The sequence below is a fragment of the Sporosarcina sp. FSL K6-5500 genome (genome assembly GCF_038005665.1).
GTDB lineage: Bacteria > Bacillota > Bacilli > Bacillales_A > Planococcaceae > Sporosarcina > Sporosarcina psychrophila.
Genome location: NZ_JBBOTP010000001.1, coordinates 115,343 through 173,013, shown reverse-complemented (window position 1 = coordinate 173,013; position 57,671 = coordinate 115,343). Strand labels below are relative to the sequence as shown.

General features: G+C 42.7%; 58 protein-coding genes (2 of these 58 running past the window's edge). 53 read left to right on the top strand and 5 right to left on the bottom strand.

Annotated features, from left to right (window positions below):
• From carB to MKX62_RS00770, 14 genes are all read left to right on the top strand, one after another.
• Positions 1-1,769, top strand: partial view of a carbamoyl-phosphate synthase large subunit gene (gene carB, locus MKX62_RS00835; protein WP_340740436.1) — the 3' portion only. 1,429 nt of this gene lie to the left of the window's left edge; 1,769 of the gene's 3,198 nt are visible here — the last part of the coding sequence; its start codon lies off the left edge, out of view; it ends in the stop codon at positions 1,767-1,769.
• Positions 1,766-2,542, top strand: coding sequence for a dihydroorotate dehydrogenase electron transfer subunit (locus MKX62_RS00830; RefSeq protein ID WP_340740435.1), 777 nt, complete (start codon positions 1,766-1,768; stop codon positions 2,540-2,542). The genes carB and MKX62_RS00830 overlap by 4 nt, the downstream gene beginning before the upstream one ends.
• Positions 2,539-3,453, top strand: a complete 915-nt coding sequence (locus MKX62_RS00825) for a dihydroorotate dehydrogenase (RefSeq protein WP_340740434.1) — start codon at positions 2,539-2,541, stop codon at positions 3,451-3,453. Before MKX62_RS00830 ends, MKX62_RS00825 begins: the two co-directional genes overlap by 4 nt.
• Positions 3,450-4,160: an orotidine-5'-phosphate decarboxylase gene (pyrF, locus tag MKX62_RS00820; protein ID WP_340740433.1), complete on the top strand. Its 711-nt coding sequence runs from the start codon at positions 3,450-3,452 to the stop codon at positions 4,158-4,160. Before MKX62_RS00825 ends, pyrF begins: the two co-directional genes overlap by 4 nt.
• Positions 4,161-4,162: 2 nt before the next feature.
• Positions 4,163-4,792, top strand: a complete 630-nt coding sequence (gene pyrE / locus MKX62_RS00815; protein ID WP_340740432.1) for an orotate phosphoribosyltransferase — start codon at positions 4,163-4,165, stop codon at positions 4,790-4,792.
• Between the two features lie 704 nt (positions 4,793-5,496).
• Positions 5,497-7,317 (top strand): BglG family transcription antiterminator, encoded by a 1,821-nt coding sequence (locus tag MKX62_RS00810; protein WP_340740431.1) that lies wholly within the window; start codon positions 5,497-5,499, stop codon positions 7,315-7,317.
• Positions 7,318-7,331: 14 nt separating this feature from the next.
• Positions 7,332-8,486 carry an amidohydrolase/deacetylase family metallohydrolase gene (locus tag MKX62_RS00805; RefSeq protein WP_340740430.1) on the top strand — a complete coding sequence of 385 codons (1,155 nt, stop codon included), beginning with the start codon at positions 7,332-7,334 and terminating at the stop codon, positions 8,484-8,486.
• Positions 8,443-8,781, top strand: coding sequence for a PRD domain-containing protein (locus MKX62_RS00800; protein WP_340740429.1), 339 nt, complete (start codon positions 8,443-8,445; stop codon positions 8,779-8,781). Before MKX62_RS00805 ends, MKX62_RS00800 begins: the two co-directional genes overlap by 44 nt.
• 18 nt (positions 8,782-8,799) lie before the next feature.
• Entirely contained in the window at positions 8,800-9,159 is a 360-nt protein-coding gene (locus MKX62_RS00795) for an SFCGS family glycine-rich protein (RefSeq protein WP_067211393.1), read from the top strand.
• Between the two features lie 4 nt (positions 9,160-9,163).
• The gene (locus MKX62_RS00790) at positions 9,164-9,514 is read left to right on the top strand and encodes a DUF4312 family protein (RefSeq protein WP_082786640.1); all 351 of its coding nucleotides are present in this window, start codon (positions 9,164-9,166) and stop codon (positions 9,512-9,514) included.
• A gap of 13 nt (positions 9,515-9,527) precedes the next feature.
• Positions 9,528-10,313 (top strand): DUF4311 domain-containing protein, encoded by a 786-nt coding sequence (locus MKX62_RS00785; RefSeq protein WP_067211390.1) that lies wholly within the window; start codon positions 9,528-9,530, stop codon positions 10,311-10,313.
• Positions 10,314-10,337: 24 nt separating this feature from the next.
• The gene (locus MKX62_RS00780; RefSeq protein ID WP_067214019.1) at positions 10,338-10,973 is read left to right on the top strand and encodes a DUF4310 family protein; all 636 of its coding nucleotides are present in this window, start codon (positions 10,338-10,340) and stop codon (positions 10,971-10,973) included.
• Positions 10,974-10,983: 10 nt separating this feature from the next.
• Positions 10,984-12,093, top strand: coding sequence for a DgaE family pyridoxal phosphate-dependent ammonia lyase (locus MKX62_RS00775; RefSeq protein ID WP_067211387.1), 1,110 nt, complete (start codon positions 10,984-10,986; stop codon positions 12,091-12,093).
• A complete protein-coding gene (locus MKX62_RS00770) occupies positions 12,093-12,812 on the top strand; it encodes a KDGP aldolase (RefSeq protein ID WP_340740428.1) in 720 nt (239 codons plus the stop codon). The genes MKX62_RS00775 and MKX62_RS00770 overlap by 1 nt, the downstream gene beginning before the upstream one ends.
• A 616-nt stretch (positions 12,813-13,428) precedes the next feature.
• On the opposite strand, the gene MKX62_RS00765 is transcribed toward MKX62_RS00770, so the two are convergent.
• Both MKX62_RS00765 and MKX62_RS00760 read right to left on the bottom strand, forming a co-directional pair.
• On the bottom strand, positions 13,429-14,106 hold the full coding sequence (locus tag MKX62_RS00765; protein ID WP_340740427.1) for an MOSC domain-containing protein: 678 nt from the start codon (positions 14,104-14,106) through the stop codon (positions 13,429-13,431).
• A gap of 144 nt (positions 14,107-14,250) precedes the next feature.
• Entirely contained in the window at positions 14,251-15,165 is a 915-nt protein-coding gene (locus MKX62_RS00760) for a glycine betaine ABC transporter substrate-binding protein (RefSeq protein WP_187045430.1), read from the bottom strand.
• 609 nt (positions 15,166-15,774) lie between these two features.
• Here MKX62_RS00760 and MKX62_RS00755 point away from each other — a divergent pair.
• Complete coding sequence (locus MKX62_RS00755) at positions 15,775-16,005, top strand: hypothetical protein (protein WP_067211375.1); 231 nt, start codon at positions 15,775-15,777, stop codon at positions 16,003-16,005.
• 636 nt (positions 16,006-16,641) lie between these two features.
• Here the strand turns inward: MKX62_RS00755 and MKX62_RS00750 are convergent.
• Positions 16,642-16,902 (bottom strand): helix-turn-helix transcriptional regulator, encoded by a 261-nt coding sequence (locus MKX62_RS00750; protein WP_067211370.1) that lies wholly within the window; start codon positions 16,900-16,902, stop codon positions 16,642-16,644.
• A gap of 156 nt (positions 16,903-17,058) precedes the next feature.
• On the opposite strand from MKX62_RS00750, the gene MKX62_RS00745 reads away from it, so the two are divergent.
• Positions 17,059-17,712 (top strand): XRE family transcriptional regulator, encoded by a 654-nt coding sequence (locus MKX62_RS00745; RefSeq protein ID WP_340740426.1) that lies wholly within the window; start codon positions 17,059-17,061, stop codon positions 17,710-17,712.
• Positions 17,713-18,368: 656 nt separating this feature from the next.
• Here the strand turns inward: MKX62_RS00745 and MKX62_RS00740 are convergent.
• A complete protein-coding gene (locus MKX62_RS00740) occupies positions 18,369-20,060 on the bottom strand; it encodes an Rqc2 family fibronectin-binding protein (RefSeq protein ID WP_067211365.1) in 1,692 nt (563 codons plus the stop codon).
• Between the two features lie 157 nt (positions 20,061-20,217).
• Between MKX62_RS00740 and gmk the strand changes: the two genes are divergently transcribed.
• The 13 genes from gmk (at position 20,218) to spoVM (ending at position 33,057) form a co-directional block, all read left to right on the top strand.
• Positions 20,218-20,835, top strand: coding sequence for a guanylate kinase (gene gmk, locus MKX62_RS00735; protein ID WP_067211363.1), 618 nt, complete (start codon positions 20,218-20,220; stop codon positions 20,833-20,835).
• Between the two features lie 3 nt (positions 20,836-20,838).
• Complete coding sequence (gene rpoZ / locus MKX62_RS00730; RefSeq protein ID WP_067211360.1) at positions 20,839-21,063, top strand: DNA-directed RNA polymerase subunit omega; 225 nt, start codon at positions 20,839-20,841, stop codon at positions 21,061-21,063.
• Between the two features lie 253 nt (positions 21,064-21,316).
• A complete protein-coding gene (coaBC, locus tag MKX62_RS00725; RefSeq protein ID WP_067211357.1) occupies positions 21,317-22,534 on the top strand; it encodes a bifunctional phosphopantothenoylcysteine decarboxylase/phosphopantothenate--cysteine ligase CoaBC in 1,218 nt (405 codons plus the stop codon).
• Entirely contained in the window at positions 22,524-24,935 is a 2,412-nt protein-coding gene (priA, locus tag MKX62_RS00720; protein ID WP_340740425.1) for a primosomal protein N', read from the top strand. Before coaBC ends, priA begins: the two co-directional genes overlap by 11 nt.
• A gap of 104 nt (positions 24,936-25,039) precedes the next feature.
• Positions 25,040-25,561, top strand: coding sequence for a peptide deformylase (def, locus tag MKX62_RS00715; RefSeq protein ID WP_067211352.1), 522 nt, complete (start codon positions 25,040-25,042; stop codon positions 25,559-25,561).
• Positions 25,558-26,499, top strand: a complete 942-nt coding sequence (gene fmt / locus MKX62_RS00710) for a methionyl-tRNA formyltransferase (protein WP_340740424.1) — start codon at positions 25,558-25,560, stop codon at positions 26,497-26,499. The genes def and fmt overlap by 4 nt, the downstream gene beginning before the upstream one ends.
• On the top strand, positions 26,496-27,860 hold the full coding sequence (gene rsmB / locus MKX62_RS00705; protein ID WP_067211347.1) for a 16S rRNA (cytosine(967)-C(5))-methyltransferase RsmB: 1,365 nt from the start codon (positions 26,496-26,498) through the stop codon (positions 27,858-27,860). The genes fmt and rsmB overlap by 4 nt, the downstream gene beginning before the upstream one ends.
• A gap of 33 nt (positions 27,861-27,893) precedes the next feature.
• Positions 27,894-28,652: a Stp1/IreP family PP2C-type Ser/Thr phosphatase gene (locus tag MKX62_RS00700; RefSeq protein WP_067211345.1), complete on the top strand. Its 759-nt coding sequence runs from the start codon at positions 27,894-27,896 to the stop codon at positions 28,650-28,652.
• Positions 28,649-30,664 (top strand): Stk1 family PASTA domain-containing Ser/Thr kinase, encoded by a 2,016-nt coding sequence (gene pknB, locus MKX62_RS00695; protein WP_067211342.1) that lies wholly within the window; start codon positions 28,649-28,651, stop codon positions 30,662-30,664. Before MKX62_RS00700 ends, pknB begins: the two co-directional genes overlap by 4 nt.
• A 28-nt stretch (positions 30,665-30,692) precedes the next feature.
• Positions 30,693-31,586, top strand: a complete 894-nt coding sequence (rsgA, locus tag MKX62_RS00690; RefSeq protein ID WP_340740423.1) for a ribosome small subunit-dependent GTPase A — start codon at positions 30,693-30,695, stop codon at positions 31,584-31,586.
• A complete protein-coding gene (gene rpe / locus MKX62_RS00685) occupies positions 31,579-32,247 on the top strand; it encodes a ribulose-phosphate 3-epimerase (RefSeq protein WP_067214018.1) in 669 nt (222 codons plus the stop codon). The genes rsgA and rpe overlap by 8 nt, the downstream gene beginning before the upstream one ends.
• Positions 32,244-32,897, top strand: coding sequence for a thiamine diphosphokinase (locus MKX62_RS00680; RefSeq protein ID WP_067211337.1), 654 nt, complete (start codon positions 32,244-32,246; stop codon positions 32,895-32,897). The genes rpe and MKX62_RS00680 overlap by 4 nt, the downstream gene beginning before the upstream one ends.
• A gap of 13 nt (positions 32,898-32,910) precedes the next feature.
• Positions 32,911-33,057, top strand: a complete 147-nt coding sequence (gene spoVM, locus MKX62_RS24370) for a stage V sporulation protein SpoVM (RefSeq protein WP_418064629.1) — start codon at positions 32,911-32,913, stop codon at positions 33,055-33,057.
• 72 nt (positions 33,058-33,129) lie between these two features.
• Here the strand turns inward: spoVM and rpmB are convergent, their stop codons facing one another.
• Complete coding sequence (gene rpmB, locus MKX62_RS00675; protein WP_067211334.1) at positions 33,130-33,318, bottom strand: 50S ribosomal protein L28; 189 nt, start codon at positions 33,316-33,318, stop codon at positions 33,130-33,132.
• Positions 33,319-33,535: 217 nt separating this feature from the next.
• Between rpmB and MKX62_RS00670 the strand changes: the two genes are divergently transcribed.
• The 24 genes from MKX62_RS00670 to MKX62_RS00555 form a co-directional block, all read left to right on the top strand.
• Complete coding sequence (locus tag MKX62_RS00670) at positions 33,536-33,898, top strand: Asp23/Gls24 family envelope stress response protein (RefSeq protein WP_067211331.1); 363 nt, start codon at positions 33,536-33,538, stop codon at positions 33,896-33,898.
• Between the two features lie 18 nt (positions 33,899-33,916).
• On the top strand, positions 33,917-35,584 hold the full coding sequence (locus MKX62_RS00665; RefSeq protein WP_340740422.1) for a DAK2 domain-containing protein: 1,668 nt from the start codon (positions 33,917-33,919) through the stop codon (positions 35,582-35,584).
• A 138-nt stretch (positions 35,585-35,722) separates the two neighbouring features.
• The gene (gene sdaAB, locus MKX62_RS00660; RefSeq protein ID WP_187045421.1) at positions 35,723-36,385 is read left to right on the top strand and encodes an L-serine ammonia-lyase, iron-sulfur-dependent subunit beta; all 663 of its coding nucleotides are present in this window, start codon (positions 35,723-35,725) and stop codon (positions 36,383-36,385) included.
• A gap of 28 nt (positions 36,386-36,413) precedes the next feature.
• Positions 36,414-37,322 (top strand): L-serine ammonia-lyase, iron-sulfur-dependent, subunit alpha, encoded by a 909-nt coding sequence (sdaAA, locus tag MKX62_RS00655; protein WP_067211327.1) that lies wholly within the window; start codon positions 36,414-36,416, stop codon positions 37,320-37,322.
• A complete protein-coding gene (recG, locus tag MKX62_RS00650) occupies positions 37,309-39,351 on the top strand; it encodes an ATP-dependent DNA helicase RecG (protein WP_187047940.1) in 2,043 nt (680 codons plus the stop codon). Before sdaAA ends, recG begins: the two co-directional genes overlap by 14 nt.
• A 369-nt stretch (positions 39,352-39,720) precedes the next feature.
• Positions 39,721-40,305, top strand: a complete 585-nt coding sequence (fapR, locus tag MKX62_RS00645; protein WP_067211325.1) for a transcription factor FapR — start codon at positions 39,721-39,723, stop codon at positions 40,303-40,305.
• Entirely contained in the window at positions 40,302-41,291 is a 990-nt protein-coding gene (plsX, locus tag MKX62_RS00640) for a phosphate acyltransferase PlsX (RefSeq protein ID WP_067211322.1), read from the top strand. Before fapR ends, plsX begins: the two co-directional genes overlap by 4 nt.
• Positions 41,291-42,235 carry an ACP S-malonyltransferase gene (gene fabD, locus MKX62_RS00635; protein WP_340740421.1) on the top strand — a complete coding sequence of 315 codons (945 nt, stop codon included), beginning with the start codon at positions 41,291-41,293 and terminating at the stop codon, positions 42,233-42,235. Before plsX ends, fabD begins: the two co-directional genes overlap by 1 nt.
• Complete coding sequence (gene fabG / locus MKX62_RS00630) at positions 42,235-42,981, top strand: 3-oxoacyl-[acyl-carrier-protein] reductase (protein WP_067211318.1); 747 nt, start codon at positions 42,235-42,237, stop codon at positions 42,979-42,981. The genes fabD and fabG overlap by 1 nt, the downstream gene beginning before the upstream one ends.
• Before the next feature lie 312 nt (positions 42,982-43,293).
• Entirely contained in the window at positions 43,294-43,530 is a 237-nt protein-coding gene (locus tag MKX62_RS00625) for an acyl carrier protein (RefSeq protein WP_067211315.1), read from the top strand.
• A 146-nt stretch (positions 43,531-43,676) separates the two neighbouring features.
• On the top strand, positions 43,677-44,444 hold the full coding sequence (rnc, locus tag MKX62_RS00620) for a ribonuclease III (RefSeq protein ID WP_067214016.1): 768 nt from the start codon (positions 43,677-43,679) through the stop codon (positions 44,442-44,444).
• A 2-nt stretch (positions 44,445-44,446) separates the two neighbouring features.
• Positions 44,447-48,004: a chromosome segregation protein SMC gene (gene smc / locus MKX62_RS00615; protein ID WP_340740420.1), complete on the top strand. Its 3,558-nt coding sequence runs from the start codon at positions 44,447-44,449 to the stop codon at positions 48,002-48,004.
• A gap of 14 nt (positions 48,005-48,018) precedes the next feature.
• Positions 48,019-49,011 carry a signal recognition particle-docking protein FtsY gene (gene ftsY, locus MKX62_RS00610; RefSeq protein ID WP_340740419.1) on the top strand — a complete coding sequence of 331 codons (993 nt, stop codon included), beginning with the start codon at positions 48,019-48,021 and terminating at the stop codon, positions 49,009-49,011.
• Between the two features lie 99 nt (positions 49,012-49,110).
• Positions 49,111-49,446 carry a putative DNA-binding protein gene (locus MKX62_RS00605; RefSeq protein WP_067211307.1) on the top strand — a complete coding sequence of 112 codons (336 nt, stop codon included), beginning with the start codon at positions 49,111-49,113 and terminating at the stop codon, positions 49,444-49,446.
• A gap of 12 nt (positions 49,447-49,458) precedes the next feature.
• Positions 49,459-50,814 (top strand): signal recognition particle protein, encoded by a 1,356-nt coding sequence (ffh, locus tag MKX62_RS00600; protein ID WP_340740418.1) that lies wholly within the window; start codon positions 49,459-49,461, stop codon positions 50,812-50,814.
• 112 nt (positions 50,815-50,926) lie between these two features.
• A complete protein-coding gene (gene rpsP, locus MKX62_RS00595; protein WP_067211301.1) occupies positions 50,927-51,199 on the top strand; it encodes a 30S ribosomal protein S16 in 273 nt (90 codons plus the stop codon).
• A 15-nt stretch (positions 51,200-51,214) separates the two neighbouring features.
• Positions 51,215-51,448 (top strand): KH domain-containing protein, encoded by a 234-nt coding sequence (locus MKX62_RS00590; RefSeq protein WP_067211298.1) that lies wholly within the window; start codon positions 51,215-51,217, stop codon positions 51,446-51,448.
• Between the two features lie 239 nt (positions 51,449-51,687).
• The gene (rimM, locus tag MKX62_RS00585; protein WP_067214014.1) at positions 51,688-52,203 is read left to right on the top strand and encodes a ribosome maturation factor RimM; all 516 of its coding nucleotides are present in this window, start codon (positions 51,688-51,690) and stop codon (positions 52,201-52,203) included.
• The gene (trmD, locus tag MKX62_RS00580; protein ID WP_067214015.1) at positions 52,203-52,940 is read left to right on the top strand and encodes a tRNA (guanosine(37)-N1)-methyltransferase TrmD; all 738 of its coding nucleotides are present in this window, start codon (positions 52,203-52,205) and stop codon (positions 52,938-52,940) included. The genes rimM and trmD overlap by 1 nt, the downstream gene beginning before the upstream one ends.
• Positions 52,941-53,072: 132 nt before the next feature.
• The gene (gene rplS, locus MKX62_RS00575) at positions 53,073-53,417 is read left to right on the top strand and encodes a 50S ribosomal protein L19 (RefSeq protein WP_067211295.1); all 345 of its coding nucleotides are present in this window, start codon (positions 53,073-53,075) and stop codon (positions 53,415-53,417) included.
• A gap of 95 nt (positions 53,418-53,512) precedes the next feature.
• A complete protein-coding gene (gene lepB, locus MKX62_RS00570) occupies positions 53,513-54,073 on the top strand; it encodes a signal peptidase I (protein ID WP_067211292.1) in 561 nt (186 codons plus the stop codon).
• 17 nt (positions 54,074-54,090) lie between these two features.
• Positions 54,091-54,954 (top strand): ribosome biogenesis GTPase YlqF, encoded by an 864-nt coding sequence (gene ylqF / locus MKX62_RS00565; protein WP_338655849.1) that lies wholly within the window; start codon positions 54,091-54,093, stop codon positions 54,952-54,954.
• A gap of 124 nt (positions 54,955-55,078) precedes the next feature.
• A complete protein-coding gene (locus MKX62_RS00560) occupies positions 55,079-55,870 on the top strand; it encodes a ribonuclease HII (protein WP_340740417.1) in 792 nt (263 codons plus the stop codon).
• Positions 55,867-57,671, top strand: the 5' portion of a protein-coding gene (locus MKX62_RS00555; RefSeq protein WP_340740416.1) for a hypothetical protein. Its footprint extends 196 nt past the window's final position; 1,805 of the gene's 2,001 nt are visible here — the first part of the coding sequence; it begins with the start codon at positions 55,867-55,869; the stop codon falls past the right edge of the window. The genes MKX62_RS00560 and MKX62_RS00555 overlap by 4 nt, the downstream gene beginning before the upstream one ends.

Sequence of the window (57,671 nt, the reverse complement as noted above, 5' to 3'; positions counted from 1 at the left end):
TTGACTATGAAACGTTACGCACTGCAAAACGTATGGGCTTCTCTGACGTAACAGTTGCAGAACTATGGAGTACAGATGAGCGTGTGATTTACGATTGGCGAAAAGAGCATGGCCTTATTCCAGTCTATAAAAAGGTGGATACATGTGCAGGCGAATTTGAATCGGATACACCGTACTTTTACGGCACGTATGAAGATGAAAATGAATCCATTAAAACAGAGAAGAAAAGTGTTATCGTTCTAGGTTCTGGCCCGATTCGTATCGGACAGGGCGTCGAGTTCGACTATGCGACGGTCCACTCTGTATGGGCAATTCAAGAAGCTGGTTACGAAGCGATCATCATCAACAACAACCCTGAAACGGTGTCAACAGACTTCTCGATTTCGGACAAATTATACTTTGAACCGCTGACAATCGAAGATGTTATGCACATTGTTGACCTAGAACAGCCTGAAGGCGTTATCGTTCAATTCGGTGGACAAACAGCCATCAACCTAGCGGCTGGCCTCGAAGCGCGCGGCGTGAAAATTTTAGGAACATCTCTAGAAGATATTGACCGTGCGGAAAACCGTAATAAGTTTGAAAGTGCATTGCGTGAAATCGGAATTCCTCAGCCTTTAGGAAAAACAGCTGTTTCAGTACCAGAAGCTGTCGCGATTGCCAATGAAATCGGTTATCCTGTACTCGTTAGACCTTCTTATGTACTTGGTGGACGTGCGATGGAAATTGTCTACCATGAAGAAGAACTTCTTTATTACATGGAGCACGCAGTTGAAGCAAGCCCAGATCATCCTATACTTGTCGATCGCTACCTGACAGGAACTGAAATCGAAGTCGATGGCATATGCGATGGAGAAAATGTATTGATCCCAGGCATTATGGAACATATTGAACGTGCAGGCGTTCACTCGGGTGACTCGATTGCCGTGTTCCCTCCACAAAATTTATCGGCTTCTCAGATGGAAACAATCGCTGATTATACGACACGCCTTGCAAAAGGACTTGGAATTGTAGGTCTTCTCAATATCCAGTTCGTCATTTCAGAAGGGCAAGTCTACGTCATCGAAGTAAATCCACGATCAAGTCGTACGGTACCATTCTTAAGTAAAATCACGAACATTCCGATGGCAAACATAGCGACAAAAGCCATTCTAGGTCAATCAATTATCGAACAAGGGTATAAAAATGGACTTGCTCAGGCTCCATCAGGCGTCTACGTTAAAGTACCAGTCTTCTCATTTGCGAAATTGCGTCGAGTAGATATAACGCTTGGACCTGAAATGAAATCGACAGGAGAAGTAATGGGGAAAGATACTACGCTCGAAAAAGCATTGTATAAAGGCCTTGTTGCAGCGGGTATGGAAATAAAAGAATACGGTTCTGTGATAATGACTGTTTCTGACAAAGATAAAGATGAGATGGTCAGCATCGCTAAACGCTTTACAGCTATTGGTTACCGCATTTTAGCGACTGGAGGCACGGCTTCTGTTCTAGAGGACGCAGGTATCCGCGTGAAGACAATCGGTAAAATTGGTTCTGAAGGGCCAACGCTTCTGGATGTTATTCAAAAAGGGGAAGCACAAATTGTTATCAATACACTGACAAAAGGAAAACAACCTGAACGTGACGGCTTTAGAATCCGCCGCGAATCAGTTGAAAATGGCATTCCTTGCTTCACTTCCCTTGATACGGCAGATGCAATGCTACGCGTTATCGAATCAATGACATTCCAAACTGAGGAAATGGGGAAAGCGGAGGAAACTATATGATCATACAAGATCGAATGACGGTTACTTCACAAGGGCAAATTGCCCAAAATATTTTTGAAATGAAGTTAAACGGTAAGTTGGTCGGGGAAATTACTTCCCCAGGCCAGTTTGTCCATATTCGTGTGTCAGACTCGTTTGAACCACTATTAAGACGTCCAATTTCAATCGCTTCGATTGATCAAGAGGCTGGCGAAATGACCATTATTTATCGCGCGGAAGGTCGGGGGACTACCATCCTTTCACAGAAACGTGCTGGCGATGAAGTTGATGTACTTGGTCCGCTAGGGAATGGTTTTCCTGTTGAAGAAACGGCAACTGGAGAAACGGCCATTTTAATTGGCGGAGGAATCGGTGTACCACCATTGTATGAGCTGTCGAAGCAATTGACGGCGAAGGGCGTGAAATGCACGCATGTCTTAGGATTCCAATCAAAGGATGTCGTGTTTTACGAAGAAGAGTTCAGTAAACTCGGTGAAACACATATCGTAACTGTTGACGGCTCGCGGGGAACGGCAGGTTTCGTGACTACTGTCATGGCGGAACTTGGCAATGACTTTGCAGCGTATTACAGCTGCGGTCCAATGCCTATGCTTGAAGCGATTGAAAAAATGTACGCAGGGAAAAAAGGCTTTCTGTCATTCGAACAACGGATGGGCTGCGGTATTGGCGCTTGTTTCGCATGTGTTTGTCAAACAACGGAAGGATCGGAAAAAGCCTATATTAAAGTATGCTCAGATGGTCCAGTATTCCCAGCAGGGGTGGTGGCAATATGAATAGACTATCGATTGAATTACCAGGTTTATCATTAAAAAACCCAATTATGCCTGCGTCCGGTTGTTTCGGATTTGGTAAAGAATATGGCCAACTGTATGATTTGTCACTGCTTGGCGCAATTATGATCAAAGCCACAACACTTGAAACGAGGCTCGGCAATCCGACACCGCGTGTTGCAGAAACGGCATCCGGTATGCTAAATGCAATTGGCCTGCAAAATCCGGGTCTAAAAGGCGTATTGGAAGGCGAGTTGCCTTGGCTTGAACAGTTTGATGTGCCAATCATTGCAAACGTTGCCGGTACTGAAACAGCTGACTACGTGGAAGTGGCGAGAGTCGTATCTCAAGCGCCAAATGTCAAGGCGCTTGAGCTAAATATTTCCTGTCCGAATGTCAAAGCGGGGGGCATTACTTTTGGAACAGATCCTGAAATCGCCAAAGAGCTGACGAGAGCGGTAAAAGAAGTGTCTTCAGTTCCGGTATATGTCAAACTATCTCCAAATGTCACTGACATCGTGGCAATTGCACAGGCGGTTGAAGCAGGCGGAGCAGATGGCATAACGATGATCAACACACTGATTGGTATGCGTCTTGATCAGAAAACCGGCCGACCCGTTATTGCGAACGGCACAGGCGGTTTGTCTGGTCCGGCTGTTAAACCAGTTGCGATTCGGATGGTCTATGAAGTAAGTAAAGCGGTCAATATTCCGATTATTGGAATGGGTGGGGTGACAGAAACGGCTGACATTATCGACTTTATGTCTGCAGGTGCAAGTGCTGTCGCGGTAGGAACAGCGAACTTCGTCAATCCATTTATTTGTCCGCAAATCATTGAACAATTGCCAGCTAAGTTGGACGAGCTTGGCATTCATCATATTTCTGAACTGATAGGGAGGAGTCACCGTCTATGAAAACATCCCCGATTATAGCACTCGATTTTGATTCGGCTGAAAAGACATTCGACTTCCTGCGTGCTTTTGATGGAGACGTCAATGTCAAAGTGGGCATGCAACTTTATTATAAAGCAGGGCCCGCGATTGTGGCTCGGTTAAAAGAACAAGGTTATGATGTATTCCTAGATTTGAAATTGCATGATATTCCAAACACAGTGAAATCTGCGATGGAAGTGCTTGCGGGATTCGGTGTTGACCTTGTGAATGTTCATGCAGCTGGAGGAAAGACAATGATGGAGGCGGCTCTTGAAGGATTGGATAAAGGGACACCCACCGGATTATCACGGCCGTCACTCATCGGTGTTACACAACTGACGTCTACAGACGACCGTCAAGTTCGTGAAGAGCAGTTGATCGGTGTTGGACTACAAGAATCTGTCCTTCATTATGCTAAGCTGACGAAAGAAGCAGGTCTTGATGGTGTTGTTTGTTCTGTCCATGAAGCGACTGCGATTGCAGATATTTGCGGAAAACCCTTCTTCAAAGTGACACCTGGTATACGCCTTGCAGATGGCGGAGCACATGATCAGAAACGGATTGCAACACCTGAAGAAGCGCGTCTAGCAGGATCGACACATATCGTAGTCGGACGAGCAATTACGGGGACACCGGATCCGCGAGCAGCCTACGAACACATTCAAGCACGTTGGAAGGGGACGGAATAACAATGGTGAAAAAAGAAGTTGCTGAAATCCTGTTACATGTTGGTGCAGTTGAATTAAGTCCTGAAGAACCGTTTACATGGGCATCAGGCATTGAGTCCCCTATCTACTGCGATAACCGATTGACGATGTCAAATCCGGTTGGACGGAAAAAGATCGCGGAAGGCCTAGCAGGATTGATTCGTGAAAATTATCCTGAAACAACGGTCATAGCTGGTACGGCTACAGCTGGAATCCCTCACGCGGCTTGGGTTGCGGACATTCTTGGATTACCGATGGTGTATATCCGTTCGAAAGCGAAAGAACATGGCCGAAGCCGTCAAATCGAGGGGAAAATACTTGATACTGATAAAGCGGTTATTATCGAAGATTTAATCTCAACGGGCGGTAGTAGCTTAAATGCGGCAGAAGCACTGCGTTCTGAAGGAATTGACGTGACTGGTATTGTTTCTATCTTTACATATGAACTGCAAAGTGCAGATGAAACATTCGCATCTGCAGGACTGACTTACAAAAGCCTGACTGATTTTGGTGCACTTGCTGAAGTCGCGCAAGAAAAAGGGGCCATCAATGAAGAGTCGATGGCTAGTTTACTTGAGTGGCACGGGAAATTGAAGGCTGGTTTGTTGAAATAAAGTACAAAAGGGCAAGCGTCTGTTATAAATGAATGCTGCCTAAATGCGGCACTTCCTGTGACAACAAGGAGGGGTGAAGTACAATCCCTCCCCATTGCAAGACCCATATCCTGTCGACCCCGAGCCTCTAGGCACTGGCGTTTGGATGTGAAATCTCTATGTTGCAGTTTACTCACAATGCATGATTAAATAGTTTCCTAAGCCAACAAAAAAGTTATTCCACGGTGAAATCCATGTGGAATAGCTTTTTTTAATTATCGTACCCATTAACATTTAACGCGATTAGAACAGCTTGTCGCGAATAGCGCAAACTACAGAAATCATTTATATTTGTTACGGATGAGGAGATTTTGACGTTTAGCAGCTAGTATTGTGTAGGTTGGAGGTGCATGACTTACTAAGGCTCCAAAATCCTTCCCTATTTAGGTGGAAAGGATTTTGTCTTTAACTGAATTGATAAAAAGTTTAAAGTTGGGTTAGTAAAGAATTATTGATTCAAGACCCTCTCCGGAGTCGGATCAAACGAAATTATTTTGTGTCTGGTTAGAGAGCTATAAAGTCTTGCACTGTGGAAACCCTTTAAAAGAAGCGATTCCTCGTCTAGACTTCAGCGCTTTTGTTTCATTGTCGGTTTCTGTATTAGAAAAACCTAAATGCTCCGGAGATACAGAAGAAACCCGAACAACTATAGGGTGGTGTTGGGATTGCTTAACATAAGAGCGTTTCGGTTATTGGTGAAGCTTCTAGAAACTAGTGGTTCTGTCTATCTAAAGGATTTGTCAGAAGAATTTAATGTGAGTACACGAATGATTAAATATGACCTAGAAGATGTGAAAGGTTGGCTCAATACCCGGGAGATAGAGTTATTTTCACAGTCAAATAAAGGGATTTGGATTGATTGTAGTGAGGAAAAACGATTGGCCATCATCCATACCCTGCCGGAAATTGAGCGAAATGATGTCTATCTGAATCAGGAGGCTAGAGTAGGGAAAATGATTTTATATATGCTGGTGAACACTGACTACAAAACTGCATCTACTTTTTCCGAGCGGCTTGATGTAAGTAGAAATACATCTTTGAATGATATTAAACAAATAGATGAATTGCTTCAACCTTGGAAAATAGAATTAGAAAGAAAGCACGGAACGGGTTATAAATTAATAGGAGACGAACTATCGCTAAGGTTGCTGTTTGAGCATTTGATCCATGCTGATTTGACAAATAATGAAATCTATAAAATTATGAGTGGTGTAACCTGTCGAGATTTATTAATTGAAGGACCTATGCTATTTGCCGACATACTTCCTTTGTATAAAGTCGTTGAGAAGCAGATGGCTCGGTTATTTGCTTCTCAACCTAAACACGTACTTCATGAATCAGATGTACTAAGGATTTTGTTTAGAATGACAATCTCGATTACTCGAATGAACGCTGGATTTACGATGAAAGACTATCGGATTATAAAGAAAGCTGATTATCCTAATTTAACGGTTCAGCTAATGGAGAAGGTGTATGAACAAATGCAGTATCCTTTGTTTGAAGAGGAATACCGCTATATTACAGGAGATAGGGATAACGCGCTCAATCAAATCGACATCGTCAAGGTCACAAAAGAAATAATCCAATATGTCAGTGATATACAAGGGATTCATTATCATAAGGATCCAAAACTATATAATAATCTTTTTGCTCACCTTTCTCTACGTTTTCAAAAAGGGGAAATCAATTTCACAGAAATTAATCCATTCACCAAAGAATTAAAGAAAAACTATTCAGTTCTATTCTCAACTATCAGAAAAGCGTGCCAAATATACCTTGCGCCTCTAAAAATTTCAGTGCCGGATTCGTTTGTATCGTTAATCGTGCTCCATTTCATTGTCTCTTTTGAAAAGAAGTTTAATCAAAAAGGTAAAATTCGTACTTTATATGTATGTTCTACTGGAAGAGGCGTGGCGCGTCTTATTAAAAATCGAGTCGAAAGAGAAATTTATGATATTGAAATCGTTAAAAATTGTTCGATTATGGAAGTGGATGAAATTTGCATCCAGCAAAAAGTCGATTTGATTATTAGTGTCTTTCCAATTGAAACTGATCTTCCATTAGTAATTGTGGATCCGCTGCCAAGTAAAAGGGATATCGAAACCATCAAACGTAAGGTGCAGGAGTTACTGCGTTATAAAAACTTTCAATTTAATAACTTGTTGGAAAGTACCGAGGAAACAATCGGTAGTCAAGATACTGAATTCATCAGTCAAGAAATAATCTTAAAGGGTTTTGAGATTAATCAAGAAATCCAGTTAGCTTTTACCGATGAAATAGGAGCTACCAAGAAGCAGGCACTCATGCTGCATATTTTTTTAATGGTTCATCGCTTTTATTTCGATAAACAATACGACAATTATTCAAGTTCTAGCAATCATTCTTATGACAAAGAGGATATTCAAAAGATCAAAGAAATTTTAGATGTGCATGATTTGCAAACACACAAAGCTGAAATCATTGCAATCCTGCATTATTTAAAATAGCTGGGGGTGTTTTTGTGCCAGAAGAAATCATCATAAAAAATGGTTATCTCATTGATCCGCAACAAGACACGATCGAAATAAAGGAAATTGCAGTACGAAATGGATTACTCGTTGCGCCACAAGATAGTAGTTCTGAAAATGTAACATATATCAATGCAGAAGGATGCTATGTTTCACCAGGCTTCATTGATATGCATGTTCATATTTTTACTGGACACACCGAACTTGGGATCGATGCTGATTTAGTGGGCATTGAGCAAGGCGTTACAACAGTAGTCGATGCAGGTAGTGCCGGATATTCAGATTATGCGGCTTTTAAGGAGAAGGTGGTTGAACCTAGTCAAACGAAGGTTCTTTCATTCCTTAATATTGCGAGAAAAGGCTTAACTAGCGGTCTTGCTGAACTTGCAAATATGGAGGATTTAATGAGTATAGAAGAAGCAGAAGAAATTTTTAAAAAGGAACCAAGCATTGTTGGATTGAAGGCAAGAATGAGTGGGAGTGTTGTTAAAAATAGTGGAATTAAACCTCTTCAACATGCGCGTATGCTAGCGGACCGTTTAAGTGTTCCAATCATGGTCCACATTGGGAACCCACCTCCCCATTTACAAGACATTTTCCCTCTCTTAAGTAAAGGAGACATCGTGACACATGCATTTCATGGAAAAAAACATGGGATTATGAATGCAGAAGGTGAACTAATTCCAGAAGCGTTGGATGCTTTAAAGAGGGGCGTATTATTCGATGTCGGACATGGTACCTCTAGCTTTAGCTATGAAACTATGATGAAATTCAGAGAGCAATATGACGATTCGTTTACGACCAGTACCGATATATATATTAAAAACTATCAAAGCCCCGTTTGTAGCTTGATGACTACGATGACCAAGCTATTGGAACTTGGAATCCCCTTAATTGAGGTAGTGAAGTCGGTCACGTTGGGAGCAGCAAATGCACTTGGGGCAAGTGATATAGGTACGCTAGCACTAGGAACCAAAGCCGATATTACGATTTTCAAGATTATTGAACAACGAATGATTTTAATAGATTCAGAGGGAGTAGAACTAGAAGCAAAGCAAATACTTAAACCATATATGGTGTTGAGAAATGGGAAGGTAGTGTACCATGATGAATCAACAAATTCCAAAAGAGCGCGAGATAATCAGTAAAAGCGGGAATTCAGAATTATGTATAGAAGTATTAACTTATTCAAAAAAAGTTTTAACGACTAAAAAAATTATTATGACAGAAACTCAGTGGCTTTCATTTGTTTCACACATTTCCGGTATGGTTTATCGCTCAATAAATATGGAAGCGATTCCAGCGCTTGAAAAAGAAATATTTAATGAGGTTACACAAGATTCCATTGGAATGGCAAGTGACATTTGCAAACAACTTAGCAATTTGCATGATGATGAAAAGTATCTTTTATCAATCCACTTTGAATCTGCAAAATTAAATTGAAAATAGGGGGAATAAGTTATGAGTGAAATTATTGTTGTGATTGGCGATCGTTTAGGAAAAGGGCAAAATGTAGGAAAAGGCGTGGAGGCTGCAGGGGGCAAGGCAATCGTTATTAGTGGAATGGCTGCCGATATGAAACTGGGCGATATGATGAATGAAGTGAAGGCGGATATGGGTATCTCTTTTTGTGGTAGTGGGGGAGCAGGGGCTATTACGGCGCAGTCAAAATATGGATATTCAGCACGCTATGGCATGCGTTCCGTTGAAGAAGGACTAACAGCATTAAGAGAGGGAAAGACAGTTCTTGGTTTTGGCTTTAATGATTCGGAAGAATTGGGAAGAAGACTTACAGAAGAATTCATAAAACTAAGGAGCTGATTTCATGAAAAAAATTATTGAAACAAAGGTCCGTATTGAGGGCAAAGGGGATTCGAAAGAAAGGGCACTGAATACGGCACTAGGGAATATTCAGAAAAAAGTAATGAAAGACTATAAGGGAAATATGATTATTCGGATTGAGCCTGTAAATGTTGATGTAGTAGAAGCGATGGAAACGTCGTATATTGAGCGCTTTTTATTCGTTTTTGCACCACGCAAAAGAAGTAAATACAGGGTTGTGCTAGATGTAGATGTGGAATTATTCCTGTTGGATGTAGAAGAAATTCGATTTGAAACAGTTGAACAAGGAAACAGTTTGAAGGGTCAAATCATGGGTAATAATTTCTTGAAATAAAGGGGGATAAACTATGGAATTACTTACGATTATTTTTAAGTCTATCATCATTGGAGGATTTGTAGGTTTCGGCGTAGGCGCCGGTGCGGCTCGGATGTTTCACGCTCCCAAATCACAAGGAATGGGCGCATTTCGAACGTTGGGAGAGTTAAATGCTTGTGCAGGGGACGCAGCATCACACTTTTCATTCGGTTTAGGATTCTTCTTTAATGCATGGGCATCTTCTGTAGGCGCTGGTGCATTCACGCAAGACGTCGACCACCGGATTATTCCAAACTGGGCGGCAGCTGTGTTAATGAGAAAAGGAAAACGTCCAGAAGATACACTGCATAATCCAAAGAAAATGGCAATTGCGGGAGCAATTATCGGGGTACTTGTTGTAACATTCTTGAATTCGACGGCCTCTGCAATTCCAGAGTCATTGCAAGCAATTGCGTTAAAAGTATTGGTTCCAGCAGCAAATTTGCTCATCAATCCTGTCATGCCGGTTATCTTCTGGTTGGCAGCTTTGGATTCTGGTAAGCGATCGGGAATCTGGGGAACGATTTTCGGCGGAGCTGCACATATGGTCATGGGAAATGCCGTGCCTGGTGTCGTGCTGGGAATTTTAATCGGAAAAGGCGTAGATGACGGTGGTTGGAATAAAGTTACAAAGACACTTATGGTTTCTGTAATTTTATTGTTTATATTTAGTGGGTTTTTCCGTGGATTCGATATTCAGTTCCTTCAAGGATTTAATCTTGAAGCTCCTGAATGGTTAATCAATCTACACAAACTAATTGGATATGAGGTGAAGTAAGTGGGGGATAACAATGAAATTAATATGAAAAGTTTTTGGTATGCCGATTGGTCATTTCCGATTTTTGTAGCCCTATTGTCATCCGGAGTATTTGCGGGCACCCATATGTACTACGTTTATAAAATTGGGGCGTTTAATGATGTTGCGATTGTTGCGATGCTTGAAGTAGGAATGCAAGGTGGTGGCTATGGTGTAGCGGCAGCATTTGGGGCAAGTTTTCTATTTGCACGCATTTTGGAGGGTTCGCTTGTTGGGATTTTAGATATAGGTGGTGCAATTCAAACGGGACTTGGAATTGGTGTACCTGCATTACTTCTGGCTTCCGGAATTACCGCACCAATTGAAAATTTTGGGTTAGCTTTGCTTACTGGCGCTATTTTAGGGCTTGCAATCGGGTATGTTGTCATTATGGTTCGTAAACTTACAGTAGGGCAATCTAACTCCACTTTTGGAGCAGATGTCATGATGGGAGCGGGGAATGCTTCAGGAAGATTCTTAGGACCATTGATTATCATTTCCGCTGCATCTGCATCTATTCCAATTGGTGTTGGTGCCGTTGTTGGAGCAGCAATTTTTTACGCGGGAAAGAAGCCTATTGTAGGCGGAGCAATTTTAGGAGCAATGCTTTTAGGGGCATTTTTCCCAATACCATTAGACTGAGGTGAACAAGATGAGTGTTTTTAAGCGATTAGGATTAAAACAAGTTATTAATGCAAGCGGAAAAATGACAGCTCTTGGTGCATCAGCCGTAAGTGAGGAAGTTGCGCAAACACTTAAAGAAGCCTCTCAAGATTATGTAGACATTGATGAAATCATGGAGCTTACAGGGACTGTTATTGCTGAAGTAACAGGTGCTGAGGATGGCTGTCCAACGAGCGGTGCAGCGGCTGGGATTGCGATTAGTACTGCAGCCGTTATCGCGGGTAAAAATCTGACACATATTGAAAGACTACCAAATTCAGATGGGTTGAAAAACCAAGTCATCGTTCAAAAAGGACAGCAAATTCATTTTGGGGCCAGCATTGCACAAATGATCAGTTTGGGTGGCGGGCAGGTGGTTGAAGTCGGTCAAGCAAACAAAGTGGAAGCACAGCATATTGAGGAAGCAATCAATGAAAATACTGCTGCACTGATGTACATTAAATCTCATCATGCTATTCAAAAAGGGATGCAACCAATTGAAACTATGATAGAAATTGCGAAGAAGCATCACATTCCATTTATTATCGATGCTGCAGCTGAAGAGGATTTCAAACTATATATTGCGATGGGTGCAGACATCGTGATATATAGTGGTGGTAAAGCATTGGAAGGGCCAACATCAGGATTCATTTGTGGGAGAAAAGAATTAATGGAAGCATGCCGGAAGCAATATAAAGGAATTGGTCGTCCGATGAAAATTGGAAAAGAAGGAATGGCCGGTTTGATCGTAGCACTTAAGCAATATGCCGATAAAGCTACAGATGTAGAGGGGCAGCTTAGTAGAATGAAGAAACTCTGTAATGATTTAAATGGTGTTTCTGGATTGACATGCTCAGTCAAACAGGATGAAGCAGGCAGGGATATTTACCGTGCAACTATTGAAGTGGATAGTAAAGAAGCGGGCATGGATGCAGAGGATTTGCTACACGCACTCGAGTCAGGAAATCCGGCTATTTTTTTACGCCATCATTATGTGAACATCGGAATATTATCTGTCGATCCAAGACCCTTGCTTAAAGGGCAAGAAGATATCATAGTAAAAACAATCAAACTAGTTCTAGCTCAAGGAGTGGAATAATGTCATTTAAACATCAAGTCGTTTTTAACGTGCTAGCCAATGATTTGAATAATGCACTGGAGCTTGTGGAAATTGCGGGTGATCGCGTATTAGTAGGAGTCATGGTCAAGAACTTCCCGACAGAAGAGGCTGCTATCGAGTTAGTAAAAGAATTCAAGGATAATAATATCCGTGTTTCAGTGGGATTAGGTGCGGGTGATCCTAATATGTGGAGAAAAGTTGCGAATGTATCTGTGGCAACTTTACCAAATCATATTAACCAAGTATTCCCGGCATCGGGTTATACGCTTGGAAGAATGGAACAAACTACAGAAAATGTTCCCGTGATCAACTCTTTGGTCGAACCAACTGGCATGCCTGGTCAAGTGTATATTTCCACGGGTCCAGCTAGTTCGGCATACCGAGAGAAGGTATCATGTGAACTTGTGGCAGCTATGATTGCTGAGCTCGGGATTCCTTCTATCAAATTATATCCAATCGAAGGTGAAAAGGGTCTTGAGGAATTAGCAGAGATGACGAGGGCAGCAGTAAAAGCAGGCATCAAAATCATTGAACCAACAGGTGGTATTACGTTAGACAACGTCCATGTAATCGTACAAACATGTCTGGACAATGGTGCAGAAACCGTCATTCCGCATTTATACACATCTATAATCGATAAAGAAACTGGCGATACCAAACCTTCTGCGATGAAGCAATTGATTGAGATGACTTGGTGACAATGCCGGCATCAATCCGAGTCTCTCTACTAGACTGGTCGAGAACACTGAAGAAGCAATCAGAAAATTATTTGATTGACATGGAGAATTGAGAGTTGGATTAATGAAATGAAAAACAGCTATTCCACGTTGGTGAAATCCAAGTGGAATAGCTGTTTTGCTAGTAACCTATATAAGAATATGCAAAAAATTTTAGACTATATATATTGAATTAAAGAATCCCACTAAATTTACTGTGGCGCTCAATAAGGAGAGAGTATTAATTCGAGGGGTGGATTGTAGAACGCTTAGCGCTTTGGGGATGCCTTACAGCTTCGGCGACCCCTTTTCCGCGCCTGCGCTAAGTTGTTCATTATCGAGAGAAATGTGATTTTGAGATGTATATGCCGAGATTATAATGTGATTACTTTTTGATACTAATTCTATTCAAGAAAGACACACTCTAGGTTGCAGATTTTATCGTAGATAATGAAAAGCTCTTTCTCACATTGACAATCTAGCGCGGGAGGCATCCACAAAGCGTCGAAGCGGTATTAGTGGGAATCCTAATTTATTCCAATGACAAGGGCTTTTTCAGTGGCCTTTCAAAAGCCCTTGTAAAGCGCATACGCCGTATTCATTTATTCAACATATATGGATTTGTTAATTGCTCCAATCGTTTGGTCAATCGCTCACGCCAATCGTGTGCCAATTCTTGAACGTCCAACACTTTTTTGATGCCTTCAATATCCTTTGGATGATGAAAATAAATCTGGTTCGCAAAAAGGATGGACACTTGTTTTGGATGAGATTCTACTAATGTAATTGTCGAATCTTTTCGTACAGAGCTTTCTTCTAAAACACGACATAAATAACCTGTGAACCCGGTTTCCACCATTCTTTTAAGAAGGGGAGGCATATCGGTTCTCTTTGTAATCGTGCTACATGGAATTCTGCCTTGCGTTATTTGAATAACAGCATCTCCGAGACGGAAAATGTCACCAATATGAACGTTTTGCTCCAACATATTGGTGACTGTTATATTCTCCCCGAAAGCCGAACTTGGTAGGGGCTTGTTAAACTCCTGTTCCCAGAGCGAATAATGCTCATGCGGATAGACACAAACTGCGCGGTCAAGCCCCCCATGATGTCGAAGGTCTGCTACACCATCTCCTCTAAAGCCATCTTTTGTTAAAAAGACCTCCTCAATCGTTTCTTTGCAGATGCCAGTATCCATTTCTTTATCAGTACCATATTTCATTTTTTTCGGTAATCCGATTGATAAGTTTTTTAATTCAGCACTAAAAGTTGTCATTTAGGTATATACCTACTTTCTACAAGGAGTGAAAACAAGTTTAATTGCCCATCTATTCTACAATCAAACCACAGCAAAAATCAGTTGTCAAAACATTTTATGAAAACAGCCCATCGCTAAAAGCAATGGGCTGTTTTTCTGGAATTATTTCTTTAAATCATCAATGGAATTGATATCTTCCATATAGGTTGGTACAGCTAGTCCCTGTTTGACGTTCACCATATTAATACCAACATCTTCGAATTTACCATCAAATTTATCCAAATAGGTTTTGTGGGTGATAGGTAACCAAGCAGCGAATGTTGCATCTGCACTTCCATCAGCGATAGCTGAGAACATTGGACCTGGTTCTACCATCGATAATTCGACTTTATAACCCTTATCTTCAAGAACAAGTTTCATCATATTATGACTTGCGATTTCACTATCCCAGGGCGCATAGACGAGCTTGAGGGTATCTCCATCCACGTTAGCCACGCCATCTGTCCACTCTGCTACTTTGTCTTGATTGTCGTCAATCCATGTTTGGGCTGCTTCTTCAGGCTTTACCCCATCTTCAATCGCGACCATAATTTCGCTCATATCCTCTATGTCCCAGTTGAAGCGTTGGAAAATCGTGTAAGCTTCAGGGAAGTCATCTTTCATTCCCATTCGAGTAATTGAATGAATTTCTTCAGAATCACCATAGACTAGTTTAGGATCCTCTAAATATTTTAAGTCGAATTTTAGAAACATCCAGTGCGGACTCCAAGCTGTTATGATAATTGGTTCTTCTTTATCATAAGCTCTTTTCAAAGCAGCTGTCATCGCGGCACCAGAGCCCGAAGTGAGATTCCAATCTGTCAGATCATATTCTTTAAGTGCTCTCGCCGTTAATTCCATATGTCCTGAACCGGGATCAATCCCTGTAATTGTGTGGTCAACAGAGTCACCGGCCGTTGTTTTTGTTCCTGATGTTTGCTCATCGTCGTTTTTTGCATCATCACTGTTGCATGCTGCAAGTCCGAATGCCAAAAGTGCAGCTGTTCCAAATCCAGTTATCTTTTTTAAAAGTGTCATGTTCTTAGTTCCTCCTCAATTTTTCCGATTATCCGGATTAAAAATGAATAGGGCATAAATAAGCACAATGGATATATGTATGAATAGCCAGAAGTGGGGGGCGTTACGCCCTCATTAAAGAAGAATGACAGAGAAAGCAATTCTTTATAAAAGCATAGGATAAAGAATTCGCTAGTATATGGGGAATTTTACTAGAGTCTGATGATGTTTGCTTCATTCAATTTAATTACTGTCATATAAGCCCGCATTTCATGTCCGATAAATCTATAACTCCTCTCATATCAGGCAGTTTATACTGCTTTGTAATAGGTCTATTTATAGTAAGTGATAACCCTCCCCGAAAAATAGAAATATGTATAGACCGCAGATAAACGTAAGTGCTGACCTTCCCTAATGATCTGGATTGTTTATCATCAGCCATTTAGTACCCAAATTAAGTGTAACATAGTTTTGTGTACACTTTTTTGAAGATTGCCTTTCTGAGGTTGAAGAATAGGTGCGAAAGGAAATGGATAGGCTGAGTTTTTAGAATGAAAGGAGAATATTAACGGAAGAATGATGTGGCCATTAGAGAACTAGAGCGCTTACGCATTTCAGGAGGTTTATGGCATGAAAGAATTCAAAATAACTTACTTTTTTGATGAAGAGCATTATATCAGAAGGTTTATTTATATGGAGTCCCAAGAAAGAGCAGAAGAACTAATCCAAAGCGAGCGAGATCGCTACATTTCGTTCCGGGATAGCAGAGGGATTTACCACGAGTTGAATACCCGCGATGTTCGAGTGATTCAACTGTCTGATTACAACCGAATCGATAAAAGTAAAAAAGCACCAGAGTAAATTGGTATGTTTTTCTTACAGGTGCTTCGTGTAAGAAAATGGTTAATCAATAGTCGTGCCGAAAAGTAGTCGTCTATAATATAAAAGATGCTATTCCGTGATGGATGTCACCATCGTGGAATAGCATCTTTTACATAGGTCTATAACTAAGACATCATCTGGATTAATTAAAAGCATTGTTCTATTTTGATAGCAAGTCTTGGCAATTCAAGACTTACTTATACGTATATTATTTGCGTTTATATCTTTCGCAAGTAGGACAATATTAATTAAGGATTTAGTACGTTGGTTGAATTCTCGTCTATGAATTTTCTTTTCTTTATGTAATTTTTCTAATACATAATAAATAGAGGAGACATTTTTCAGAATAGAATCTTCTAATTTATCTTCATTTAATAACGTCTGGAAATCCTTTAAAGTCGTTTGAAACGACTTTGATTGGTCGGACGAAATTTTTGAAATGACTAACTCAATGTCAAGTGTAGAATCTAAATTGGTCATCCTATCAGAACAACACCTCTCTGAAATGTGTAACGATTTTTGTATTCAATGAAAACTAGTATAAAGTAACTTCTTTTACAGTTATCTTTGAACATAGGACAATGGAATATGTTACAGTTGGTAATATAATTTGCTTTACTTTCTATTCGTTCTTTCAGGATTACTTAAAGTTATATCTTTACCGAAATAAATATACTTCGAGGGCATTTGAAATACTTCTTCTAGCTTCAACATATGATTAAACGAGATGGCAGAAGAATCTTTTTCCCACTCTTCGTATGTAGTTAGGCTGACTCCTATTCTTTCGGCGAGATCAATAGAATTCATCCCATATTTCAATCGTAAAGAATGAAGTGTTTGGATGAGGTAAAATGGCACTCCATTTTCAGATATCACATAATTCACCCCTTATTCACATAATTATATATTACTAAAAGTGATATAACAAGAGAACTTGCATGGGGATAGTTACCACATGCTTTTTTTGTATTAAAACAGATTACTTCCGAAATGATGTACAATCAGTATGAGAAGTAAATGGAGGTTCTATTCATGACCAATCTGGTACAAGGCTTATTTTCCAGACGTTTGAAGCGATTGAGGGAAAGAAATAAAATAACGATGGTGGAACTTGCCGAAGCGATTGGGATGAGCCAAGCAACAATCTCAGAATGGGAAAAGGGAAATAAATTTCCAAGGGCTGGAGCTTTACAACAATTGGCGCATTACTTTGATGTCCCAATGGAATATTTCTTTAAAGAAAACGCTTATCCTATTGCAGAGACGGTAAATATTCGGTGCTTACCAAGCATTTCGGCAGGTGTTCTCTCACTTACAGATGGTATCGAATGTGATGAGATTGAATTTATAAAGCTACCTGTCAGTTTCTTAGGGGAGCACTCGAAAGACGAAGATCTAATAGCATTTAAAGTAAATGGAGAAAGTATGAATTTGTTATTTCCTGATGGGTCTCCCATCGTTGCTTTACAAATTGGACGAGATAAACTGGAAAATGGTGATATAGCCGTTTACTGTTTTGGGAATGAATATGCCGTCAGGCGCTATAGAAGAATTGAACAGCAACAAGTGATTGTATTGAGTCCGGAATCAACAAATAAAAGCTTTCATGATTGTATAGTCCCTTTCAAAGCGGAGAGTGGCTTAGAGATAATTGCTAAAATAATTTGGTATGGTGTATCCGTTTAGTGTGGATGCAATTTTTTAAAAGAATACTAGAAAAGTGCTAGAGACTAGAAAATACATAATGTTGAAAAACGTATACTTACTTAATTTGGGTATAATAAAAAGTTGAAATAACTTTCTTGAAACAAAAAAATGCTATTCCACAATTATGATATCCATGTGGAATAGCATTTTATATTAGAGGGGCATCTACCTGGATAAAAGCCGCCAAAGATACAATTTTGGCGGCTGAAACATTCTTTAGGGTTTCTCTTTTTACTAGTAAAGAAGTGCCGCTTTCTATAAGGTATCACATGATTATATGCATACTCTTTGCTAAAGGTAAGCAAGGAATGCATTGTACATAGTACAAGAGTGCCCGAGATTGCATCTTCGGGCACTTACAATTTCTATAGAAAGTCATCTATTCATTTCATTTAAACCTAACTGCATTTTTCACTTGAACATTGTAGGGACGCGACAGGCAACTATTCCCAATAGGATTACCGAAAAAAGTGTGGCTAGAAGTGACGGATTGTCGTGATTAGTTCGCCGAAATCGAACCGAAAATGATCCAGTGAAAACGGGTTTTCCAAAGCCTTACTCACCCATATTTCATGTGAATAAATGGTTAATCAACAGAAGTCTGCTGGATTTTAAGCAAGAGGTGCCGTTAGAAGTTATTTTCGTAGTTTCATAACAATATCCTCATCTGGCGTAACTAATATAGTCCTTTGTTCAAAATAAATAACAAATCCAGGCTTAGATCCGTTCGGCTTTTTCACATGCCTGACTTCTGTGTAGTCAACAGGTACTGCTGATGATCCGCGGGCTTTGCTGAAATAAGCAGAAAGGATAGCCGCTTCACGAATTGTCTCTTCGTCTGGATCCGCCTCGTGTATGACAACGTGTGATCCAGGGATATCCTTAGTATGGAGCCAAGTTTGTTCCCGGGATGCAATTTTAAATGTTAAATAGTCATTTTGCTTATTGTTCTTGCCCACTGAAATTTTCACACCAGTAGATGATACATATGTTTCAGGTACTGGTTTTTTTGGTTTCAGTTTCTTTTTCGACTTGCGGGCCTTCAGAAAACCTAGTTCCGCCAACTCTTCACGTATTTCTGCGATGTCTATAGGGGATGCTTGTAACACTTGCTGTTTAATCATTTCAAAGTAGGCGATATCTTCTGCCGTTTTTTCAAGCTGTTCAGCAATCATGATAAGTGCCGTTTTCGCTTTGGAATACCTAGAATAAAACCGTTGCGCGTTATCAATTGGTGATTTTCTAGGATCAAGCGGTATGGTTACAGTTGTCCCTTCCTCGTAATAGTTGGCGACAATTGCTTCCGTTGCACCTTTTTCAATGGCATAACTATTGGCAGTAAGTAATTCTCCATAAAGTTGGAATGTATCTAGCTTTCCAGCGGCTTCTCTTTCTTTTACGAGTTTCTTCACTTTCAAATTCAGTTTAGCAACTTCATTGTCGAGCCAACGCTCTAAGTCCGCGGCTTGTGACTTCACACGTTCTCTTTCAGCACGAGCGAAATACACTTTATCCAGCAAATCACCCAGCGTCTTGTATTCCGCAATCGTCTTATCGGAATGTGTTAGCGCTGTCGCTGAAAATACGGTTTTTGTACCAATTTCCGAAATATTTGGTGTGCTAGCTATTCCTTTGAATGATCCAAGGAGTGATGTGAAAACGATGAATTTATTCGCTTCTGGAGCATTTTTTAAGCGGTATAATAATTCCTCCGCATTAACTGGTGAAAAGCCTGAAAATCGTTGGACGACTTCACGGGCACTTTCTAACTCTGGTAGCAACCCGTTAAATTGTTCTTCAGTTACCGCAAATGGATCTGTTTTATCCTGCGGAGGAGCTGGTATGAAAGGTTGACCCGGTAATATTGTTCGGTAACTATTTACCGATGGTGGCAAGTGTTTCATACTATCAACGATGATGTCGCGGTCGGGATCTACAAGCAGCAAGTTACTGTGCCTGCCCATGATTTCGACATACAATCGTCTGTTAATATCATCACCAATTTCATTTTTCGCCTTCACGTCAATCGTGATAATCCTATCCGTCCCGAATTGGCCGATGGAAGTAATCGACCCACCTTCTAAGTGTTTACGAAGAACCATGCAAAACATAGGCGGTTCAGAAGGATTTGTAATCGCTTCTTCTGTCAACTGAATACGTGAATACGCCGAGTGAATTGAAATAAGTAGTTTTTGATTTTTACCGTCTGCACGGATTAGAAATACGACTTCTTGTGCGTTCGGCTGATGGATTTTGGAGATACGTCCATTTTTCAAGACTTGTAGCTCCTGCACCATAGCCGTTGTGAATAAACCATCAAATGCCATTAGGATTCCTCTTTCAAATCGTTTTTCCCTATTTTAGCACTACAACAAGCATATATGGTATAATATGAACAGATTGTTTCGATCGATAACGATCGGAGCCGGCATGATTGTGCTGAAGCTCCACTGTAAAATTAGATTAGATAAGAAGAGGGATTGCATGTACAAACAACGTGGGCTTCTAATTGTTCTATCTGGACCTTCGGGTGTGGGCAAAGGGACGGTTCGAAAAGAGCTTTTTACACAACCTGATACGAATTATGAATACTCGATTTCAATGACGACGAGAAGTCCACGCGAAGGTGAAGTGGATGGCTCCGATTATTTTTTCAAATCGCGGGCTGAATTCGAACAGTTGGTTGAAGAAGATAGACTTCTTGAATATGCTGAATACGTAGGCAATTATTACGGTACTCCGCTTGATTATGTTAATGCAACGCTTGACGCTGGGAGAGACGTATTCCTCGAAATCGAGGTTGTCGGAGCGGCACAAGTGCGTGCCAAAGTTCCAGACGGATTATTCATTTTCCTTGCACCGCCAAGTTTATCTGAACTCGAAGACAGACTTGTAGGAAGAGGTACTGAAGAAGCGGATGTCATTGCAACACGTATTTTGAAAGCGCGTGAAGAACTTGAAATGATGAACTTGTACGATTATGTCGTAGAAAACGACGAAGTGACAAACGCTTGCGATCGCATCAATGCCATTGTCACTGCCGAACATTGCCGCAGAGAACGTGTAGAAAAAATCTATCTAGGTATGCTGAAAGGGGAATAATCAATGTTAACTCCATCAATCGATTCTCTAAAAGAAAAAATCGACTCGAAATACACACTTGTAACACTCGCTTCAAAACGTGCGCGTCAAATGCAAGAAGAGGGCAATAAGCTTCTTACTTCTTATGTCTCTAACAAGAATGTCGGTAAAGCACTTGAAGAAGTGGCAGCCGGTGTACTTTCTAAAAAGAAATCGGACGATTCAATCGTCTACGAAGACGAAGTTTAATAAGTCCAGCTATCTTTGTACTTAATAGACAGTGGGATTTTCGATTCGAAATGGTGTCTAGGCTTCAGTCGCCAGACGCTCGGGACATAAGTCAGCCCAGCTACGCGGCAAATTACGCCGCTTCGCCGGTCCGTCTTATGCCTGTCGCATCTAACCGGCTCCTTACGCTTTTCATATCATAATAAATAAACGTGATACTCCCTTAGAAACGAGTTTTTCTTTGGGAGTTTGTCATTTTAGAAGGGATGAGATCATGTTGTTGAATAAAAAAATCCTCCTTTGTGTAACTGGCGGAATCGCGGTCTATAAAGCTGTTGCACTTGTAAGTAAGTTGTCTCAGGCAGGAGCGGACGTAAAGGTCATAATGACTGAATCAGCAAAGGAATTTGTCACACCACTTACATTTCAGGCGATGTCACGAAACGATGTTTTTTTCGATACGTTCGATGAAAAAAATTCCCGTGTGATTGCACATATTGATTTGGCAGATTGGGCTGATCTTGTCATAGTTGCTCCAGCCACAGCAAATGTAATTGGTAAACTCGCGAATGGGATTGCTGACGATATGGTAACGACTACACTATTAGCTACTCAGGCTGAGGTCTGGATTGCACCTGCAATGAATGTCCATATGTATGAGAATAAAGCAGTTATACGAAATATTACTACTCTGCACGAAGATGGCTATAAATTCATCGAGCCCTCTGAAGGCTTTTTGGCATGCGGTTATGTAGGAAAAGGTCGATTGGAAGAACCCGAAAAGATTGTAGAACTGATAACAGAACGGTTCACAACGTCCAAATATCTTCCGCTTTCAGGAAAGAAAGTTGTGATCACGGCAGGTCCGACACGTGAACGGATTGATCCGGTACGATATGTATCGAATTTTTCAAGTGGCAAGATGGGCTATGCGATGGCAGAAGCAGCAGTTAAACTCGGCGCTGAGACTGTCCTTATTTCGGGACCTGTTGGATTGGACAAGCCAGCGGGAGTAACAGTCATTGATATTGAAAGTGCGGCAGAGATGTTTGAAGCCGTCCGAACACAATTCGATGATGCGGCAATCGTTATCAAAGCAGCTGCTGTAGCGGATTATCGCCCGAGAGAGATTCAGCCCCAAAAGATGAAGAAACAAGTAGGGGACTCTGTTATTGAACTTGAACGAACAACTGATATCTTGAAAACAATCGGTTCAATGAAAACGAAACAAATCCTTGTTGGCTTTGCTGCTGAAACTGAAAATGCAGTAGGTTATGGCATAGGCAAACTAGAAAGTAAAAACCTTGATTATATTATCGTCAACGACGTGACTGATCCGGATGCTGGATTCGGGAAGGATACAAACGTTGTCACACTTCTTTCGAAAAACGGATCACATATGCCATTCCGAGCAATGCCGAAAAAAGAACTCGCCATTCTATTGCTGGAAACAATTATTAAAGAAGAAAGTGATCAACTAAATGATCGCTGAAGTCATTGTAGATGTAGCGGCTTATCCAATCGACAGGCCGTTTGATTACCTCGTTCCAGAAGCATTGGAATCTGTGATTGAGCCTGGAACCAGAGTGAAAGTTCCGTTTGGACCCAGGAAAGTGCTTGGTTACGTAACAATGTTGAAGGACGAAAGTGAGCTTGCACTCGGCAAAATTAAACCGATTGATGAACTTATTGATTTGGATCCAGTCATTTCTAGTGAACTGCTCGAATTATCGCGCTGGCTCGCGGTTGAGACGTTGTCATATGAAATTGATGCCCTCCAAGTGATGTTACCTGCTGCGATGCGTGCAAAATATGAAAAGTTCATCATTGTCGAAGAACCGGAACGAATTGAAGACGCTGATTTTAAAGCTTTTCTTGCGGGCAGGAAACGGATTCAGTTGAAAGAAGTAGATTCAGCAGAATTGATGAAAATGTTAAAAAAGTATGTTTCAGAAGGAATTGTCACGGTCGATACGGCCGTAGGGCAGCAAACTGCTGTGAAAAAAGTACGGATGATTCGAATGGCAGATGAGGTAACACTGCAAACTTTGCTTGACTCTAGTCACTCCAATGCGAAAAAACAAGCTGAATTACTTCGCTGGATGTTGGAGCATGCAGGGAAAACGATCAGTGCAAAACAACTGATGGAACAGTCGGGAATTCAACCGGCTGTGCTGAAAACTGTCATTGAAAGAGGAGCAGCCTTCGAAGAACTTGCTGAAGTGTACCGTGAACCTGATGCGCCTCAATTGAAAGATACAGCGATACCCGAAATCTTGACAGACGAACAGCAAATTGCACTTGATCATATAGCAATATCCGAAGACAATCAAAAAGCAGAAACATTCCTACTTCATGGCGTTACAGGAAGTGGAAAAACAGAAGTGTATTTACGTGCCATTAAACGCGTTTTGGATAAAGGCAAAGAAGCAATCGTCCTTGTCCCAGAGATATCATTAACCCCGCAAATGACGTCGCGCTTCAAAGAGCGTTTTGGTTCGCTCGTTGCAGTTATGCACAGCGCCTTGTCTGCCGGTGAGAAATACGATGAATGGCGGAAGATAAAACGGGGGGAAGTAAAAGTCGTCATTGGTGCAAGGTCGGCGATATTTGCCCCGTTTGAAAATATTGGTATTATCATTCTCGATGAAGAGCATGAATCGACGTACAAGCAAGATGATACACCGCGCTATCATGCAAGGGACGTTGCGATTAAACGCGCGGAGTATTACAATTGTCCTGTTATTTTAGGAAGTGCAACGCCGTCACTGGAATCATATGCACGTGCATCAAAAGGTGTATATACCATGCTTACACTAACGAAACGACCAAAAGATCAGGCCCTGCCAACAGTAACAGTCGTTGATATGCGAGAGGAATTGAAAACCGGAAATCGTTCGATGTTTTCATTGCCGCTTGCGGAAGCGGTCCGTATCCGATTGGAAAAAAGAGAGCAAATCGTGCTGTTTCTGAATAAGCGAGGCTTTTCATCTTTTGTACTCTGCCGGGATTGCGGTACTGTCGTTGAATGCCCAAATTGTGATATTTCGTTGACCTATCATCGTGCACACGAACAGTTAAAATGCCATTATTGCGGTCATGAAGAACGAGTGCCGCTCGTTTGTCCGGAATGTAAAAGTGAACATATCCGGTTTTTCGGAACAGGGACCCAAAAAGCGCAAGAAGAAATTGCGAAACTGTTTCCTACAGCACGTGTCCTTCGAATGGATGTCGATACAACGAGGCAAAAAGGTTCACACGAGCGGCTTCTTAGACAGTTCAGTGAAGGACAGGCGGATATCCTACTCGGGACGCAAATGATTGCGAAAGGGCTAGATTTCCCGAATATTACACTTGTCGGTGTGCTTGCCGCAGATACAACACTCCATTTAGCTGATTTCCGTGCCGCTGAAAAAACCTTTCAACTAATGACGCAAGTAAGTGGACGAGCTGGACGTCACGAATTGCCTGGAGAGGTTTTCATCCAGACTTATTCCCCTGAACATTACGCAATCGAATTAGCGAAAGCACAGCATTATGAGCCTTTTTATACGATGGAAATGGCGGCCAGAAGACAATATGGCTATCCCCCCTTCTATTTCGTCACGCTTGTCCAGTTTACGCACGAGGATTTATTGAAAGTAGCTGACTTTGCAGAAAAGGGAGCACGCTACTTAAAACAGAACTTATCTGCAGGCACAGTCGTCATCGGACCAACTGCTTCCGCTATCAGTCGAGTGAACAATAGATATCGCTACCAATGTTTGATAAAATACAAAAAAGAGCCGAAGTTGACAGAAACGCTGCAGCAGCTCATTAAGTATTACCGGACGGACTGGATTAAATCAGGACTGATAATGACCGTTGATGTAGAACCGGCGTCAATATACTAAACAAAAGCGCTGGAGTCTGGACGTGAAATATCCATGTCAGCCCCCAATCCGCAGTACAAGGTTAAATTACATCTTAGATAACAAGACAGAAAAGAGGAATAGATTTGGCAATACGTGAAATTGTGAAGCATCCGGCTCCGGTTCTTCAACAACAATGTAAAGAAGTAGTGAAATTTGATAAGAAGCTTTCAAAACTGCTAGATGATATGTACGACACAATGGTGGCGGCGGATGGCATAGGAATCGCTGCACCACAAATTGGCGAAGCAGTGCGTGTCGCGATTGTCGATATGGGCGAAGGGCAAGACGTTATTGAGATGGTCAATCCTGTTGTAACAGCAACCGGAGGATCCGAAATAGAAGTAGAAGGTTGTCTAAGTTTTCCGGATTTATTTGGCGAAGTAGAAAGACCATTTTTCGTACGCATTGAAGCGCAAGAACGCAATGGCGCACTTTATGAATTAGAAGCAGAAGATTATGAAGCACGTGCGATTCTTCATGAAATCGATCATTTAAATGGCGTATTATTTGATTCGAAAATCATTCGTGTTGTTGATCCGTCTGAATTAGAAGAAACAGAAGAAGCAGAGATAGTAGGGGAAAGCGGTGGAGGTGAGCTGAAATGACGAAGATTGTCTTTATGGGAACACCAGAGTTTTCGGTATCTGTCCTAACAATGCTCTTTGATGAAGGGCATACTATCGTGGCAGTTGTCACTCAGCCGGACAGACCAGTCGGGCGAAAGAGGGTCTTAACACCACCTCCAGTAAAAGTTGAAGCACTACGGCTTGGACTGCCGATTATTCAACCTGAAAAACTGAGAGGTTCTGCTGAACTTGAGGAAATTATTGCGCTTAAACCAGATTTAATCGTGACTGCAGCATTTGGCCAGATTTTACCGAAGGAACTGCTAGAAGTCCCTCGGTTCGGTTGCATTAATGTACACGCATCCTTACTACCTAAATATCGCGGTGGTGCGCCGATTCACCAGGCAATCATGGATGGCGAAACAGAAACGGGCGTCACAATCATGTATATGGTCGAAAAACTTGATGCAGGCGATATTATTTCACAAGTGATTGTGCCTATTTCTGATACGGATCACACAGGAAGTATGTTCACTGCATTATCTGTGGCAGGGACGGCACTACTGAAAGAGACATTGCCTTCTATTTTAAACGAAACAAATAAACAAACAGTTCAAGACGAATCACTCGTGACGTTCGCGCGTAACATCTCCCGTGAACAAGAACGGATTGACTGGTCTAAAGGTGGAAAGGCAATCTACGATAAAATCCGTGGACTTCATCCTTGGCCAGTTGCATACACCGCATTCCAAGGTGAAAACGTCAAGATTTGGTGGAGTGAGAAAATCCATACAACTGACAGTGCGTTACCAGGAACGATTATTGCAATCGATAGTGATCGTATTATTGTAAAAGCGGGCGATGACATCGCTGTTGCACTTACGGATCTTCAACCAGCCGGGAAAAAACGGATGCCGGCGGGTGAATTTATTCGCGGAACCGGATCTAAATGGAGTAAGGGGGACCGTTTTGAATGAATATAAATACTAGACCGAAAAAGAAAATATGGAATGGCAACGTCCGAGACGCTGCTCTTTCAATATTGATGGAAATAAATGATCATCAAGCTTATAGCAATCTATTGCTGCATAGAACAATTGAAAAGTATGGTATAGAAACGAAAGATCGTGGCTTGTTAACGGAATTGACGTATGGCACACTTCAACACCGCATGACACTCGATTATTATCTTGAGCCGTTTGTCCGTGGTAAATTGGATGGCTGGGTTCGAGAGCTTCTTCGGTTATCGTTATATCAAATCGTTTATTTAACAAAAATCCCACCGCATGCTGTTGTTCACGAAGCAGTTGAAATTGCGAAAAGACGCGGTCATAAACGGATAGCACCAACTGTAAATGGTATTCTTCGCTCCGTGTTGCGTAAAGGTGTCCGTTCACTTGATGAAATGCAAGATGGTACGTTGAAAACTTCTATCGAAACGAGTCATCCGGAATGGTTGATTAAGCGTTGGAATGAACAATTTGGTGAAGAAGACGCGGCCATTATGGCACATGAAAATAATCATCCAGCAGCGATGACAATTCGCGTCAATACAGCAAAAACAACGCCAGACGAAGTCATTGCTTTACTCGAATCAGAAGGTGTTGAAGTAAGAAAAGGCGAAGTTGTACCGGAGTGCATCATTTCAGATAGTGGCAATCCTGCAAATACGCAAGCCTATAAAAAAGGACTTATCACTATTCAAGACGAAAGTTCGATGCTACCTGTTCTTGCTCTTGATTTATCGCCAGGTATGAAAGTACTCGATATGTGCGCGGCACCTGGTGGGAAAACAACCCACATCGCTGAAAAAATGAACGATAAAGGTGAAGTTTTTGCACATGATTTACATGAACATAAACTGAAACTTATTGAAGCAAATGCGACTCGCCTTGGCTTAACGTCAATCAAAGCATTGAGTGGAGACAGCAGGAAATTGACTGAGCTATACGAGTTGTCCTCATTCGATCGTATTCTTGTCGACGCACCTTGTAGCGGTCTTGGTGTCATCCGTAGAAAGCCTGAAATTAAGTACAATAAAACACAAGCTGATTTCGATGCGTTGACGTCGATACAATCAGACCTTCTAGATACTGCTCGTGAATTGATTAAATCTGACGGGGTTATTGTCTATAGTACGTGTACAGTGGAGTATGCCGAAAACCAGGGAATGGTTGAACGATTCCTTGTGCGTCATACGGATATGGAGAAAATCCCTTTACCGCAACTAACTGGAAACGAGAAATTGGCGATTGAAGATAACACGCTTCAAGTACTTCCGCAACACTTTGGCAGCGATGGCTTTTTTGTTGCTGCTTTCCGGAAAAAAAGTAAGTGAGCTAAGAATTCGAGGCAAAAGGTGGGATGGACGTTGCAATTTGAAGTCTTGACGGATATCGGCAAGAAACGAACGGTCAACGAAGACAGTGCGGCTGTATACACACTTCCAAAGGGCGTTATGCTTGCCGTGATAGCGGACGGTATGGGTGGCCACCTTGGGGGGGATTACGCGAGTTCGACAGCAGTCAGAGTAATTGGCGAGCAATTCATGAAACTTGATAGTTCGACGTTTGAAGCAGAAGATAAGTTGGCGCAGTGGCTGCAGGAAGCGGTCATTCTCGCAAATGACATACTTTACAAACATGCAAACGAAAATGAAGCGTATAAGGGAATGGGAACGACGCTTGAAGTAGCTCTCATTCGTGGACGTTCTTGTCTTATTTCGCATACTGGTGATAGCCGTGTCTACGCAATCGATGGGAAAGGTGTGCGGCAAGTAACACGAGACCATTCCTACGTAAATGCACTTCTTGACAGTGGGGAAATTACCTTGGAAGAGGCAGCAGTTCATCCACAACGAAACTGGATTATGAAAGCAGTTGGTTCTGAAAAAACGATTGTACCCGATCTTTATTCGCTTGAGTTAGAAGAGGGCATGTATATGCTTATTTGTACGGACGGTCTGAGCAATAAAGTAAGTCAACAATCGATGAGTGAAATAGTTCTATCAAACGCTACGTTGCATGAAAAGACGGAAGAACTTGTGGATTTAGCGAACAAGATGGGCGGGGAAGACAATATCTCCGTAATTCTAATCGACTCGACTGAAGTGGAGGCGACTAATCCATGATTGGATCAAGAATAGGTGGACGTTATGAAATTGTAAGGAATATTGGTGACGGCGGCATGTCAAAAGTATATCTAGCACATGACGTCATCCTGGACCGCGATGTTGCCATTAAGGTTCTTAATTATGATTTTGCGAATGAAGAGGCATTGAAAAGAAGGTTTAAACGAGAAGCACTTTCCGCAACGAGTCTGACGCACCCGCACATTGTTGATATATTCGATGTGGGCGAAGAGGGTGAACTGCATTACCTGGTGATGGAATATATCGAAGGACAAACCTTGAAGAAGTTTATCCAAGATAATGGGGCCTTGACGCCTAAGCAAGCTTTGCCGATTATGCAACAGATTGTATCTGCAATTGCGAATGCTCATCATAATGGAATCGTCCATCGTGATGTTAAACCGCAGAATATTTTAATGGATTCGGATGAGAATGTTAAAATTACTGATTTTGGTATCGCGATGGCACTTAGTGCAACAGCACATACAAAAACGAATTCAGTCATTGGGACGGTTCACTACTTGTCACCCGAACAAGCACGTGGCGGAATGGCGACAAAAAAGTCTGATATCTATTCATTAGGCATTGTACTTTACGAATTACTGTCAGGTGAATTGCCATTTACAGCGGATACTGCAGTTGCGATTGCATTGAAGCATTTACAAGAAGAGACGCCCTCAGTAAGAATGGTATTCCCTTCAATTCCACAAAGTTTAGAAAATGTTATTTTGAAGGCGACTATGAAAGATGCTACATATCGATATGATTCAGCAGATGAAATGTATGATGATTTGCTAACTGTACTGTCACCCGAACGGGCAAATGAGAAGAGATTCGCAATTGTCTTCGATGATGACCGCACGCGCGCGATACCAATCGTTAGTGAAACTACAAAATTTGATAGCGTTGAAGCGACTAAGAAGATCGAACCAGTAACAATTGAACAATCCCCGCCGCCAACACCACCGAAAAAACGCAAGAAATGGCCATTCATTGTTGGTGGAATTGCTGGCATTGCAATCCTGATACTTTTGTTGTCCCTTATTCCAGGTATATTTGGCCCTAAAAAGGCTGTTATTCCGACTGTGGCTGGAATGGAAGAAACGGAGGCTAGGGATGTGCTCTCTAGCACAGGCTTTAATACGGTTGTAACTGAGGGACAGCAATCCGATGATGTTGATGAAGGGGAAGCCATTAAAACGATACCCGAGGCAGGGAAGAAACGGGGTGTTGACTCCGAGATCACCTTGTATATTAGTACCGGTAAAGAAAAAAGCACCTTAGCCGATTATATTGGCGAAAATGCCGATAAAGTTATGGCTTCTTTAGACGATACACTTTTTAAGTCGATTGATTCTATAGAAGAGTTTTCTGATAAACCAGAGGGTACAATCATTGGACAAGAACCAGATTCAGGGGAAGTAATTCTCAGTGAAACCGATTTACTGTTTACTGTTAGTAAAGGCCAAGAAAAGCAAATTCTTGACGATCTAAGAGGATATGACAAGGACCGGCTGGAAGATTATGAAGAGTCATCAGGTTTAACTATAAATACAGTGAGAGAAGATTATTCTTCAACAGTGCCTAAAGGTAGTGTCATTTCGCAAACACCAAATGGGAAAACAGAAATTGTAAAAGGTGGGAAAGTCGAAGTCGTCGTATCAAAAGGTCCAGAGAAAAAACCCGATAAGTTCGTTGTCAAAAAGGTGACAATTGAGTATGTACCTGAAGTGATTGAGCCTAGCCCTAGTCCTAGCGATGAAGATGGTGACGAAGGTGATGGAGAGGATGATGGAGACAACTCGGGAGTAGTGGAACAGCCTGCTCCAGTCCCACAACTTATTAAAATTTACATTCAAGACAAAAATAATAAGATAACGGATGTTTTTGATGAGTTTTCAATCACAGAAACGACGGAAAGATCAATTTCATTTAACTTGGAAGAAGGACAGACTGGGTCATATAAGGTTACGCGCGATTCAAAACCTATCATTGCAGAATTGGTCAATTAGAGTGACTCTAATTAGAAGGGGTGAAAGAATGCCAGAAGGACAAATCAGAAAAGCAATCAGCGGGTATTATTATGTAGAAAATGACGGAGAAATCATTCAATGTCGAGGACGTGGAGTATTTAGAAACCGTGGTATTCATCCGCTGGTTGGAGATTTCGTGACCTATGTACGTGTTGAAGATAATGATGCAACAGTCACTGAAGTCCATGAGCGGTTCAATGAACTTGTCCGTCCGCCAATCTCGAATGTTCACCAGGCGTTGCTTGTATTCTCCATAGTGGAACCGGCATTCAGCCTTTATCTATTAGACAGGTTTTTGGTTGTCGTCGAATCGTTCGACGTAAAACCAATTATCTGCCTAACGAAAAAGGATCTTGCGAATGCTGATGAACTGAAAATGGTAGCTGAATCAGCGGCGTATTATAAGAAAATCGGTTATGATGTTATAGAGACTTTTATTGACGATCCTCAACTGACTAACTTATTGAAACCTTATTTTGAAGGCAAGACTACAGTTCTTGCCGGGCAATCAGGTGTTGGTAAATCAACGTTGTTGAACACGGTATTGCCTGTGCTTGAATTGAAAACAGGGATAATATCAGAAGCGCTTGGACGCGGAAAACATACAACGCGACATGTTGAGTTGCTTGAGATATCAGGTGGTCTTGTCGCGGATACCCCAGGCTTCAGCTCTCTCGAATTCGATCATATCGAAAAAGAAGAATTGTCTCATTACTTTGTAGATATGGATGAAGTTGCGCCAAACTGTAGATTCAGAGGTTGCTTGCACTTGAAAGAACCAAAGTGTGCAGTAAAAGAGTTGGTAGAGACTGGAGAAATTCCACGTCATCGCTATGATCACTACTTGCAGTTCATGCAAGAAATACTTGACCGAAAGCCGAGGTATGAAAAACATGATTAAAATTGCACCTTCAATTTTAGCAGCAGACTTTTCAAAGCTTGCCGAAGAAGTAAAAGAAGTGGAAGCAGCGGGCGCTGCACTAATCCATATCGATGTCATGGACGGACATTTCGTTCCGAACATTACAATGGGAGCGATTGTTGTTGAGGCACTTCGACCAGTAACGAAGTTGCCGCTGGATGTCCATTTAATGATTGAAAATCCAAACCTGTATATTGAACAATTTGCAAAAGCCGGAGCTGATTATATTACGGTTCATGTAGAGGCATGCCCTCATTTGCACGGCACATTGCAACTGATTAAGTCTCACGGGGTGAAATCGGGCGTTGTTTTGAATCCGCATACACCGATTGAAACGATTCTTCATGTTCTAGATGAAATTGACTTAGTCCTAATCATGACAATCAATCCCGGATTCGGTGGCCAGAAGTTTCTTCATTCAGTCGTTCCGAAAGTGAAACAGCTAGCCGATATTATTCGTGAGCGAGGACTTCCGATTGAAATTGAAATCGATGGCGGCATTAATGAAGAAACGATTATCCCGTGTGTGGAAGCGGGTGCTACAATCTTAGTTGCAGGATCAGCTATCTACAATGCACCTGATCGTGCAGAAGCTTTACGCCGGATAAAAGCTGCTGGTGAAGGTGCGCTAAGAAAATGAAGTATGCAGTCGTTTGTGCGGGCGGGCCCGATTCAGAAATAGCTGACTTGACGGAATTTCATCATAAAGATACGGTATTCATTGGGGCGGATAGAGGTGCACTTCACTTGTTGCAAAGAGGTATTGTTCCTCTTGAAGCAGTGGGGGATTTTGATTCGGTTTCGAAAAGTGAATACGATGAGATAGCCGCCGCAGTCCGCATAATAGGACGATTTCGTTCGGAAAAAAATGAGACTGATACGGAACTTGCAGTAGATCGTGCTCTTTCCTACGGGCCAGAGTGTGTCATTTTGACGGGAGTTACAGGAGGGAGGCTGGATCATATGGAATCAGCCCTTCATCTTCTGTACCGGCTTCAAATAGCTCATAACGATACGTCATTCTCGATTCGTAATGGGACGAATGAACTTTTTATACTTACACCTGGAAGTTATCAAGTGACGTCGGATGATCGTTTTAAATACATATCATTTTTTTCATTCAATGGGGTAGTTAGTGGACTTACACTTACCGGTTTCAAATTCGAAATGGTAGATGCTACGCTCGAAACTGGCATGACGTTATTTACAAGTAATGAACTGGCTGAAGAAGTCTGTACTATATCGTTCCATGAGGGCATATGCTTAATGGTAAGGAGTTCAGATTCCTGAAAGGAGTGGGGAATTGCGAGTTTATACTTTCACAATGCCGAAATTTGTGAGTGGAGTTGTAAGGAAGTGTATGGTTGTTTTCCAGAAGGATGATTCACCGAAAGCTACTGCGAGCAACACCAAGAATAAAAAAAGGAAAAAAGAAAAAACGTCGGGCTGAAGAAATTCAGCCCGGCGTTTTATTTTCTTTAAAGTTTAAATACCAAGGCGCTTAAACTTTAATTACAGTCCTTTACACACGTTGAACTTTACCTGATTTAAGGGCTCTAGCAGAGACCCATACACGTTTAGGTTTACCGTTAACGAGAATTCGGACTTTTTGAAGGTTCGCACCCCATGAACGACGAGTTGCGTTCATTGCGTGGGAGCGTGCATTGCCTGTACGGGCTTTGCGTCCTGTAATAACACATTCTTTAGACATAATAGTACCTCCTTGCGAATGTTGATTAAGTGATTTACTTCTTTATTCGCATACCATAATAATGTATCATATGCGTAAACGTGTTGCAACCTTTTTTGTGACATCTTTCAAGGTAAAAGCCTTTACACGTTTAAAAGTCATAGAATCGCTTTCTTTTATTATTATAACAGGTATAGTACAATGGGGTTAGTGAAAAAGGATCCAGGGGGTATTACACATGTCAATCGAAGTAAAGAATGAATACGGCAAAATCGATATTACGAATGACGTCATTACCCAAGTGGTTGGTGAGGCGGCTATCGAGTGTTATGGGATTGTCGGAATGGCTTCAAGGCATCAGATAAGAGATGGCCTTACTGAAATCCTAGGGAAAGAAAATTTCACGCGGGGAGTCATCGTTCGTAATCTTGGCGATGATACGCATATCGATATGTATATCATTGTTGGATATGGTACTAAAATTTCAGAAGTCGCCTACCAAGTACAATCAAAAGTGAAGTATACATTGAAAAAGACAGTCGGCATGACTGTGAAATCTGTTAATATTTTTGTCCAGGGAGTCCGAGTGACGAACCTGTAAGAGGAGGAAATAATTTCTATGAAGACCATAGATGGTTTGAAATTTGCGGAAATGATAAAGTTGGGTGCACATCATCTTTATCAAAATGCCGATTATGTCGATTCACTAAATGTTTTTCCGGTACCTGATGGTGATACAGGTACGAATATGAATTTATCGATGACTTCAGGAGCGAAGGAAACTGAAGAAAATGCGGTTGCCCATATCGGTCAAACTGCACAAGCGTTATCGAAAGGATTGCTGATGGGCGCGCGCGGTAATTCCGGCGTTATTCTTTCACAGTTATTCCGTGGTTTCGGGAAAGCGATTGAAAATGAAGCGACTGTCAATGGAGGACAATTTGCAGGTGCCTTGAAGTATGGCGTTGAAACGGCCTATAAAGCGGTTATGAAACCTGTTGAAGGAACAATTTTAACCGTCGCAAAAGATGCCTCTACTATTGGAGTAGAAAAAGCTGCGACTACAGATGACATTATTGAAGTAATGGAAGCTATAGTGAAAGAAGCACAAGCATCACTTGAGCGGACACCGGATTTATTAGCTGTATTGAAGGAAGTTGGAGTTGTTGATAGTGGTGGACAAGGTCTCGTTTATGTATACGAAGGCTTCTTGGCATGCTTAAAAGGTGAAGAACTACCAGCAAGAACTATCGTCGATTCCATGGACGACTTAGTGAGTGCGGAACATCATCGCAGCGTCCAAGGGTTCATGAATACGGCAGACATTGAATTCGGATATTGCACGGAATTCATGGTGAAGTTCGAGGATGATAAACTGCAAACAAGTCCATACGATGAATCCGAATTCCGCCAAGGATTGAGTCAATTCGGTGATTCTTTACTTGTTATTTCTGATGATGAAGTTGCGAAAGTACATATCCATACAGAAGAACCGGGTGACGCACTTAGTTACGGGCAGAAATTCGGTTCCCTTATTAAAATTAAAATTGAAAATATGCGTCAGCAGCATCTCGAAATCGTCGGAGAAAATTATTCGGTACAAAATGCGGCGAAAAAAGAAGTTGTAAAACATCCATACGCGGTCGTAACAGTTGCTATGGGAGCAGGTATTTCTGAATTACTGAAAAGCGTAGGTGCCTCTGCCATTATTGAAGGCGGGCAGACGATGAATCCATCGACAGAAGATATTGTCAAGGCAATTGAGGCAGTCGGTGCTGAACGAGTGCTCATTTTACCTAACAACAAAAACATCATTATGGCAGCACAGCAAGCGGCCGATGTGATCGGTATTGAAGCAGCTGTCGTTCCTACAAAAACAGTACCCGAAGGACTTGCTGCTATACTTGCATTCAATCCGGAAGCAGAAGTGAGAGTAAACGTCGCAGCGATGACAGAGGCTGCATCGTTCGTGAAAACGGGACAAGTTACACATGCAGTAAGAGATACATCGATTGACGGGGTTGAAATTACAAAAGACGACTTCATGGGTATTTCAGGTGGTAAGATTATTACATCTGCACCTTCACTTGAAAATGTCATGAAAACACTATTGAACTCAATCATTGATGAAGATGATGAAATTGTTACAATTATTTATGGTGAAGACATTAGCGAGAAAGATGCTTCTGCAATCGTAAGTTATGTAGAGGATAACTTTGATCACGCAGAAGTTGAACTTTATAACGGAAAACAACCATTGTATCCATATATCATTTCAGTTGAATAAACTAGTAACGAGCAGTGCGCCTGTAAAAAGCCGCACTGCTTTTTACTTGCGTCGACAAGGAACAACATCTTTTGTCTTTAAAGCAAAACTCATGTAAAATGAATAACAGTACGTGCTTATTAAGAGGGGGTAGCGTTTATGAAATTCAGATCAGTTTTCGATATAATTGGACCAGTTATGATAGGGCCATCATCTTCACATACTGCCGGCGCTGCAAGAATCGGCCGTGTCGCACGAACACTGTTTGGCAGACAGCCGGAATGGGCTCGGGTTCATCTTTATGGTTCTTTTGCAGAAACGTATAAAGGACACGGTACGGATGTAGCAATTATTGGTGGATTATTAGATTATGATACATTCGATGAGCGTATAAAGTCTGCGTTTGCTGATGCAGAGAAACTTGGATTGACTTTTGAATTTATTCCTGAAGAGGAAGAGGCGGTACATCCGAACACGGCCCGTCTTGTAATTGGGGACAGTGAGGGAGTTATGGAACTGACTGGAATTTCTATAGGTGGCGGAACGATGGAAGTTGTTGAACTTAACGGATTCCCGCTTCGATTATCGGGGCATTACCCAGCACTTCTCATCGTTCATAATGACCGTTCAGGTGTTATTGCAAGCGTTTCCAACGCAATTGCAAAACTAAATATAAATATTGCACATATGGAAGTTGACCGAAAAGAAAAAGGGGATATGGCCCTTATGGTGATTGAAGTTGATCAAATGATCGACGCAGCACTGATAAATGAGTTGGAATCATTGCCGAATGTAACGCAAGTTTCGACATTGGCAAACTAAAAAACTGTAAAATAGGAGGCAAACATAGATGGACGTTTTATTTAGTAACGTTAAAGAGCTCGTTGCACTTGCAGAGTCGCAGAACAAGCCTATTTCAGAAATCATGATTGAACAAGAAATTCTTATAACAAAACGTACAAGAGAAGAAATCATCGCGCAGATGGACAATAACTTAACGGTGATGGAGAAGGCGGTAGAAAGAGGATTGCAGGGGGTGCATTCAGCATCCGGTCTTACGGGTGGCGATGCGGTTCTTATTCAAAAGTATATGGCATCAGGAAAATCTCTTTGCGGCGATGTGGTCATGGATGCTGTCAGTAAGGCAGTCGCTACGAATGAAGTAAACGCAGCAATGGGGACGATTTGTGCAACGCCAACAGCGGGTGCAGCAGGAATTGTACCTGGTACTTTGTTTGCGGTGAAAAATAAATTGAATCCTTCACGGGAACAAATGATTAATTATTTATTTACGTCTGGTGCTTTCGGATTTGTCGTTGCGAATAATGCATCGATATCAGGCGCAGCAGGTGGATGCCAAGCGGAAACGGGTTCAGCAGGTTCAATGGCGGCCGCTGCAATTGTTGAAATGGCGGGTGGGACTCCACAACAAAGTGCAGAAGCATTTTCTATCGTTATGAAGAATATGTTAGGTCTTGTCTGTGATCCGGTTGCTGGACTTGTTGAAGTACCATGTGTGAAACGGAATGCAATGGGAGCAGCAAAGGCACTCGTTGGAGCAGATATGGCACTAGCGGGCGTAGTTAGCCGTATTCCTACAGATGAAGTAATTGAAGCAATGCATAAAATAGGTAAGTCTATGCCTTCAGCGTTACGGGAAACAGCTAAAGGCGGATTGGCTGCTACGCCAACCGGAAAAGCGCTTGAAGCGAAGATATTTGGTAAGGATAAGGTAGATAGTGACACTGTCAATTCATGATTCTGTAACGACGATAAAAGGAGTCGGAAAAGCGGCCGGCGAACAGCTTGAGGCACTTGGAGTTTCAACGCTTCAAGACCTCTTCATGACGTTCCCGTACCGTCATGAAGACTTCAGGTTAAAAGATTTGACTGAAACCCCGCATAATGAACGAGTCACAATTGAAGGAAGGGTCGAAAGTGAGCCTTCCATTCTTTTCTTGGGGAAAAATAGATCCCGTTTACAAATCCGTCTTCTTGCCGGAAGGCATCTTGTGAAGGCGGTTTTTTTCAATCAACATTACTTAAAAGAGCGTTTGTCACTTGGGACGATTGTCACAGTTACTGGGAAATGGGATCGGGGCAGGCAAGTAATCAATGTAAGCAACTTCAAGGACGGCCCAAAAACAGATCAAGCTGATTTTGAGCCGGTATACAGTTTGAAAGGTGTTATGCATCAGAAGACATTTCGGCGCTTCATGCGAAGTGCATTGGATGCAGCTGTCGGTCAGCACGCAGAATCACTACCCGCTGATATTCGTGAAATGTATCGATTGCCAGCCATCGGAAATGGACTTGAGATGATTCATTTTCCAACAAGCCCTGCTGATGTGAAACATGCGAGAAGACGTTTTGTCTATGAGGAACTGCTCATGTTCCAGCTGAAGATGCTGGGCATGAAGAAAGCACGAAAAGAAGCGGAGAAAGGTGTAGCTATCGACTATGACCTTGCCAAAGTGAAGACTTTCATCGCTGCATTGCCATTTGAATTGACAGGGGCTCAAAAGCGGGTTGTCAATGAATTATGTGGGGAACTAAAAAGTCCGACTAGGATGAACCGTCTCCTTCAGGGAGATGTTGGTTCCGGAAAGACAGTCGTAGCGGCAATCGCTTTGTATGCTGCTATCACGGCAGGATTTCAGGGGGCCCTTATGGCACCTACAGAAATCCTTGCCGAACAGCACGCATCTACGCTTGCGGAATGGCTTGAACCGCACGGCATTACAGTTGCTTTCCTCGCTGGATCTACAAAGGCGAAGGCGAGAAGAGATTTGCTTGAAAAACTTGAATCAGGTGAAGTGGATTTGCTTATCGGCACGCACGCCCTCATTCAACCTGATGTCATCTTTAAAAATCCTGGGTTGGTTATTACGGATGAACAGCATCGTTTCGGTGTCGAACAACGGCGCGTTTTACGGGATAAAGGATTGAATCCTGATGTTCTATTCATGACTGCAACTCCGATTCCACGAACGCTTGCTATTACTGCTTTTGGTGAAATGGATGTCTCCATACTCGATGAGTTGCCGGCTGGCCGAAAACTTATTGAAACACATTGGTTGAAAGAGGATTCCCTTCTTCCAGTTTTACGGAAGATGGAAAATGAATTAAGTGCCGGACGTCAGGCATATGTTATTTGTCCATTAATCGAGGAATCCGACAAATTAGATGTCCAAAATGCAGTGGATGTCCATAGTCAGCTTTCGACTCATTTTAGTGGTAAATACACAGTCGGTCTCATGCATGGCCGTCTTCATTCGGACGATAAAGATGCCATCATGCGCGATTTCAGTGAAGGTAAAATCGATGTTCTAGTGTCGACGACTGTCGTTGAAGTCGGAGTCAACGTACCAAATGCGACGTTCATGCTTATTTACGACGCGACGCGCTTTGGACTTGCTCAACTCCATCAGCTGAGGGGGCGAGTAGGTCGGGGCGCCGAGCAATCCTATTGCGTTCTGCTTGCTGATCCCAAAACCGAAGAGGGAAAAGAGCGGATGCAAACGATGACAGAAACGAATGATGGATTTGTTTTAGCAGAAAAGGACCTCGAACTAAGAGGTGCCGGCGATTTCTTTGGGAAAAAGCAAAGCGGTATGCCTGAGTTTAAAGTAGCAGATCCCGTCCACGATTATAGGGCGCTCGAAACGGCAAGGAAAGACGCGGAACAACTATTAGAGTCGCGTCACTTTTGGGAAGATCAGGAATACGCGATTCTTCGATCACATCTTGAAGAGTCGGGTGCTCTTAGTGGCGATAGGATTGATTGAGGGTCTACAGGATGTAGGTCATGCGGCTGGGAGGGTGAACTAAACTAGCATCCCACCTATTTGCCGCACGATGCGGTGAACTTAGGCTGCGTTCCTTAAAAACGGTCGTCTCCTCATATCTGTGCTGTCCAGCTTCATGCGCTTTTCGGGGTTAAACAGGCGCTTCCGCATTTCAGTGCTGTCTAGCTTCGACTCCCAGATGCTCGGGTCATAAGCCGCTTCGGCTGTGCGGCAAAGGGCGCCGCTCCGCCAAATCGTCTTATGCCTGTCGCATCTAAACGGTCGTCTCCGCATTTCTGTGCTTGCTTTCTTTTTTCTATTTTTATATACTGCTATTAGTACCAAGTGCTAATCCGGAAGGTGAACCGATTGAGAATGCCTAAAAAGGAAAGGCAACGACTGCTTGGAAAGTTGCTTGAAGAAAATCCATTCCTGACAGATGAAGAATTGTCGGAACATTTTACTGTAAGTGTCCAGACGATACGTTTGGACAGGCTAGAGCGCGGAATTCCCGAACTTCGGGAACGTTTGAAAACGGTTGCGTCTCGAACGATGAAAGAGGAAGTGAAGTCTCTTCACTCCGATGAAGTCTTTGGGGATATCATCGATATGGAACTCGATAAGAGGGCGCTGTCGATATTTGATGTGACTGAAGATCATGTCTTCCAGCGTAACGGAATTGCGCGTGGACATCATCTGTTTGCCCAGGCAAACTCACTTGCTGTTGCAGTTATGAATGATGATCTTGCTTTGACTGTGAAGTCGACCATTGACTTTTTGAAACCGGTGAGAGCTGGCGATAGAGTTGTTGCACGTGCAGAAGTGAAGAAAGAAAGTCTGGGAGAAAAGCGGACATTAGTCATGGTCGCATCGACGGTCAATGACGAAACGGTATTCACTGGCGAATTTCACATGTACCGGACGACTGATAGGAAGCAGGGGGAATTAAAATGATCATAGCTGTAGATGGAATGGGCGGAGATCATGCGCCTGGTGAAATAATTGCCGGTGCGCTTAAAAGTCTCGCTGAGTTCGAAGATATAAACATACATATTTATGGTGATGAACAGGCGATGGCACCTTTCTTGAAGGAGCATGCCCGCCTTAAAGTGATTCACTGTACAGAGAAAATTGAACCAGACGATGAGCCGGTTCGTGCTATCCGCCGGAAAAAAGATGCGTCAATGGTAAGGATGGCTCAAGCTGTTAAAGATGGCGAAGCTTCAGCTTGCGTCTCTGCTGGTAATACAGGTGCTTTAATGGCGGCAGGTCTATTCATCGTAGGTAGGATTGATGGTATTGAGAGACCTGCCTTAGCACCTACACTTCCGACGATCGATGGAAAAGGATTTGTCATGCTGGACCTTGGTGCAAATTCGGATGCGAAACCATCTCATCTTGAACAATATGCGGTTATGGGAAGTATCTACGCCACAAAGGTGCGGGGGCTTGAAAATCCACGCATCGGCTTATTAAATATCGGAACCGAAGAAGGAAAAGGGAATGAATTGACAAAGGCTGCTTTTGACTTGCTTTCGAAAGCGCCCATTAATTTTATCGGCAACGTTGAGTCGCGTGATCTATTGACTGGCGTGGCGGACGTCGTCATTACAGATGGCTTCACGGGTAATATGGTTCTGAAAACGCTGGAAGGGACTGCATCTGCTTTCTTCTCTATGTTGAAAGAAGTGTATAGCGCTTCATTGAAGTCAAAACTGTCTGCAGCACTTGTGAAAGACGATTTGCGTGGACTGAAAAACAAAATGGATTACACAGAGTATGGTGGGGCGGGTTTATTTGGTTTGAATTCGCCTGTTATTAAAGCACATGGTTCTTCAAATGCGAATGCTATATTGAACGCCGTTCGGCAAGCGAGAACAATGGTGGAATATGATGTTTGTGGAACAATTCGTGAAACGATAAGAAAGGTGGAAAATTGATGACAAAGATTGCATTCATTTTCCCAGGACAAGGTTCACAATCAACTGGCATGGGAAAAGAGTTCGCGGAAACGCATGACAAAAGTAAGCAATTCTTAGAACAGGCAGACCGTGTACTTGATTTTCAACTTAGTCAATTAATTCTAGAAGGACCTCAAGATGAACTGACGCTGACATACAATGCACAGCCAGCACTACTTACCGTCGGATCGATGATTGCTTCGCGATTGATAGACGAAGGCGTTACGCCAGACTTTACGGCAGGACATAGTCTTGGGGAATATACGGCACTCGTTGCCTCGGGTGTAATGTCATTTGAAGACGGAGTGTCGGTCGTTCATAAGCGGGGCTTGTACATGAATGAAGCGGTGCCTGCTGGTGAAGGGGCAATGGCGGCAATTCTTGGACTTGATGGGCAGAAGTTAAAAGAAGTAACAGATGCTATTACAGCAGATGGTTTCGCTGTACAACCGGCCAACTTGAATTGTCCGGGACAAATCGTTATTTCCGGTACGAAAGCAGGCGTCGAGAAAGCGTGTGTCCAATTGAAAGAAGCGGGCGCGAAAAGAGCGATTCCACTGGATGTAAGCGGACCGTTTCACTCTTCACTTATGCAACCGGCGGCAGAAAAACTGCGGGCTGCACTTGATGAGGTCGAGATGAAGGATGCATCCATTCCAGTTGTTGCTAATGTGAATGCTTCGGTCGTTACTGATCGTGTGTATATAAAAGGCTTCCTCGTCGAACAACTTTATTCCCCGGTACTTTGGGAAGATTCCGTACGTACATTGCTTGACCTTGGAGTTACTCATTTCATCGAATGTGGTCCAGGAAAAGTACTAAGTGGCCTCGTTAAAAAGATTGACCGGAGTGTAACGGTGTTCCCAGTCTATGATGAAGAGACATTGCAAACGGTAATCGAAGCTTCGAAAGGGTGGTCGTAATGGGTAGATTTGATGGGAAATCCGCAATTGTCACGGGAGCATCACGTGGAATTGGCCGTGAAATAGCACTACTTCTTGCTAAAGAAGGCGCACGAGTTGCTGTCAACTACAGCGGAAGTAAGGATAAAGCGGATGACGTCGTTAAGTTGATTACAGAATCCGGTGGAGAAGCGTTCGCTATTCAGGCAGACGTATCCGATGCTGACGGTGTTAAAAACATGGTTGATAAAACTTTGGAAATGTTTGGATCAATTGATATCCTTGTCAATAATGCAGGTATTACGAGAGACAATTTGCTCATGCGTATGAAAGAAGACGAATGGGACGATGTCATTAATATCAATTTAAAAGGTGTTTTTCTTTGTACAAAAGGCGTCACTCGCCAAATGATGAGACAACGTGCAGGAAGAATCGTCAACGTTGCATCGATTGTCGGTGTTTCTGGAAATCCTGGACAAGCAAACTATGTAGCAGCAAAAGCTGGCGTCATCGGTTTTACAAAGACGGCGGCAAAAGAACTCGCTTCACGCAACATTAATGTAAACGCAGTAGCGCCTGGTTTCATTACGACGGATATGACGGATGCATTGAGCGAAGAAGTGAAGAATCAAATGCTATCGGTTATTCCGCTAGGTAAACTTGGCAGACCTGAAGATGTAGCACGTACTGTTCTGTTCTTATTATCGGAGGATGCAGTTTATATTACGGGTCAAACGATTCATGTTGATGGTGGTATGGTAATGTAATAGAGGTGTTAAAGCGCTTTGGTGTCTGCTCTAGCGCCTATGCTTTTCTTATTGCCCAGTTCCAGCGCCTAGAGGCTCGGGTCATAAGTCAGTCCAGCTATGTAGCAAAGAACGTTGCTTCGCTGGCCCGTCTTATGCCTGTCGCATCTAGCAGGCCGCTTCCGCATTTCTATATTGTCTAGTTCCAGCGCCTAGAGGCTCGGGTCATAAGTCGGTCCAGCTATGCAGCAAAGAACGCTGCTCCGCTGGCCCGTCTTATGCCTGTCGCCTCTGACCAAGCGCTTCCACTTTTCTTGAGAGGAGGTGACAAATTTGTCAACAGTACTTGAACGTGTAACTAAAGTAATTGTCGACCGCCTTGGCGTCGATGAAAGTGAAGTTAAAATGGAAGCTTCTTTCCGTGATGATCTAGGCGCCGATTCATTGGACGTCGTAGAATTAGTAATGGAATTAGAAGATGAGTTCGAAATGGAAATTTCCGATGATGAAGCTGAAAAGATTGCAACTGTCGGTGACGCAGTTTCGCATATCGAAACGAAAGTGAACTAATTGCTATTCTGATTGAGACTCTTTCATCCTTTCTACTTGAAAGGATTGAAAGCGTCTCTTTTCGGGTTTATAGCAAACTTTTTTTGCACTGTGGCGTTGAAAAGGGTAAAATTATAAACATTATGTACCGAAAGGCAGAATCGATGATGACCCATACAAACAACTTCAAAGGAAAAAAAACAATTGCGCTTTTACCCGTAGCGATTCGAAACAAATTCGATGACTTACAAAATGAATTGGACGTCCATTTCAAAAACAAATCACTACTGTATAATGCATTTACACATTCATCTTATGTGAATGAGCATCGGAGAAAAAATTTCACGGATAATGAGAGATTGGAATTTTTAGGTGACGCGGTTCTTGAGTTAGGTGTGTCCCGATTCCTTTATTCGACAGAGCCTAATATGACTGAAGGGGAACTTACGAAACTAAGGGCTGCGATTGTTTGCGAACCGTCCCTTGTGAAGTTTTCTAACGAACTTGGGTTAGGTCGCTTTATCCTGCTTGGGAAAGGGGAGGAGCAGACGGGTGGACGAATGCGCCCTGCATTACTCGCTGACGTATTTGAGGCGTTTATAGGCGCTCTGTACATAGATCAAGGGATGGAGGCGGTTATCCCATTCCTTGAAAAAGTCGTCTTCCCTAAAATTAGTGTCGGTGCTTTTTCGCATGTGATGGATTATAAAAGCCGTCTTCAGGAAATCGTTCAACAGACGAATAATGGTCAATTGCAGTATGAAATCGTTGAAGAGAAAGGTCCTGCTCATGCGAAAAGTTTCGTAACTGTCGTGCGACTTGGCGATGAACAACTTGGAACTGGTCTCGGTAAATCAAAAAAAGAGGCCGAGCAAGAAGCAGCCCGCCATGCAATTCAAGATTTAAAGAGTCGGCAGGCTGAAGGAGAGAATTAATCGTGTTTTTGAAAAGACTTGAAATTATGGGATTCAAATCATTCGCTGAACGGATTGCGATTGATTTTGTCCCTGGTGTTACAGCTGTAGTTGGTCCAAATGGAAGTGGAAAAAGTAATATTACAGATGCTATTCGTTGGGTTCTTGGCGAACAATCGGCGAAATCGCTCCGTGGTTCTAAAATGGAAGATGTCATCTTTGCGGGGAGTGATTCACGTAAATCACTTAATTTTGCAGAGGTGACGCTTATTCTTGATAATAGTAAAGGTCTTTTTCCACTCGACTATACGGAAGTAAGTGTCAGCAGGCGCGTTTTCCGATCAGGGGAGAGCGCTTATCTATTAAACGGCCAACAGTGCCGGCTGAAAGATATCAATGATGTGTTCATGGATTCTGGACTTGGGAAAGAAGCATTTTCAATGATTTCTCAAGGGCGCGTAGATGAAATTTTAAATAGCCGCCCTGAAGACAGACGAAGCATTTTTGACGAAGCGGCGGGAGTTCTGAAGTACAGAACGAGGAAAAAGAAAGCGGAGCACAAATTATTTGAGACGGAAGACAATCTTGACCGTGTGCTTGATATTTTAAAAGAGCTTGAATCGAGAATTGAGCCGTTACGGAATAGTGCAGAAGCTGCTAAAAAACATAAAGTGCTTTCGGAAGAGACGCGTGAAGCGGATGTGTCTCTGCTGACCTTTGACGCGGGAAATCTCCGCAATGAAATTTTGAAAAGATCTCAAGAAGCCGAAAATTTTCAGGAGAAGAAGATTTTACTTGAGGCTGAATCAAGGAAAGCTGAAGAAGCGTCCGAATTTGCGAAGAAAGAACTTGCGAAAATGGACGAACAATTGGATGCGTTACAAAAAAAACTTGTAGTCACAAGTGCAGAGACAGAAAAGTGGGAAGGAAGACGTCTTTTATCACTTGAAAAACGTCGCAATGCTGACCAGTTAATTGAAAGGTCTCGATTTGAACTTGCTAATACCGAAACTGAGTTGGCAACACTTTCAGAAAAACTTGGTGCGGCCCGTGAAAAGCAGCAACAGTCAGAAATAGAATACGAAAAAACAAAAGTTGAGATGGATGGTATTTCTCACATACTGAAACGCTCTGTCAAAGAGACGGAAAAAGAAATAGATGAATTGAAATCAGCTTATATTGACAGGTTGAACGAGGAAGCGACGATCCGCAACGACTTGAAGCACGCGGAAGAGCGTCTTCAAGGGGAGCAGTCTTCATCCGAAAAAATTATACTTCAGACATCTATTTTGCAGGAACGCTATGAAAAACTTACACAGGAAAAATCTGTGAAAGCGAATTCGTTGACTGTCTTGAAACGGAAATTGAAGGAATCGGATTCGGCCTATCGTGAATTGTCAAAGGCGTTGCGTAAGACTGAAGATGAACTCGCTTCACAGCAGGAACTCATGCAAAAGGCACTTAACAAGCAACATGAAATGCATGGTAGAGTTCGTGCACTTGAAAGTATGGAAGCGGATTTCTCAGGTTTCTATTCAGGTGTAAAAGAGATTCTTGTTGCGAAAAAGTCAGGAAAACTAGCCGGAATTGACGGTGCAGTCGCAGAACTTATTTCCGTTGAAAAAGAGTATATAAAAGCGGTGGAAACAGCGCTTGGCGGTGCGATGCAACATATTGTGACGGCAACTGAACCGGAAGCGAGAAAAGCAATCGGCTACTTAAAAGCGAAGAACGCTGGAAGGGCAACATTCCTGCCGAGAGATGTGATGAAATCCCGGAAAATTCAACCAGCAGCATTGCGCTCGGTTGAACTGCATCCCGAATACATCGGAACTGCCGATCGTCTTGTACAGACTGATGCTACATATGCACTTATCACTGAAAACTTACTTGGTAATACGATTGTCGCAAAAACGCTCGTAGGGGCATCCGCCATTGCGGGGATACTCGGCTATCGTTTCCGTGTCGTGACGCTTGACGGGGATGTTGTGAATGCTGGTGGTTCACTTACAGGTGGTGGAGTCAAAGGACAGGCATCCGTCTTCACAAGAAAAGCTGAACTCGAAACGTTACAGCTGCAACTAACTCGTATGGCTGATTCAATTGAGTCCGCTACTAAGAAAATAGGCGACACGAAAATGGGCGTTGCCAAGCAGATATACGAAGTGGATCAGTTACGTAAACTAACGGACAGTCTGCAAATTGAAATTGCAGCAGCGGAATCTGGCATTCGTGAAACTGACATCGCCATTAAGTCGGTGGAATCAGAGATAGCATCGACTGAGATGGGAAGACGCGGTGTCGAGAATACTGGATCGGAATTGTTAGAAAAGAAAGCAGCATTACATCAAAATCATAAACGCGTGAAAAGTGAGCTAGAAGCAATTCAATCCAAAGTGGAGTCGCTTGAACGTCTAGCTACTAATCGGAGGAACGAAGAGGCTACATTAACAAGTCGATACAATGAGCTTCGAGAGTGCATAGCTGTTTTGCGTGAACAGAAAGCACATCTGCAAGTGACAATCGACGAAATGGAAGATGCTTCTGCTCAAGCCAAAGTTAAATTGACTGCCTTGCGTGATGAAATGCAGTATTTCACTGGTAATGAAAATGGTGGAGAGTTGAGCGCGGAACAAATCGCAATGGAGATTGAAAGGGCATCTGCTGACAAGAAATTAATCGAGAAATCGATTATGACAGACAGGGAAATCCGCACAAAGCTTGCAAATTTACTTGAAGAGAAAAGTGCAACGCTTCAAAAACTTCGAGCTAGTACGGGAGAAACAATCTCTGCATTGAATGCGGTCTCTATCGTGCTATCACGTCTCGAAGTGAAATATGAAGCGGTCACGCAGCAGCTTCTAACTGAATATGGATTGTTTGCGGATGGAATTATTGCGGACGATTTTGATGAAGTGAAGACCAGAGAAAAAGTTGAATCTTTAAAACGTCAACTGGCAGTTTTGGGACCCGTTAATCCCGGAGCTATTGTGGAGTTTGAAGAAGTATCTGAACGTCATCTCTTTTTGGATGAACAGCGTAATGATTTATTAAAAGCGAAAACGACACTTCACGAAGCGATGAGTGAGATGGACGCTGAAATGACAACGCGTTTTTTGACGACATTCAATGCTGTCCAGAACCGCTTCCGACATGTGTTTAAGGAAATGTTTGGGGGCGGTGAGGCGGATTTGATACTTACGCAACCTGACAATTTACTTGAAACTGGTGTGGAAATTGTCGCACGTCCGCCAGGGAAAAAACTGCAAAGTTTAAGCCTTTTATCAGGTGGAGAACGTGCGTTAACTGCGATTTCGTTGTTATTTTCAATCATCGAAGTACGACCAGTACCTTTTTGTATTCTTGATGAAGTCGAAGCCGCGCTCGACGAAGCGAATGTCATACGCTACAGTAAATACCTGAAGAAGTTTTCGGAGAAGACACAATTCATCGTTATTACACATCGGAAGGGTACGATGGAAGGTGCGGATGTGCTCTATGGAATCACGATGCAGGAATCAGGCGTGTCCAGGGTTATTTCGGTTAAAATTTCCGAGGTGCCGGAAGAAGCAATCATGTAAAGGAGTGACTATAATTGTCTTTTTTTAAGAAACTCAAGGAAAAAATCACGGGTACAAACGAAGCAGTAACAGAGAAATTTAAAGATGGTTTATCAAAAACGCGAGATCAGTTCACATCCAAAGTGAATGATCTTGTTGCGCGTTTCAGAGTAATTGACGAAGAATTCTTTGAGGAATTGGAAGAGCTACTGTTACAGGCCGATGTCGGTTTTGAAACAGTCATGGAGCTCATCGATTTACTTAAAGTTGAAGTACAGCGAAAAAATATTAAAGATACAGCGGGCATTCAATCAGTTATTTCTGAAAAACTGGTTGAAATCTACCAAGCTGGCGAAGAACTCGACAACGAACTGCGTATTCAAGAAGACAGTCTAACTGTTATCTTAATGGTAGGCGTTAATGGCGTTGGAAAAACGACGACAATTGGGAAGTTGGCAGCGCGACTTATGGCAGAAGGTAAGACGGTTATGCTTGCGGCCGGCGACACATTCCGTGCTGGTGCTATCGATCAACTTGTCGTCTGGGGTGAACGTGCTGGAGTAGAAGTAATCCGTCAATCGGAAGGGTCTGACCCTGCTGCAGTCATGTACGACGCAATCCGTGCTGCAAAAAACCGCAAAGTGGACGTTCTTATTTGTGATACCGCGGGAAGGCTTCAAAATAAAGTGAATCTGATGAATGAACTTCAAAAAGTGCACCGGGTTATCAGTAAAGAAGTAGAAGGCGCACCGCATGAAGTACTCTTAGCGCTCGATGCAACAACGGGGCAAAACGCATTGATCCAAGCGGAGACATTCAAAGAAGCGACGAATGTTACAGGTATCGTCTTGACGAAGCTTGATGGCACAGCAAAAGGCGGCATCGTACTTGCTATTAGGAAAAAGTTAAATATCCCAGTTAAATTCGTTGGACTCGGTGAAGGTGTGGATGATCTCCAACCGTTTGATCCAGAAAAGTATGTCTACGGCCTATTTGCGGATGGACTTGAACAAGAAGATAATGTCTAGGCGTTTGCGCTTTTCGACACAGACAAGTAAAATGGCTTGACAGTACGAGGTTGTCATACTATGATGACTTAGGAAGAACATAGCGGGGAGGCAAAGCGTATGACGCTTGCAAAAACGACACGCATTAACTTCCTCTTTGATTTTTATCAGTCACTTTTGACTGATAAACAAAGACTTTATATGCAACTTTACTATTTAGAAGATCTTTCACTCGGTGAGATTGCTGGTGAATACGGCGTATCGCGTCAGGCTGTCTATGACAATGTTCGCCGGACGGAAGCGATGCTCGAAGATTATGAAATGAAGTTGAATTTATTTTCAGAATTCCAGAAGCGAGCAGAAATTGTAGATTATCTTGAGCAGCTCATAACCGATACAGATAAAAAATCGGAAACAATCAAAGAATTGTTAAGTGCGTTAAGAAATCATGAGTAGGAGGCTCTGTGCATGGCATTTGAAGGATTAGCCCAGCGCCTGCAAGGGACGCTACAGAAAATTAGGGGCAAAGGTAAGATTGACGAAGCTGATGTCAAGGAAATGATGCGTGAAGTACGTTTTGCGCTTATTGAAGCCGATGTTAACTTGAAAGTTGTCAAAGAGTTTGTCAAAACAGTAAGTGAACGTGCAGTCGGACATGACGTCATGAAGAGTCTAACTCCCGGTCAACAGGTTGTTAAAATTGTTAAAGATGAACTAACGAATCTGATGGGCGGCGAGCAGAACCCAATCCAGTTTGCACGAAAATCACCTACTGTCATTATGATGGTCGGTCTGCAAGGTGCGGGTAAAACGACAACCACGGGGAAACTGGCAAGCGTACTTCGCAAACGGCACAATAAAAAGCCGCTACTTGTCGCGGCAGACGTTTACAGACCCGCTGCGATTCAGCAGTTGGAAACACTCGGTAAGCAATTGACAATGCCTGTGTTCGCACTGGGAACTGACATTTCACCTGTTGAAATTGTACGCCAGGCGCTTGCAGAGGCGGAGAAAGAACATCATGATGTCGTTATCATTGATACAGCTGGAAGGCTACATGTTGACGAAGTACTGATGCAGGAACTGAAGGATATTCGGGACCTTAGTACACCGGACGAAGTATTCCTTGTCGTTGATGCAATGACTGGGCAGGATGCTGTAAATGTCGCTAAAAGTTTCGATGATACTGTCGGAATAACAGGCGTTATCCTGACTAAACTTGACGGGGATACTCGAGGCGGAGCGGCGCTTTCTATCCGAGCTGTTACAGACAAACCGATTAAGTTTGTCGGGATGGGCGAGAAGATGGATGCACTGGAACCGTTTCATCCGGAACGTATGGCATCCCGAATTCTTGGTATGGGCGATGTCATGTCTCTTATTGAAAAAGCACAGGAGAATGTCGATGAAGAGAAGTCGAAGGAACTTGAAGAGAAGTTCCGGACGCAATCATTTACGCTCGATGACTTCCTTGATCAGCTTCAGCAAGTCAAGAAAATGGGGCCACTCGACGAAATTTTGAAAATGATGCCCGGTGCCAATAAAATCAAAGGTCTCGAAAATGCTAAAGTTGACGAAGGCCAAATGGGACGCGTTGAAGCGGTAATCCAATCGATGACTACGGCGGAGCGCAATACACCTGAGATCATCAATGCAAATCGTCGCAAGCGAATTGCAAAAGGGTCAGGAACAACCATTCAAGATGTCAATCGGCTATTAAAGCAATTCGAAGACATGAAAAAAATGGTTAAACAAATGACCGGCATGCAACAAAAAGGTAAAAAGAAGATGAAAATGCCTGGATTGGATTCGTTTTTTAAATAAAATCCCGGATTTTCGAAAGAAATTCAAGGTGTTAAGAAAAAACACTTTACAAACAACAGAAAGCTTGATAATATACTATCTTGTGTGAAACTATTCGGAGGTGCAAGTAAAAATGTCAGTAAAAATTCGTCTTAAACGTATGGGAGCAAAGAAAACTCCTTTCTATCGTATTGTAGTAGCAGATTCACGTTCACCACGTGATGGTCGTCAAATCGAAACGGTTGGTACTTACAACCCGCTTACAAAACCAGCTGAAGTAAAAATCAATGAAGAGCTAGCTCTTAAATGGCTTCAAGAGGGTGCGAAACCATCTGATACTGTCCGTAACCTGTTTTCCGACAAAGGCATCATGGAAAAATACCATAACGCTAAACTCGGTAAGTAATCAGGAGGGGTGTACATGAAGCAGCTGATTGAGACAATCGTTAAACCGTTAGTCGATTATCCAGAGGATGTTCGGATTGCAATGGATGAACATGATAATCGTGTCATCTATAAATTATCCGTAAATCCCGAAGATATGGGAAAAGTTATCGGAAAGCAGGGACGTGTTGCGAAAGCGATACGCACCATTGTTTATTCAGCAGCAGGCAGTCACCACGGCAAGAAGGTTTATATCGATATTATAGATTGATACAGAAAAGGAGGGAGCCTATGTTCCTTCCTTTTTTGTCTATTTAAGTTGAACACATGAATGCCTATATTAACTGAGCGTAGGCGCCTCAATGGGGTAGCCGTAGCCATTAGCCTGGTAGCGAAGCTGCTTGGCTTATGGCGGGAGGCATCCCCGAGCGCCGTAGCGGATTCAATGGAATTCTTTATTTCGGCATATATAAGTTATTATTATTTAAAATAAAGGAAGGTGTGATTTTTATGCAATGGTTTAACGTTGGTACAATTGTTAATACGCACGGTATCCGTGGAGAAGTCCGCGTTATCTCGCGTACTCATTTCCCGGAAGAACGCTATACGGTCGGAAACAAGCTTGCCTTGTTCATGCCGGACAGCAAGACACCTATTTACTTAACTGTAGCAAGTCATCGTCAGCACAAGACCTTTGACTTGTTAACATTTGAAAATCATCCAAATCTTAACGATGTTGAAAAGTATCGCAACGGTATTTTCATGATACCGGAAAACCAACTTGGCGATTTGGACGAAAACGAATTCTACTACCACGAAATCGTTGGTTGTACAGTGTTCACGACTGAAGGTATCGAACTAGGTGAAGTGACTGAAATTCTTGAAACCGGTGCGAATGATGTGTGGACGGTAACGCCTGAAAAAGGTAAGCCTCACTACATTCCTTATATCGAAGACATCGTTAAAGAAGTCGATATAGCTGGTAAGAAAATCATCATTGATCCGATGGAAGGACTTCTTTCATGATGAAAATCGATGTCCTTTCACTGTTTCCGGAAATGTTCGAAGGTGTTCTTCATTCCTCGATCATGAAAAAGGCGCAGGCGAACGGTGCAGTCACATTTGGTGTCACCGATTTTCGTGATTATTCTACAAGCAAGCATCGTAAAGTTGACGATTATCCTTATGGCGGAGGCGCGGGTATGGTCCTTAAACCTGAACCGCTCTTTGCAGCAGTCGAAGCTATATCTGAAGGGCTTGAAAAACCACCGCGTGTCATTTTGATGTGTCCTCAGGGAGAAACATTTACACAGAAGAAAGCGGAAGAGCTTTCTTCTGAAGAGCATGTCGTGTTCATATGCGGCCATTATGAGGGCTATGACGAGCGGATACGCCAGTATCTGGTCACGGACGAGTTATCCATTGGTGACTTCGTCCTAACGGGTGGAGAGATCGCTGCAATGGCTGTGATTGACAGTGTTGTCCGGTTGTTGCCGAATGTCCTTGGCAATGCTGATTCACCTGTGCTCGATTCATTTTCGACAGGATTGCTTGAACATCCGCAATACACACGCCCATCTAATTTTAATGGGATGGAAGTACCGGATGTATTGTTATCCGGCAATCATGCAGAAATCGATAAATGGCGTGAACAGCAGTCATTGCTCCGGACGTTCGAACGCAGAAAAGATTTGCTGAAAGATGCACCGCTTACTGAGCATCAACGCAAGTTCCTTCATCAATTAAAGCGAGAAAACAAATAAGTAGATGACCTTGCAACGACTTGTGATTTGTGGTACTATCTACTATGTGCTTCTATGTAAGTACATACTGACAGATGTTCCGCTGCAAAGGCAAGAAGTGTAAGAGCACCTGAGGATAGGGAGAGATTAACTATGCAACAAATTATTGCAGCAATCACAAAAGATCAGCTTCGTTCTGATCATCCAGCTTTCCGTGCAGGAGATACAGTTCGTTTGCACGTGAAAATCGTAGAGGGAACGCGCGAGCGTATTCAGCTATTTGAAGGAATTGTTATATCACGTCGTGGAGGCGGAATCAGTGAATCATTCACGGTTCGTAAAATCTCCAACGGTGTAGGTGTTGAGCGTACATTCCCTGTACACACACCAAAAATCACACTACTTGAAGTAATTCGTCGTGGTAAAGTACGTCGTGCGAAATTGTACTACCTTCGCAGTCTGCGCGGAAAAGCTGCACGTATCAAAGAACTTCGATAAAAAATGCAGGAGGCCCACAAACGGCCTCCTTTCTTTTTGCCTCAAAAATAAATAGACTGTACAATAAGAACAGTAGTAAGCAGGAGGCCTTGCCAATGAATGATGAAAAGAAGAAGAAAAACGAAACATGGGAATGGGTCAAGGCGCTTTTAATCGCATTCGGCCTTGCAGCAATCATCCGAGTTTTCCTCTTTACACCGATCGTTGTCGATGGTGTTTCGATGATGCCAACACTTGAGAATGGCGATCGAATGATTGTTAATAAAATTGGTTATACAATTGGAGAACCAAAACGGTTTGATGTCGTTGTGTTTCATGCACCTGAAGAGAAAGATTACATAAAAAGGGTAATTGGACTTCCTGGCGACGAAGTAGAATACCGGGATGACGTTTTATACGTCAATGGAAAACCGTTCGAAGAGCCTTATCTCGATCAATACAAATCGGAAGTGGCAGATAGTCCGCTGACTGAAGATTTCACACTTGAAGAGAAAATCCAAAGCACGACAGTCCCGGCAGATCATGTGTTTGTCATGGGGGATAACAGAAGAAAGAGTAAAGACTCCAGGCATATTGGAGCTGTTGCCATCGATGAAATCATTGGTAGTACAAAAGTCGTTTTCTGGCCGATTAAAGATTTTGGAATTATTAACTGACGGGAGGAACTAACAACATGACAATTCAATGGTTTCCCGGACATATGGCGAAAGCTCGCCGAGAAGTAACCGAAAAACTGAAGCTTGTTGACATCGTTTTTGAATTAATCGATGCTAGGCTTCCGCTATCTTCTAGAAATCCGATGATTGACGAAGTCATTCATCAAAAACCAAGACTTCTTATACTGAACAAGATGGACCTTGCGGATGAAACGGAAACAGCGCGCTGGATCCGTTATTTTGAAGCGCAAGGAATGCGTGCAGTTGCCATCAATTCATTTGAAGGTAGAGGGCTTCAGACTGTTATAAAAGCTGCGAAAGAGATTTTGGAGCCGAAGTTGGAAAGAATGCGTTCAAGAGGCATTCGTCCGGGCGCCATGCGTGCGATGATAGTGGGGATTCCAAACGTTGGGAAATCGACACTTATTAACAGACTTGCCAAGAAAAATATTGCGAAAACAGGTAATACGCCCGGCGTTACAAAAGCTCAACAGTGGATTAAATATGAAAAAGAGCTTGAACTTTTAGATACGCCAGGTATTCTGTGGCCTAAATTCGAGGATAAAGAAGTTGGCTTTAAGCTTGCACTGACAGGCGCTATTAAGGATAAAATTGTAAATATGGAAGACTTGGCAGTGTATGGCCTTCGTTTCCTCGAGGCGAATTATCCAGCTCGGCTGACAGACAGATATGGATTAACAACCGTCGGCGACGAAATCCTTCCGATTTTTGAAAAGATTGGTTCACTTCGTAAAGTGTATGCTGTCGGTGGAGAAGTCGATTATGACAAAGTGGCAGAGTTGGTTGTCCGTGATATTCGTAATGAATACCTTGGTAAACTGACATTTGACTTCACATCACAACAATCACAAAATGACTAGGCCGATGCCGGCACGGAATTAATTCCGCGGCAATCGGCCTTTTCTTTTATGGGAGTCGAAAAGTGACAAAGATAGCCGATATACTAATAAAAAGATGGATCGATAAGTCGACTGTTACTGGAGAGTGATCAGATTGAAAACGATAAAGGAAATTACGGAACGGCTGACACATGTTAAAGAACCGGAGTCTTGGATGGAAGTGCTGGAGCAGGATTCAAGAACAGGCGTGCAAAATGCACTTAGTCGCTGGAAGCGCCAGTATGAAAAGCGGAAAGCCATAGAACATAATCATATGCTGAAAGAAGCGTTTGATAGGTCGTATGCGCCGTTTGAAGGTGCGTTGATCGCTGGGGTGGATGAGGCGGGGAGAGGACCGTTAGCGGGTCCTGTGGTCACCGCAGCGGTTATTCTGCCACGCGAAACGCCGGAACTTATTGGACTGGATGATTCAAAGGCTATATCAAAGGCAGAACGAGAACGGCTTGCGGAACAGATAAAAAGCGTCGCTATCGCTTATTCAGCGCATATCCAATCAGCCCATATGATTGATGATATGAATATTTACGCCGCAACAAGGGATTCGATGGAACAGGCGGTAGAGGGACTTACTGTCAATCCTGATTTCGTAATCGTGGATGCCATGAAACTCGCTGTAAACTGTCCTACAGAATCAGTCATTAAAGGTGATGCGTTGAGTTTAGCTGTGGCGGCTGCATCGATTATTGCAAAAACAACGAGAGATGCCATTATGGATAATTTACATAACGACTTTCCTATGTATAATTTCAAGAAAAACGCGGGATATGGGACTGGGGAACATGTTCTAGCGCTTCAAAAACATGGACCGTGTGAACATCACCGTACAACTTTCGAACCTGTTAAATCAATGTTGGACGGAGGGAGGAAGAACCGATGAATTTTCCTGCTGCGGCAGTATCGGCAAGTCAAGCGGCGGGCGCAGTCCCAAATAGGCCGCTTGTCTTGAATGAAGGTCAAATGGTCCATGGGCAGATTAAGCAGCTTTATCCCGGCCAAATGGCTGAAGTCCAAATTGGTGGACAAAAGGTATTCGCTAAATTGGAAATTCCGATGAGAGCGGGTGACTCCTACTACTTTCAAGTAAATGCAGTTAAGCCAGAATTGCAACTGAAGATCATTTCAGGACCCCTTCAAGCTACAGAAGGGCAGGCGCGGCAACTCGGCGGATTAATGGATGCAATGCAATTGCCAAAGACGCCAGAAATGCAAGCATTGTTGGCGTTCGTCATGAAGAATAAAATTCCGATGACGCGGGATAGTTTGCTGGAGGCGGAAACGTTATTAAAAGGCGTACCGCCAGCCGCGCGCAATGAAGCACTCATGTCACTTCAGAAGATGATTGAGCTGAAATTGCCGCTTACTGAGAATATCTTTCGGTCACTTTTAGGAGTCGAAACAAAAGAAGGTTTGCATAGTGTTTTGACTTCGTTGCGAAATGCGTTGGCCCTAGATAACACGGTTACGTCGCAGGTCAAAGATGCTATTTTATCTGCGCTAGAGAAGATGGCCAAGCCGTTTGCCCAGGTGACAGGAGGAGCGCTACTAGGTCAATCCATCCTCACGTTATTGGATCGTTCCGCGCCTGGAGAAGACCGTTTTGCTACCCTGCAAATGTTGAAAAGTGCAGGTGTTTTACCGGAACGGACATCTCTTGCAAACTTGCCGCAAGTGCTCGCTTCATTGATTTCAGGAGAAGGCGTTGCACGACCAAGTAATGCTTTAACTGCATCGCAATCAGTCCTGGTAGGACCGCAGGACGTTCCAATCACAACTATGAATAGACAGGCTGCCATTCAGCCTCAAGCGCCTTTAGCGTCAACACCGATTGTGCAGCAGGTGCTGACAATGCTCAAGCAGATTGGAGAAGCTCCACCAGCTCAACAGAAAGTCCCGTTAGAAAACTTGAAAACGTTAATTTCATCCGATCCGGGGACAAATGCACAGCAGAAAACAGTGCTCACGGCAATGATTGATCGTGCCGTAAATGCACAGCCAATTGCACAATCGCCAACGAAGTTTGTCCAGGAATTCAGTCAGGCATATACGCGGATAACGGCAGAAAATGCAGCTGCAACCCCTTTCCAAACTAGTACCTTAGCGGAGGGGCATAAAGAACAATTACTCACTCTACTCGGTCAGCAAGGGACTGAGAAGTTAGCGGTACTACTGCAAACGGCGGAACGATCTGATAACCCAGCTATCCAGAAAACGGTGCAGGCAGCAGAAGTCGCTGTTGCTTCGATGATTGATGGAAAAGCGTTGAAAGATGCGCTACAAACGGTCATACGTTCATTCGGGCTCAATTATGAGGCGGGGTTACTCGGAAAAGAACCTGATTTTGGACGTCTTGCGGAAATGTTGAAACCGCAGCTACTGGCTCTGATGCATGATCCATCTGTCTCGGCGGCTCTCCGTGATGCTGCAGAAACAGTCGTCACGAGGATGAATGGGCAGTTACTCCAGTCGGGGGAAAACGGTGTGCAACATCAACTGATTATGCAAGTTCCACTTGAGTTTTTTGGCAAGCGTATCGATGCGACATTGCAGTGGAATGGACAAATGCAAAAAGATGGAAAAATTGATGCTGACTATGCACGAATTCTTTTTTATCTCGAACTCGACACTATTAACAAGACGATTATCGATATGCAAGTCCAGAATAGGGTCGTAATGGTGAC

Bases quoted from the DNA above. Each gene is read 5' to 3' on its own strand.
- MKX62_RS00830 (WP_340740435.1), top strand. From the start codon at position 1,766: ATGATCATACAAGATCGAATGACGGTTACTTCACAAGGGCAAATTGCC.
- MKX62_RS00825 (WP_340740434.1), top strand. From the start codon at position 2,539: ATGAATAGACTATCGATTGAATTACCAGGTTTATCATTAAAAAACCCA.
- pyrF (WP_340740433.1), top strand. From the start codon at position 3,450: ATGAAAACATCCCCGATTATAGCACTCGATTTTGATTCGGCTGAAAAG.
- pyrE (WP_340740432.1), top strand. From the start codon at position 4,163: ATGGTGAAAAAAGAAGTTGCTGAAATCCTGTTACATGTTGGTGCAGTT.
- MKX62_RS00800 (WP_340740429.1), top strand. From the start codon at position 8,443: ATGATGAATCAACAAATTCCAAAAGAGCGCGAGATAATCAGTAAAAGC.
- MKX62_RS00795 (WP_067211393.1), top strand. From the start codon at position 8,800: ATGAGTGAAATTATTGTTGTGATTGGCGATCGTTTAGGAAAAGGGCAA.
- MKX62_RS00790 (WP_082786640.1), top strand. From the start codon at position 9,164: ATGAAAAAAATTATTGAAACAAAGGTCCGTATTGAGGGCAAAGGGGAT.
- MKX62_RS00785 (WP_067211390.1), top strand. From the start codon at position 9,528: ATGGAATTACTTACGATTATTTTTAAGTCTATCATCATTGGAGGATTT.
- MKX62_RS00780 (WP_067214019.1), top strand. From the start codon at position 10,338: ATGAAAAGTTTTTGGTATGCCGATTGGTCATTTCCGATTTTTGTAGCC.
- MKX62_RS00775 (WP_067211387.1), top strand. From the start codon at position 10,984: ATGAGTGTTTTTAAGCGATTAGGATTAAAACAAGTTATTAATGCAAGC.
- MKX62_RS00770 (WP_340740428.1), top strand. From the start codon at position 12,093: ATGTCATTTAAACATCAAGTCGTTTTTAACGTGCTAGCCAATGATTTG.
- MKX62_RS00765 (WP_340740427.1), bottom strand. From the start codon at position 14,106: ATGACAACTTTTAGTGCTGAATTAAAAAACTTATCAATCGGATTACCG.
- MKX62_RS00760 (WP_187045430.1), bottom strand. From the start codon at position 15,165: ATGACACTTTTAAAAAAGATAACTGGATTTGGAACAGCTGCACTTTTG.
- MKX62_RS00755 (WP_067211375.1), top strand. From the start codon at position 15,775: ATGAAAGAATTCAAAATAACTTACTTTTTTGATGAAGAGCATTATATC.
- MKX62_RS00745 (WP_340740426.1), top strand. From the start codon at position 17,059: ATGACCAATCTGGTACAAGGCTTATTTTCCAGACGTTTGAAGCGATTG.
- MKX62_RS00740 (WP_067211365.1), bottom strand. From the start codon at position 20,060: ATGGCATTTGATGGTTTATTCACAACGGCTATGGTGCAGGAGCTACAA.
- gmk (WP_067211363.1), top strand. From the start codon at position 20,218: ATGTACAAACAACGTGGGCTTCTAATTGTTCTATCTGGACCTTCGGGT.
- rpoZ (WP_067211360.1), top strand. From the start codon at position 20,839: ATGTTAACTCCATCAATCGATTCTCTAAAAGAAAAAATCGACTCGAAA.
- coaBC (WP_067211357.1), top strand. From the start codon at position 21,317: ATGTTGTTGAATAAAAAAATCCTCCTTTGTGTAACTGGCGGAATCGCG.
- priA (WP_340740425.1), top strand. From the start codon at position 22,524: ATGATCGCTGAAGTCATTGTAGATGTAGCGGCTTATCCAATCGACAGG.
- fmt (WP_340740424.1), top strand. From the start codon at position 25,558: ATGACGAAGATTGTCTTTATGGGAACACCAGAGTTTTCGGTATCTGTC.
- rsmB (WP_067211347.1), top strand. From the start codon at position 26,496: ATGAATATAAATACTAGACCGAAAAAGAAAATATGGAATGGCAACGTC.
- pknB (WP_067211342.1), top strand. From the start codon at position 28,649: ATGATTGGATCAAGAATAGGTGGACGTTATGAAATTGTAAGGAATATT.
- rsgA (WP_340740423.1), top strand. From the start codon at position 30,693: ATGCCAGAAGGACAAATCAGAAAAGCAATCAGCGGGTATTATTATGTA.
- rpe (WP_067214018.1), top strand. From the start codon at position 31,579: ATGATTAAAATTGCACCTTCAATTTTAGCAGCAGACTTTTCAAAGCTT.
- MKX62_RS00680 (WP_067211337.1), top strand. From the start codon at position 32,244: ATGAAGTATGCAGTCGTTTGTGCGGGCGGGCCCGATTCAGAAATAGCT.
- rpmB (WP_067211334.1), bottom strand. From the start codon at position 33,318: ATGTCTAAAGAATGTGTTATTACAGGACGCAAAGCCCGTACAGGCAAT.
- MKX62_RS00670 (WP_067211331.1), top strand. From the start codon at position 33,536: ATGTCAATCGAAGTAAAGAATGAATACGGCAAAATCGATATTACGAAT.
- MKX62_RS00665 (WP_340740422.1), top strand. From the start codon at position 33,917: ATGAAGACCATAGATGGTTTGAAATTTGCGGAAATGATAAAGTTGGGT.
- sdaAB (WP_187045421.1), top strand. From the start codon at position 35,723: ATGAAATTCAGATCAGTTTTCGATATAATTGGACCAGTTATGATAGGG.
- sdaAA (WP_067211327.1), top strand. From the start codon at position 36,414: ATGGACGTTTTATTTAGTAACGTTAAAGAGCTCGTTGCACTTGCAGAG.
- plsX (WP_067211322.1), top strand. From the start codon at position 40,302: ATGATCATAGCTGTAGATGGAATGGGCGGAGATCATGCGCCTGGTGAA.
- fabD (WP_340740421.1), top strand. From the start codon at position 41,291: ATGACAAAGATTGCATTCATTTTCCCAGGACAAGGTTCACAATCAACT.
- fabG (WP_067211318.1), top strand. From the start codon at position 42,235: ATGGGTAGATTTGATGGGAAATCCGCAATTGTCACGGGAGCATCACGT.
- rnc (WP_067214016.1), top strand. From the start codon at position 43,677: ATGACCCATACAAACAACTTCAAAGGAAAAAAAACAATTGCGCTTTTA.
- MKX62_RS00605 (WP_067211307.1), top strand. From the start codon at position 49,111: ATGACGCTTGCAAAAACGACACGCATTAACTTCCTCTTTGATTTTTAT.
- ffh (WP_340740418.1), top strand. From the start codon at position 49,459: ATGGCATTTGAAGGATTAGCCCAGCGCCTGCAAGGGACGCTACAGAAA.
- rpsP (WP_067211301.1), top strand. From the start codon at position 50,927: ATGTCAGTAAAAATTCGTCTTAAACGTATGGGAGCAAAGAAAACTCCT.
- MKX62_RS00590 (WP_067211298.1), top strand. From the start codon at position 51,215: ATGAAGCAGCTGATTGAGACAATCGTTAAACCGTTAGTCGATTATCCA.
- rimM (WP_067214014.1), top strand. From the start codon at position 51,688: ATGCAATGGTTTAACGTTGGTACAATTGTTAATACGCACGGTATCCGT.
- trmD (WP_067214015.1), top strand. From the start codon at position 52,203: ATGAAAATCGATGTCCTTTCACTGTTTCCGGAAATGTTCGAAGGTGTT.
- rplS (WP_067211295.1), top strand. From the start codon at position 53,073: ATGCAACAAATTATTGCAGCAATCACAAAAGATCAGCTTCGTTCTGAT.
- lepB (WP_067211292.1), top strand. From the start codon at position 53,513: ATGAATGATGAAAAGAAGAAGAAAAACGAAACATGGGAATGGGTCAAG.
- ylqF (WP_338655849.1), top strand. From the start codon at position 54,091: ATGACAATTCAATGGTTTCCCGGACATATGGCGAAAGCTCGCCGAGAA.